We start from the raw sequence: 55470 nt of genomic DNA, 5'->3' as shown, positions 1-55470 counted from the left end.
CTTTTGGATTCATAAGCCCATGCTTCTTCTTATCATCTACATTAAAATGATTACCAGCCGACTCAAAGCGCGGCGCTTTACACTCTCCTATTTCATGAATATGTAATCCATGTGCACCAGGTGTAAATCCATCTGCTTTAATTGATATTTTCACTCCACTTGTTTGCTGCGTTACTTTCGCTGTTCCCATCTCATCGCCAGATGCATTGTATAACTTCACATCAATTTCTTTTGGGTTTCCTTTGTCACAGCCTGTTATAAGAAATAGCATACAACAACTAAATAAAAGCTGTTTTTTCATTCCCATTCCCTCCAAGATACATTCTGTCCTTAGATTGTCCGAGCTTGGAGAGAAACATACAAAAACGAATTAGCGCTTCTTCTCAGCTAACAACTTTTCTTCTACCTTTCGCAAGCGATCAGCTTCTCTTTTAGAGACACGAATGAACATGCGCCACGTCACAACGGCACCAATAATAAATAAAATACAAACGATTCCAGGAATAATATATTCTGTTTTATCCTCTGGAAAATATAAAGGCATCATCATACTCACTCCTTTTTCTACACGTTTTGTATATTTACTAGTTGTACACTCTCCCATACTTTCATCATTACTTCTTTTCTCTAGTAGTGCAAAGGCATCGAATGAAACAATACATGCTTTCATATCTTCTATTCACTTCAGAATTTTCTGTCATATCATTATCCATTATAACACTTCATGTTTTATAATCCTACTTAACAAATACTTTCTTTGACTCTATCTCTTACTTTCCTTACTATAAAGTTGAGGTGAAAAATATGAAAGAAACATTTGAAATCGGAGAGATTGTTACTGGTATTTATAAAACAGGAAAATACATTGGGGAAATTACAAATAAACGTCCTGAAAGTTACGTTGTGAAAGTATTAGCTGTTTTAAAACATCCCATGCAAGGTGACTTACATAATGTAAAACAAGCAGATGTCCCATTTTTCCATGAAAGACGTGCTCTATCTTTTCGGGAACAAACAAACATTCCCAAAGCAATGGTTAAAAGGTATGACGGGGATATTCCAGATTACAAAGAATCTCTAAACACAGCATTAGAATCGCAAATCACTGCATTGTTAGAGGAGGATTCACCTTTTGCACAGCGCAGTTTACAAACACTCCAGCAATTAAAACGAGACTATAAATTATAAAAACAAAACGACCAAATTACACATTTTGCAATTTGGTCGTTACTGTGTACTTACTTTCTTTACTAATTTCGAAAAATCAACAAGTTCTCCTAACGTAGGTGGAGCTGGTTTCACTAAATATTCTTTATCTTTCTCGACAAGCTTAAAGATATTATACGTTGTCATCGCGTCATCTAATGCGCAGTGATGCTTTCCTGTTCCTGCCTTTCCATACGCTTCAATCGCTTTCCATAATCCTGTTTGATTTCGCTCCCCAAAAAAACGCTTATATTCTAGAGATAAATCTCGACAAACGCCTGAAAATGGAAATGGAACGCCTGCCACTTCACAATTATGTTTTAATACTTTCATATCCATATTTCCCCACGTGACAATTGTCGGTTTATAGCGCTCTTCATATTGAACAAGTTTGTCGACAAGTGCTAAAAAAGAAATTCCTCCATCTACAGCTTCTTGAGCAATTCCTAAAAAATTTTTACATCGATTTGTTAAATTTGGAAAACTTTCCGGTCTAACATAAGATGAATACGTATCTTCCATTGTACAACCAACAACCGATACAAGCCCCACTTCAATAATTTCTGGAAAGAAACCTTTTGGTTTTTTTCGATTTTGAGGCATCGTGAACTCAAAATCTAAAAATAAAAATTGCTTTTCATCCATACGATCCCTTCCTTATCATTTTGTCTCCTTTTCCTTTTACACGAACAGGCTCGAATTTGAAACATTCAGATTGGATGTATCTTATATATATGTCAAATAACCACAAATATTTTTAAAAAGAAGAAAAATTCATTTGTACAGAAAATACAACAAAATAAACCCTTTATTTACATCCGACATTTTTCTACTTTATAATGGCGTTAAGTGTGTTTCTTCTACAATTTTTTGACACACTAAGAATAGTAACCGAAAGGAGATGGGATTTTTGCACGAAACAACGCAAGAAATCGCAAACTGGCAGTATTATTTTGCTATCGCAGTCTTTTTAATTACATATGCCATTATCATTTCAGAAAAAATTAATCGTGCTGTGATTGCACTTTTAGGCGCAGCACTTATGGTCATCTTCGGTATTGTTGACTTGCACAATGCCTTTACAAAACATATTGAATGGGGAACTATTACACTTCTCATCGGTATGATGATTTTAGTTAACATTACGAGTAAATCGGGTGTATTCCAATATGTTGCCATTAAAGCTGCGAAACAAGCACAAGGAAATCCTATTAAAATTTTGATTTCCCTTTCTTTGCTTACCGCACTTGGCTCCGCATTTTTAGATAACGTAACAACAGTACTTCTTGTTGTTCCAGTTACTCTATCTATTACGCGCATTTTACAAGTAAATCCTGTTCCTTATTTACTGTCTGAAATTATTTTTTCAAACATTGGAGGGACTGCAACATTAATTGGTGACCCACCAAACATTATGATTGGTTCAGCAAATAAGCATTTAGATTTCAATGCCTTCTTAATTAATTTGGCACCAATCGTAATCATTATCATTGCTGTAGTAACAATTATGCTTTACTTTATGTATCGCAAACAACTAATTGCTGACCCAGTACAAGTAAAAAAATTAATGAGTTTAGATGAAAAACAATATATTAAAGATCCAGTACTAATGAAAAAATCTTTAACAGTACTTGGATTGACAATCGTCGGTTTCATGACTCATTCTATTTTCCATATTGATGCCGCTGTAATCGCATTAACTGGTGCCACTGTCCTTATGTTAATTGGTGTCAAAGAACATGAAATCGAAGAAGTATTCGCTCACGTTGAGTGGATTACTATTTTCTTCTTTGCAGGATTATTTGTACTCGTTGGTGGTCTTATCGATATCGGTCTTATCAAAACGTTAGCACAAAAAGTAATCGGAATAACAGGTGGAGATATTTCTTACGCATCTGTGCTCATTCTATGGGTATCTGGTATTGCTTCTGCAACAATTGATAATATTCCATTCGTCGCAACAATGATTCCGCTTATTAATGACATGGCAGTTGGACTTGGTCTATCACCTGCTGATGCACAAATCGATGTACTATGGTGGTCATTAGCACTTGGCGCTTGCTTAGGTGGAAACGGAACATTAATCGGCGCTTCTGCTAACGTAATCGTAGCAGGCATTGCCAGCCGTGAGGGACATAAATTTAGTTACATGGAGTTTTTAAAAGTCGGTTTTCCGATAATGATTGTGTCACTCATTATTTCTCACATTTATATTTATTTACGTTATTTAATGTAATGCCAAAGGCTATCGTACATATGCGATAGCCTTTCTTCATATATCAGCAATCGGCGATTTGACACAACTTATCGACAATTCGACAAAATACCATATCTCAATATCTTGTTGGTTCATTTCGAATAAGAAATAAATGAATCGGTAAAAAAAGCGAACATGTTATCGCATGAATAATAGTAAACAATACTGCATTCGTCCCATATCTTTCTAAAATAGCGTAGATTAAATAAATCGATAATACAAGTGTAGCCACTCCAGCTAAAAAGCCTATTATCGGAATAAAATTAAGAATAAAACAACCAACATATATTCCAAATACTTTCCATCCTGCTTCTTCTTTTAGAAAATCAGGGAATTTCTCTCTCGCTAAATCTCCCCATACTTTGCAATTCAGAAATGGAATGAACGCTAAAATCGCATCATTTGCCCCATCGTTTTTGGCCATTGTATACAATGCAAACGCAGTTAATACGTAAGAAAGAACCGCCCAAATTAAGATAATCAAAATTGCAGTAAAACTAAGTGCAAGGAACCCTGCAAATATACTTTGATCTTCCATCTTTTCCTCTCCTTCCTAACATCTTTTTCTTATCTATACTCACCTGTATAATATGAACAAGAACTTGAAAGGAGAACTCATTTATGCATCCATTTGTGGAAACTCTGCATCAACAATTTCTCGCACATCAGAACAGTGAAAAAGCCGAACCGATGGCACGTTACATGAAAAACCACTTCCCATTTCTCGGTATTCAAACACCAGAACGAAGAACCTTATTGCGTGACGTTATACAAACTCATTCACTTCCAGACAAAAACGATTTTCAAATTATTATTCGTGAACTTTGGTCTTTGCCAGAACGTGAATTTCAATCTGCCGCTCTTGACTTATTACAAAAATATAAAAAGCATCTCAATGAAACTCACATTCCATTTTTAGAAGAACTCATCACAACAAAATCATGGTGGGACTCCGTCGATGGTATTGTCCCTACATTTGTAGGTAGCATCTTTTTAAAGCATCCAGATGTCATTCAAGCCTATATTCCAAAATGGATTACTTCAGAAAATATATGGTTACAGCGGGCCGCTATTCTATTTCAGCTCAAATATAAACAGCAAACAGATGAACAGCTTCTCTTCTCAATTATGAAACAACTCAAAACTTCAAAAGAATTTTTCATTCAAAAGGCTATCGGTTGGGCACTTCGTGAATACGCCAAAACAACTCCAGATGTTGTATGGAAATATGTACAAACGAATGAACTTGCGCCCTTAAGTAAACGAGAAGCAATTAAGCATATTCAGTACTTATATGGTATAAAGAACAAAAAAATAGACGAAACTCTATCATAGACACAATCGTTCCTCTATTGTGATTTAAAAAGGAACATGATAGAATATGGTCATTATTATTAAATATAAGTAGCGATGATGGACTTATAAGTACTTGCACCTACAAGCGATTCAGGGATAGTGAAAGCCTGAAACCGCAAGGAAACGGCAGTCTTGAGCAATACATGATAAAGTGGATGTGTAAAAGCACATCAACTAGGGTGGAACCGCGGGCAAACGCTCGTCCCTAGGCAACAAGCCTAGAGACGAGCGTTTTTTTATTTAAAAGCGCAAGCGGCTCGTTCAGAATGTAAGGGGGATGGAGCTTCTGACATAGAGGCGTTCTTTGCCTCGGCGGAAGAAGCGAAGCCACCGAACATTCTAGCCGCTGGAGCTGGATATTCCTTAAAAGCGCAAGCGGCTTTCCCAGAACAGGAGTGAAATGACCGACTGTTCTAGCCGCTGGAGCTAGATACCTTAAAAGCGCAAGCAGCTTGCTCAAGAAACTCCATTTCACAAGTGCACTCTATCATCGCCAATACGTTAACTTTTAAAAGGAGGATTTTCATATGTATTCAATGGAACAAGTTGTAAACTTAGCGAAACATCGCGGTTTTGTTTTTCCTGGTTCTGAAATTTACGGTGGCCTTGCAAATACTTGGGATTACGGTCCACTTGGTATCGAACTAAAAAATAATGTAAAAAAAGCTTGGTGGAAAAAATTCATTCAAGAATCTCCATACAACGTCGGTTTAGACGCAGCAATCTTAATGAACCCAAAAACTTGGGTAGCTTCTGGTCATGTTGGTAACTTTAACGACCCAATGATCGATTGTAAAAAATGTAAAGCTCGTCATCGCGCTGACAAATTGATTGAAGATGCTTTAGATGCAAAAGGCATCGAAATGATTGTTGACGGTCTTACTTTCGAACAAATGGCTGACTTAATGAAAGAACACGAAGTAAAATGTCCAGACTGCGGCAGCCAAGAGTTCACAGAAATCCGTCAATTCAACTTAATGTTTAAAACATTCCAAGGTGTTACAGAATCTAGTACAAACGAAATCTTCCTTCGTCCTGAGACAGCACAAGGTATTTTCGTAAACTTTAAAAATGTACAACGTTCTATGCGTAAAAAACTTCCATTTGGTATCGGTCAAATCGGTAAAAGTTTCCGTAATGAAATTACACCTGGTAACTTCACATTCCGTACACGTGAATTTGAACAAATGGAACTTGAATTCTTCTGTAAACCAGGTGAAGAATTAGAGTGGTTCACATTCTGGCGCGAAACTTGCAAAAACTGGTTACTATCGCTTGGTATGAACGAAGAAAGCATGCGCCTTCGCGATCACGGTGAAGAAGAATTATCTCACTACAGTAATGCAACAACTGATATTGAATTTAAATTCCCATTTGGTTGGGGCGAACTTTGGGGCGTTGCATCTCGTACAGACTTCGACTTAAAACGTCACATGGAACATTCTAGTGAAGACTTTAACTATATCGATCCACAAACGAACGAACGTTACGTACCATACTGCATCGAGCCATCTCTTGGCGCAGATCGCGTAACATTAGCATTCTTATGCGATGCATACGAAGAAGAACAATTAGAAAATGATTCTCGTACAGTTCTTCGTTTCCATCCTGCTTTAGCACCATATAAAGCGGCTATCTTACCATTATCGAAAAAACTATCTGAAGGTGCTAGAGAAGTATTTGCAGAACTAGCAAAAGACTTCATGGTAGATTATGATGAAACAGGTTCAATCGGTAAACGTTACCGTCGCCAAGATGAAATCGGTACACCATTCTGTATCACATATGACTTCGATTCAGTTGAAGACAAAGCTGTAACAGTACGTGACCGCGATACAATGGAACAAGTTCGTATGCCAATTAGCGAACTGAAAAGCTTCTTAGAGAAGAAAATCCAATTCTAATAAGAAAAAGCTGCCCTAGGGCACATAACTAACAGGTTAAAGTTACGTATATATAATTTTCATTAAAAACAGCCATTCTTTCATAGAATATCCATGAAAGAATGGCTGTTTTATATCTGTAATGAATGTTACAAAAGATACAGTTACAATACCGAAATCATCTTTTTATTAAACCGTCGATGTGATAAGGAAATCATTTTCTTAAGTAAACTGTTTTTTTCTTTTGATTTCATTATTCGTTTTTATGATTCGATTTTTATATACAATAAATGAGAGAATCACCAAAATTGCGAAAAGGGCAGCTGATAACCAAAGATTGATATCCTTGTTAGCATAATAAGTATCAAATAACATGCCCTCGCCACCATCTCCAAAAATCGCCATAGTGTAATTCCAGATAAAATGTCCCCCAGCGGCAACCCATAAATTCTTATAGGCTAACGTTAAAATAGAAAAGCATACACCTGCCAAATATGCGATGAGAAATACGAGGAATCCAGAATAATCGGGTGAATTAAAATGTAAAGCAGAAAAGACGATCGGATTTAATAAAATCGCTACATACACATTTGTAGAGCGAAGCAATGTTCCTAAAGCATATCCACGGAAAAGAATTTCTTCATAAAAACTTTGAATCATTACAAAAGGAATACCAAGTAATATCATATTTACAGAATCTGGATTGTTACTAACTGTAATAGAGCCACCTGCTATAAGTAAATTCAAGATTGTATGAACAACAAAAAAGATAAAGACAATCCCAATACCAATTCCATAATTTTTATATGTTTCTTTTGAGAATAATCCTGTTGAAAGACTAAGAGGTCCGAGGCTTCGATGGTGTAAAAAAGTAACTAGTAATGTCAAGCCAATGACTACGAAAGGGATTAACATAGCATACGTTTGCTCTTCTAGTTGTGATAAGTCATTATAATTTATATTCAAAACATCTAAAAACAGATCGAGTATTTTCCCACCAATCGTCATGCCACTAAAAAGTAAAACGATTGGGACAGCAAGAGCTAATATTATGTTCAGTACGATTTTCCATATCTTCATATTACAAATTTCCTTTCTTCATGTTCTGTATGAAATTGAAATGAAACTTTATTTTATCTCTCGAATATCTATTCGAGAGATAAATATTTCATATAATAAGTATTTTTAAAAATTATATACTAGCGTAAATATTTATGGTAATGAAAAAGTACCTTAGTAAAAGGAAATTTTTTTAGTATCCCAATCTTGCTCAGCAGTTTGTTATGGAAAAAATTAGCTCTTTTTTCATTTTTGGGGTGTTTACTTTTCTTAAGTTGATGGCGATGGCCCTACGGAAGCCTTACTGCCCGTAACAGCCCGATCGGTGAGAGCTCATAATCAGTGGGAGATGAAGAAAATCCCTGCTGATTCATAAAGTTTCACTTTATATGGAATCACTAACTACAACTAGGAAATCCCTTTTATTTTTCACGCTTTTCTTTAATTGCGACTGTACATCTAGAAATGCAAATTAAATCATCATTTTCATCAATAATGCGCACGTCCCAAACCATCGTTGTTTGTCCTTTATGGATTGGTGTTCCGATTGCTGTTACAATTCCATCACGTTTAGAACGAATATGGTTTGCATTGATTTCCAGTCCAAAGCAAATACATTTTTCTTGATCAATTAAGTTATAAGCACCTACGCTCGCTACTGTTTCTGCTAAAGCAACTGATGCACCGCCATGCAAAAAGCCGAATGGCTGATGTGTGCGTCCCTCTACCGGCATCGTAGCAACTACTTTATCTTCTGTCATTTCTAATAATTCAATCCCCAGTGCATCCATTAATGTTTTTGACATTTTTATTCCTCCTCTATGACATTTTAAAAATGTATAATTTTCCCTATTTACTTTCAAACTATCCATAACACTTATATAGGGAGGGTTTATTTTATGAAAAAGATATGTTTTCTACTAACGATTGTATTCTCCTTGCTCACTATTGTACCAAATTGTACAAATGCAGCAAAAGCTTCTAACACGCCAATTGAAATTAAAACAATTACACAAAAAGGGAAGAAGCCTTATATAGAATATCAAATAAGCAGACCTTTTTTTCATCACTTCTCAGATGTAACATTTCAAAATAAATTAAATACATATTATAAAAACTCTGCTAACCGCTTTAAAAAAAGAGTAACAAAAGAAGCGAAAAAATACTATGAAGAAACAAAGAATACGGAATCTTCTTTTCATCCTTATGTTGCAAATGTTGACTATAAAATCACATTAAACAAACTACCGTTACTAAGCTTATATGTCAATTATTATCAATATACAGGCGGTGCACATGGATTATATACCTGGAAAGCAAATACATTTGATTTAAATAAAAAGAAACTATTACGCTTAGATGATTTATTCAAAAAAAATAGCGCGTATCAAGACATCATTCGTACAGAAATTGTAAGGCAAATCAAACAAAATGAAAGCATCTATTTTCCAGATGCAGCTGAAAAAGTGATTAGCACAAAGAAATTCCATTACTTTTTAGAACCGGACTATCTTACTGTTTATTTTCCTTTATATGAAATCGCACCATATTCAAGCGGAATCCCGCAATTTCGTATTTCATACACATTGCTTCAAAACTCCTTGAAGCCTTATTATCAAAATGTTTTACTTGACAAGAAATAAATACGTCGATACGATAATGTTAACTATCTTTCAAAAGGAGTTAACATTATGAACAAATTACGTCCTTTAGATTTAGCACTATCTGCGATGTTCGTTGCACTTATGGCGATCGGTGCAAATATTGTATCATGGGCACCATTTTTACAGGTAGCTGGGGTCCCATTGACGATGCAACCATTTTTTGCAATTTTAGCAGGGCTTCTTCTTGGTAGTAGACTTGGCGCCTTATCTATGACGATTTATATGCTTGTCGGAGTTGCTGGTGCACCGATTTTTGCAAGCTTTAAAGCGGGTTTGGGAGCGCTTTTAGATCCTACAGGTGGATTTATTATTGCATTTATTATTGTTGCTTACATATCTGGAAAGCTTGTGGAACAAAGAGACAATCCAAAATTCGGTACATTTGCAATCTCAGCTTTTGCTGGCATTATTTTAACTTATATAATTGGTACAACTTATATGTATGTAATCGTAAACTTGTGGATGGGTGGAAACATAAGCTATAAAGCGGCTTGGATGGTTATGATGTGGTTTGCTTTAAAAGATTTTATTTTTACGGTAATCGGCGCTATTATCGCACCTCGTATATACTACGCAGTTCGTCGTTCTGCTTATCAACATTCTCATTCCACACAATCCTCATAAAGTGAAACTTTAATCAGTGGGGGTTTTCTTCATCCCCCACTGATTATTAGCCCTCACCAATCGGGCTGTTACGGCAGCCCTACTCCCACCTATCTTCCTTGTTTTTCTCTGAATCTTGAGGTGGGAGTCTTACTGCCCTAAAATAGCGGGATAAAAAAAGAGCTACTTCATGTAGCCCTTTTTTTATGCTTCTTGATTTGTTTGTTCTTCAACAATCTTCTTCATAAGGTCTAAAAGGTCTTCACGCAGTTCATCATGCTGAAGTGCCATTTCAATTGTCGTTTGAACAAATCCTAATTTTTCTCCAACATCGTAACGCTTCCCTTCAAAGTCATAAGCAAATACGCGCTGAATTTCATTTAATTTTTGAATAGCATCCGTGAGTTGAATTTCACCACCAGCACCAATATGTTGTTCTTCTAAGAACATAAAAATTTCTGGTGTTAAAATGTAACGTCCCATAATTGCTAAATTGGAAGGTGCTGTACCTTTCGCTGGTTTCTCAACAAAGTTGCGAACTTGGTAACGACGTCCTTCTTGTTCTAATGGATCAATAATTCCATAACGATGCGTTTCTTCTTCTGGAACCGTTTGTACACCAATAACAGAAGAAAGTGTTTTATCATATTCATCTATTAATTGACGTAAACATGGTGTCTCAGCTTGTACAATATCATCGCCTAATAACACCGCAAATGGTTCGTCACCAATAAATTTCCGTGCACACCAAACAGCATGCCCTAATCCTTTTGGTTCTTTTTGACGGATATAATGAATGTCTACCATTTTAGAAGAAGCCTGTACTTTCTCAAGCAATTCATATTTTTTCTTTTCCAATAAGTTTTGCTCTAATTCAAATGCATTATCGAAATGATCTTCGATAGAGCGCTTTCCTTTACCCGTAACAATAATAATATCCTCAATTCCAGAGGCTACCGCTTCTTCGACAATATATTGAATCGTTGGTTTATCTACAATTGGAAGCATCTCTTTTGGCATTGCTTTTGTCGCTGGTAAAAAGCGTGTTCCTAAGCCTGCTGCTGGGATAATCGCTTTTCTTACTTTTTTCATAACAAATACCCTCTTTTCTAATCCTTGTACTATATTTCCTTACTTATACACGAAAGTGATTACTCTGACATTCATAATTGCAAAGTTACAGACAGTATACCATATCCATTCTGCTTACATATCTCATTTTTACATACAAGAAAAGAGGAGGTCACTCTCCCCTTTTCTCTCCTTTAATAAACATCATGGACTGGTTTCATTATAAACGATTCATAACATCTTCTTTAATAGTAAGTAACTTTTGTTCACTATTTTGTAAAGAATCAGCTTTCACACCAAAATAAAACTTAATCTTTGGCTCTGTGCCAGACGGACGTAAACAGAACCAAGAACCATCTACTAGTTGATATTTTAGCACATTAGATTTTGGCAATTGAATTTCTTCTTGACTTCCATCTATTAGAGATGTAATCGTACTTGCCTTATAATCTTCTACTGCTTTTACTGGTAAACCAGCCACTTCTTTTGGTGGATTTTCACGGAATGCTGTCATCATCTCTTGAATTTTCTCCGCTCCATCTTTTCCTTTTAACGTTAAAGACATAAGATCTTCACGGAAGAAACCATACTTCTCAAATATTTCTAGTAATCCATCATACAATGTTTTTCCTTGTGATTTGTAGTATGCTGCTACTTCACATGCAAATAATACAGACTGAACTGCATCTTTATCACGACAGAATGGACGAATTAAATATCCATAACTTTCTTCATATCCAAATTGGAACTCATATTGTCCACTCTCTTCATATTGTTTAATTTTCTCACCAATAAATTTAAACCCAGTTAATGTATCAACTGTATCTAAGCCGTAAGCTTTTGCGATTGTACGCCCAATTTCAGAGGTTACAATTGTTTTTAGTACAACACCGTTCTTTGGAAGGGTGCCATTTTGTTCCTTTTGTGATAATAAATAATCAAGCATTAACGCGCCTGTTTGGTTCCCTGTTAATACTTGGAATTCACCGTTATGATTGCGAACAGCTACACCTAGGCGGTCCGCGTCTGGATCCGTTGCAATTAATACGTCCGCTCCTACTTTTTCACCATCACGAATTGCCAGTACAAATGCAGCATGTTCCTCTGGATTTGGTGATTTAACTGTAGAAAAGTTTGGATCTGGTAACTCCTGCTCTTTTACAACTGTTACATCTGTAAACCCAACTGCTTCTAACCCTTGTCGTACCGGAATATTAGATGTTCCATGCAGTGGTGTAAAGACGATTTTTAAACCTTTCCCAACTTTCTCAACCATTTCTTTATTTATGATAACTGTTTTTAACTGCTCTACATATGCATCATCCACTTCTTTTCCGATGATATGTAATAATCCATCCGCTTTTAATTGCTCTACATTCGCAACTTCTACCGTCAATTCATCTTCCACTTCATTTACATAACGAATTAACTCATCCGCTTCTTTTGGTGGCAATTGCCCACCATCTTCTCCATATACTTTATATCCGTTATATTCAGGTGGATTATGACTCGCTGTAAGAACGATTCCACTTATTGTATGTAAATGACGTACTGCGAAAGAAAGTACTGGTGTTGGACGTAAACTTTCGAATACATATGTTGTAATGCCATGCGCCCCTAATGTTGCAGCTACTTCCATTGCAAATTCAGGCGATTTATGACGAGAATCATACGCAACAACTACGCCGCGTTTCTTTGCTTCTTCACCTAAATTCTCAATAAAATGTGCAAGTCCTTTTGTCGCTTTTCGAACAGTATATACATTTAAACGATTCGTACCAGCACCCAGTTCACCGCGCATACCACCGGTACCGAATTCTAAATTTTTATAGAAACTATCTTCCATTTTCTTCTCATCTTGTTTCATATCTTCTAGCTGCTGTTTTAATTCTGCATCTAAGTTTGCATAAGAAAGCCAACGGCTATACTCTTTTTTCCAATCCATCCTCTTATCTCCTCTCGCTTGTCATAACTTTATTATATGAAAAAAACGGCAATTATCTCAATACATTTTAAAATCTAACAGGATTTTACTTTTATAATTTGTATACACTAATGTTATATACTTCAAAAAAAAGGTGAGGCATATGAAAGAATGGGGATTATCTGAAGAATTGAAAATAGAAACAAAACAAATGATTGAAATTGTAGAATTAGAATTAGCGAGCATGAAGCGAACCATTGATGAAGATGGTGAGTGCGTTCTATGCAGAATGGAAGAAATTCATCATTTACTAAGTAACGTTCAAACGATTGCAGCTTCTTACTATTTAAAAGCTTATTTATCACCATTTACATCAAGTTATGCTCCTATCACAACAGCCATCCAACATTTAGGTGAGCGAAAACATGGAGCATTAATTGTTGTCGAAAGGAATGATTCTCTTACTTCCCTTATTCAAACGGGAACGAAACTAAATGCTTTTTTAACTGTTCCACTACTTGAATCCATTTTTTATCCTGGGAACCCACTTCATGACGGAGCCGTTCTTATTAAAGACGATCATATTGTATCAGCAGCTAATATTCTCCCTCTAACAAAAAGTTTAGAAGTTGACCCTAAGCTTGGAACACGTCACCGAGCAGCAATTGGTTTGTCAGAAGAAAGCGATGCTCTCATATTAGTCGCGTCGGAAGAAACAGGCCGGACATCTTTTGCATTAAACGGCTCTTTGTATACAATTTCTTTATAGTAAGTAAAACGTGAATCAGTGGAGGGTGTTTCTTCACCCCCCACTGATTATGAGCCCTCACCAATCGTGCTGATCCTAAAATAGCGAGATAAAAAGGGTAGCCATTTCGGCTACCCTTCTAAACTTCTTATTCTTCTCCAAACCGTTCAACAAGTGTTGCAAGTGTACGAACCATTACACCTGTTGCTCCTGCCGGCCCTAAATCATGTGTACTCGTTGTATCAGAAGTTCCAGCGATATCTAAATGTACCCACGGTGTGTCTTCCGCAAATTCACCAAGAAATGTGCCGGCCATTACCGCATGTCCTTCACGGCCTGGTGAGTTGTTTAAATCTGCAAATTGACTGTTACGAACGCGCTCTTTATCACGTTCGAAAATCGGTAATTGCCAAATTGGTTCATCTGTTTCCATTGACGCTTCTAATACTTGTTCAAATAATGTTTCATTATTTGTCATTGCACCTGTTGTATAGTTTCCTAGCGCAACGATAACCCCTCCTGTTAATGTTGCCACATCAACAAGATAGTTTGCACCTAGCTTCTTCGCATACGTAATTCCATCAGCTAATGCGAGGCGACCTTCTGCATCTGTATTTAATACTTCAATCGTTTTCCCGCTCATAGATGTGATAACATCATCTGGTTTAAATGCAGTACCACTCACTACATTGTCTGTTGATGGAATAACAGCAATTACATTTTGTTCAGGGCGAAGTTCTCCGATCACTTCCATTGCACCAAGAACTGCTGCCGCACCACCCATATCACCCTTCATGCCAACCATGCCATCGCGTGGTTTTAAAGAGTAACCACCTGTATCATATGTAATTCCTTTTCCAATCAATCCAATTACATCTGTCCACTCTTCTTTTCCCTTATAAATAAGGGCAATCATTTTTGGTGGTTCTGTAGAGCCTTGGTTAACCGCAAGTAAAGCACCCATACCCAATTCTTCCATTTCCTCTTTCTCTAACACTTTATAATCCATATCATATTTTTCAGCTAATTCCACTGCATATTCTGCCAATTTTGTTGCTGTTAACATGTTCGGAGGCATATTTACAAGCGTACGAGCTGAATTTGTAGCACGTCCATGAACATATCCAACTGTTAAAGCTGCTTCAATTTCTTTTGCATCCTCAGCTGTAATAACAACAAGTTTTTCTAATTCTACATGCTCTTTTTTATCTGTTTTATATGTTTGTAATCCGTATGTACCAAGGCAATATACTTCAGCTGCAATATGTGCCACATCAATTGCATCTAACTTCTCTTTGACAAATGAGTCAAGCAAGATTGCAGCGTCTTGTATCTTTTCCGCTTGTAATGTTTTAAATGTTTTACTAAGTGAAGCGCGTAATGTTTCGGTTGTATATGCTTCTTTTTTTCCAAGGCCAACAAAGTAGTAACGTTTTACATTCGTTTTCCCTAAGCTATGTACTTTTGAAATAGCTTTCTTCTTTGTACTCAGTTCTTTTTCGTCTAATAAACCTTGCAATTGTCCCTCAAATGCCTTGTCTAATTCTTGGACAAAACGGCTCGTTTCTTCTTCAAATAAAGCAACAATGACTGCTTCATGGTTTGCTAATTCAGTTTGTACTTGAAACATATTCAGACCCCCTTCGTTTCTCTACTTTTTATTATAACTGTATTTTTTCGGAAATGCGATAATTCTAACTTCTCTTTCACTTCATATATACAATAAATTCTGGTAATAAAGGTAATTCGTGTATTTTTGCATAGGGCACCCGATCTATTCTTTCAGGTATAATCCCTCTGCACTTCTGAATATACGCTATCACCTCATCTACATCTAAATCCCAATGAACTGGTCGGTATGGCAGTAAATATTGCTCTGCCACTTCCATCATCAAACGTGCTCCTTTGACATTTCCGTAGCTATAATGATACTGAGCAACTACCATTTGTAATAATCCTTTAAGAAACAGATTACTTCGCTCTTCCAACCACATTTCTTCTAACAAATCATGACATGTATAATAATCTCCTTCGTTATATTTCACAAAAAACTCGTAATACGCTAAAGGATACTTCTTCACTTTTCCACCCCGTTTTCTTATATTGTGAAACAGGACAAAGAAAAAAGTCTAGTGTTCATTTCACTAGACTATCTCTGTTTCAAATATTGACCACGGAATACTTGCATCGTTTCATCTTGATTCAACATCGTTAACTCATCTTCCGTTAATTTACCATTTCCCATTTTTACAACATATACATTTACCTTTTTCTTTCCCCACTGGCTATATACATCTTGAACAGTTTCATAATATAAATCCAGCTTATTTCCCTTTATAGCGCCACCTTTATCCGCTACAACGCCGTATCCATAACCCGGAATAAATAAAATTGTTCCAATAGGAAATACTCGTAAATCTGCTGCGATTGTAGAATATAAATCCCTTTTCACTTTGACCCCTGAATATGTAATTCCATACTCTGGGTGTTCAGGGCTTTTTCCTGTTGATTCAGCACCTGACGTATATCCAGTTGCCGTTACTTCCATCATACGATATTTAGACCAGTCATTTGCCTGCTCTAAAGCATTTATTACTTCTTTACTTGGAACAACTTGCTCTTTTCTTTCTGCCGCATGCACTTCTTTTACATTGCTTTCTTGATATGTTTTGACAATGTCTATAAAAGAAATTCCTGTGAATGCTTTCCATGTTACACATAACGCTGTCACAAATAAACAAGTCATCATAATGCGAATAGCATATCGTTTTAACATTTTTATATTCCACACTCCTTCATCGTTAGTCATTCCCTATACGATAAAGAAATATGCAAAAAAAATCTCCAAACAAATTGGAGATTAGAACATTTGATATCCACTTTTTCGAAGCTTCTTAATTACAATGCCAGCCAAAATTGCTCCTATTAATCCTGTTGATAAAATAAATAAGTCCGCTTGTCCAAGATGAGATACACTTGTCCCAAATGAAGAAAATGTTTCTGATGGCTTTGAAAAATAGTCCCAAATACTTGCTTTATTAACGATGAGTATGCAAATGATTGGATAAATCATCACCATCACCCACGTAGCACGTAAAATCATGTTAAGTAAAAATCCAATTCCAAAAAACAAAATAAAAAACAACATCATTGAAATAAGTAGTACTGGTATACTCAATTGTTCTCCATCCCCCTTCTCCCCGCCGTAAACACATGATACGCTGTATATCCAAATTGCTTTCCTGGATTAAGTGTCGTATCCATCTCAAGAATTGGCCCTGTATTCCCCTCTAATAAATATCGAATTAATATGGAAGTATTTTGATCATATGCGATATCTTTCGGATGTAAAAATGCCACTTCCGACAATTCTTCTTCTTGAACCGTAATCTCTTCTCCTTCCGGTTCTAATAGAAAAATAATCATATTATCACTAATTTCATCATGAATAACACCGGAACGAATACCAATTACGCCTTTCACATGTGCCGTAATACCTGTCTCTTCTAAAACTTCTCGTTTCACAGCTTCATCAATCGTTTCCCCTTCATTAACAAAGCCCGCTGGTAATGACCATTTCCCTTTTAATCCACTATATTTTTTCTTAACAAATAGCCATCTTCCATCATTTGTCACTACTAGTCCGCTTACAGCTAACCAAACTTTCCCACGCTTCTCCATGATGTAAAACCCCTTCCGTTTAAACGAACAGAATATTCTTTCTTTTTCATTTATTATACTATATTTTTCAGTGAGAATAATATAAGTCTTCCTTTTCTTATTTATATTTTCCATATATTTGATTTAATGTTAATATAGAGAAGTAATTTCCTGAGGAAAGATCTTGAATCCCCTCAAAAATTCTTCCTTGCATACTACATCACACCTATTCATTTGGAAAAGGAGTAAAAAAATAAATGAGAAATCGATCAAAAAAGTCCAGTATTATATTTGTAACACTCGTTTCTGCTTTCTTCTTCTGCTCTGTCCTAGTGGTTCCTTCTCTTTCGCCACTTGCTGATTTTGGACCAAATGCAAATAAGTTTAACTCTTTAGGCATGTGGAAATCCATCGGCACGATTTTACTATTTTATAGCGTACCTCTACTTCTTTATATAGCAGGAATACGTGCAATGCGATTCATCCTGGCTATTCTTTGCGGCATGGGAATATTCATCAATCTTGCAATACTTGCAGTCGTATATATAATCATACATACAAATGACTATCATGCCTCCTCTTTCTTAGGAGTCATCATCGTTTGCATGGCGTTAATCATCACAAATATCATTTGGTTTTTTGTTGCTTTTCGCTCAAAAAGAAATTCTACTTATATGCTAGATGCAAATTGAAATGGTAGTAAAAAAGCAGAAACGGCTAGCCGTTTCTGCTTTTTCTACTATATATTAAAAGAACTTCAATTTCCCTTTTTTCAAAACTAATAAAGGTCCACCAAGTAGGAATAAGTAACGGTTATCAATTACTTTTTTCATGAAAGAAGCTTTCCAGCCCGTTAATTTTTTTCCCATCACAACACCCATTGCATCGTCATGTCCTAATGAACATACAGATCCTTTATTATCAAATACGAACTTTTTCATTTCGCCTTTTCCACGAATTATTACAGATAAATTGTGGGCAATGTTGTAACCTTGTTGAATTGCGATTTGTGCTGTCGGTGGGTATGGACGGTTAATTTCTTCATTGATGATTAATGCTGCGTCACCAACCATGAATACATTTTCTTGACCTGGAGCGCGCATAAATTCATCGACCTTTACACGACCGCGCATCGCTTCAAATCCAGACTCTTCTACAATACCATTGCCACGAACACCTGCAGCCCAAACAACAGTTTCAGATTTAATTAATTCTACATCATCACCATTTGCAACAAGAATACCTTCTTCAGTTGCTTCTTTAATTGCTGTACCGATGCGGAATTCTACGCCCTTTTTCTCTAGCTGTTTTACAGCGTATTCAACTAATTCTGGATCAAAACCAGGAAGTGCTGTTGGAGCAGCTTCTACACAGATGATACGTACTTTTTCACGTGGAACATCATATTCTTTGCACAGTTCAGGAATTCGATTAGCGAGTTCACCTACATACTCGATGCCTGTGAACCCTGCGCCACCTACAACGATTGTTACGAATTCATCACGTTTTTCAGTCGCATATTGAGCGAATTTATATTCCATATGCTCACGAATTTGACGAGTGGTATTAATGTTAGTGATCGAGAATGCATGCTCTTTTAACCCTTTAATACCAAATGTTTCAGACTCGAAACCTAGACCGATTACTAAATAATCATACTCTAACTCGCTATTTTTTAAAATCACACGTTTTTCAGCCGCTTTAATTTCTACAACTGTATCTTGCACAAAGTTTACTTTATTTGTATCAATAACATCTTGAATATCTAGACGGACTTTATCATGATGTAATGTACCAGCTGCACTTTCGTGTAACCAAGTTGCTTGGTAGTGATAGCTGTTGTTATTTACTAGCGTAATTTCAGCTTCACTTACAGATAATGTTTTTTGTAGGCGAACAGTCGTAATCATCCCACCATAACCTGCACCTAAAACTACGATTTTTGGAGTTTTCACTGAATCACAACCCTTTTCTTTTATATAATCGCACTAAATAATAAACACCCAATTTGTCAAGAATGTGGAATTTATCACATTCTCATTCATAACAAAACGTATTCAAAAATTCGTACGAAATTTGTCATAAAAAATTAACATAATACTTCCCTATATTATTCGGTTTTATTTCGGAATTCAAGCACCTAAAGAATTATCAATATTTTAAAATAACATAGCGTTTTCAAGGGTTTCTCCCCCTCTTTTTCATGTATTTTCCTGTTTGTATATTTTATACATTTCTGCTCAATCTATGCAGAAGCTTACAAACAATTCAGTCGCTTTCTTACGTATTATGAACAAAAATATGCTATCATTTATGTTAACTTGCAATCCTTTGCAGGATTTCCGTATACATATGAACAATATATGGAATCAATATCAAAATTCCATCTATAGGGGGAATAAATAGTGACAGAAAATCAAAATGTGTACGACATAACGATTATTGGTGGTGGTCCAACTGGACTATTTACAGCATTTTATGGCGGGATGAGACAGGCAAGTGTAAAAATTATTGAAAGCTTACCGCAACTTGGAGGACAATTGTCCGCACTATACCCTGAAAAATATATTTATGACGTTGCAGGATTCCCAAAAGTACGTGCTCAAGAATTAGTGGATAATTTAAAAGAACAAATGAAAAAATTTGATTCTACCATTTGCTTAGAAGAAGCAGTGGAAACTCTTGAAAAACAAGCTGATGGCGTGTTTAAACTTGTAACAAATAAACAAACACACTACTCTAAATCTGTCATTATTACAGCTGGTAACGGCGCTTTCCAACCACGCCGCTTAGAATTAGATGGTGCACAGAAATTTGAAAAGAAAAACTTGCACTATTTCGTTGATGACATGAATAAATTTGCCAAAAAACGCGTTGTTGTATTTGGCGGTGGTGACTCTGCAGTAGACTGGACATTAATGTTAGAACCAATCGCTGAGCAAGTAACAATTATTCATCGTCGTGATAAATTCCGCGCTCATGAACATAGTGTAGAAAACTTAATGAACTCTCGCGTCGATATAAAAACACCTTATGTTCCAGTAGAACTAATCGGTGAAGATCAGATTGAACAAGTTGTTCTGCAACATGTCAAAACAGAAGAAAAAGTCGTCATTGATGTTGATGATGTCATCGTAAACTATGGTTTCGTCTCTTCCCTTGGTCCCATTAAAAACTGGGGCTTAAACATTCAAAAAAACAGCATCGTTGTAAATTCGAAAATGGAAACAAATATTCCGGGTATTTATGCAGCCGGAGATGTTTGTACATATGAAGGAAAAGTAAAACTAATTGCATGTGGTTTTGGTGAAGCACCAACAGCAGTAAATAATGCAAAAGCTTACTTTGACCCAAGTGCAAAATTACAACCAATGCATAGCTCTAGTATGTTTTAACTTATAAATAAAAAAGAGGTGCGATTTCTACACTAGAAGTTGCACCTCTTTTTTATTACATGCAGATAACGTTCAAAAAATTCTTTTTTTTAAAACAACATATTTTATTTTTATCCTCCAGCATACATGCATAAAGTATAATTTATATAATCACTTAAATTGGGATGGGAGAGATATCATATGGAAGTTCAAACGGAAATATATCGAGCACATATTGTTTGAAATAAAACAGATTGGATTATTTATGCAGGGGATGAAATAATCACACCGAGCAACTTATATTTATTTATTGGATGAAAGAGGAGCAATATATTTTTTCATAAGAAGATGTCTTTTAACAAGAAAGTACCGTATTCCATTCAAAAGCTCTCAACCGCTGTGAATGTTAAATGCCTTAAGAAACATCTTTCTTTTTCTCTTTTCCTCCTTGTTCTCCATCCTCATCTTATAAATCGATGGAATTCCCACACTTTGTTGTAGAATAGGAGCGATTCATATGGGCATCACAATTGATAAAGCCGTTACTTTCTTCTTATTATGGGTTCTGCCTTTATTACTAACTATGGTAGGCTATTTCAAAATGAATCAAGAAGATAAAAAAGACGTACGAACTACATTTATATCAGCAAAATGGATTTTCTCTCTCGGCTTCTTCTTCCTCGGAATCTACCTCGGTGCTATCGGCCGGTTCTTAACAATTTTTGTCCTAGAACAAATTGCCATTCCTTTTGTTTTAGTTGGAGGAATGGTACTTTCTATCCAATTGTGGCAGAAAACCAAATTAAAAGGGATGATTGTAATGGTCCTTACTTTTGGGCTTATCATCTTCACATTGATATAATTATTCCCTGCCATATTTTTCCCTCGTATAAGATTGCAAGAAAAATACATATTACTTTTCATCATTTTCCACATACTAAAACTATTACAACCACATACATGTACGAGGTGAGATAAATGAATGGAAATAAACTATTAGCCGCGCTTTCGTATTGGAGCGTTTTCTTTGCTCCCATTCTATTCCCGATCATTATTTGGATCATTGGTGAAAACGAAACGAAGATTCATGCAAAAAAAGCGCTTTGGACTCATATTATCCCAGGGATTGCAGCTTTTTTAGGTATGATTATAGTCGGTATGTTAGGAATTGGTTCTAATCAACCTGATATAACATTTGGCATCGGTGCGATTATCATTATAGGAATTTGCGGAATCATTAGCATATACTTCTTTATTTGGAATATTGTAAAGGGAATTCAAGTGCTGAAATCTTGAAAGGAGAACCATCAGACACCTCATAATGAGAGTATATCTGATGGTTTTTCTCCTTCTTATCTTTAAAAATATACTGGGCAAATCTGTTATTATTGTCTACAATGAAAAAGTGTAGTATGAAAATATTCAAAACTACATACAAGAATATCCCTATAAAGGATTATTTTTTATTTTACTTTTTAGGTTTATTACCTAAACAGAGCGGTTAAAACAAATGTTAATAGAAATTTTATACTGCTTCAAATTTGTGACATAGAAAGGATGCAATATGGAGGAATTACAACGAAATAAGTCTGTTTTAGATGAAAATGGGAAGCCATTATTAAAAAATACAAATTTCCTTTTCCTCTGGGCAGCTACTCTTTTTTCAAGTTTTGCATTAGCCTTTTTTACCTTTTCTCAAACATGGTACATCGCGAAAACATTAAATCTCGAAGCTTCCCTCGGTGTTGTCTTTGTTGCACTTAGCGTCCCAAGACTGATCTTTATGATTGTAGGAGGAGCTGTGGCAGACAAATTCCCGAAAAAAAATATTATGTTTTACTCCAATATCGTTCGCGCGATTATTGTAGCAACAATCTTAACTTGGTTTGTCATCGGTGACGTAACCTTATATACATTTGCTTTCTTCGCTTTATTCTTTGGTCTGGCAGATGCTTTTTTCTGGTCCGCAGACGGATCCATTTTACCTGAACTTGTTGAAAAGCAGCGCTTAACACAAGCAAACTCACTAACCCAGATGACAAACCAAGCATCCGTTATTTTAGGACCTGTACTCGGTGGCATCCTAATTAAATTTAGTAACTATGAAACGATTTTTACCATTACAATTCTTTTACTTATTATAGCCGCTATACTTGTCCAAAAAATACAATCTACTGTGCAAGAAGAATCAGATTCAAATAAAGGAATGTTTACATCTATTAAAGAAGGAATTTTATATGTAAGAAAATCGCCATTTCTGTCCACATTCCTAATTTGTAGCGCCTTTTTAAATTTATTTTTAATCGGCCCTATGCAAGTTGGATTTCCACTGTTTATCAAAAATGTATTGCACGGCGATTCTCTTCAATTTAGTTATTTAGAAGCATCCGTTGGAGGCGGAATGGCAATTGGAGCCATTATCGTTGGCCTAAAAAATATTAGCCGAAGACGGGGGCTATTTTGTATTATCATGATGCTGTTATCTGGCGTATTCTTCTTATCGATTAACTTTAGTACAACACTATGGCAAGCATTATTAGCTGGCGCATTTTATGGGATTACGATTGCTATGGCGATTGTTCCTTTAATGGCAATGATTCAATCTACTGTTAAAGAAGAAATGATGGGGCGCGTGATGAGCTTACTCATGCTGTCATCAATGGGATTCATTCCAATTTCTTATGCCCTTACATCCCTTGCACTCGCTGCCGGCATTCCAATCGTCACCATTATGAAAAGCGGTGCGATTGCGGTCATTCTCTTTGTATTATTCGTTGCCATTCGCGTTCCCGTTGTACGAAAATTTGATTGATAAACAAAGGGTCATGTATAATACATGACCCTTTGTTCATTGTATAGTACAAGCGTTTATCCTTTTAAGAACTGAGGTAGAAAAATATGATTGTAATTAGTGCTTGTTTAGCTGGTATCGCTTGCCGTTACGACGGCAATGATCATCTTATTTCTAAAATAGAAGAGTTATTACAAAAAGAAGATACCGTTCTTGTCTGTCCAGAAGTACTAGGCGGATTACCAACTCCGCGCCCACCAGCGGAAATCATTGGTGGCAATGGAGATGACGTGCTAGATGGAAAGGCAAGGGTGCGAGATCAAAACGGAAACGATGTGACAGATGCTTTTATACAAGGCGCTTATAAAGCTTTAGAAACAATAAAAGATTTAAACCCTGCGTACATCATTTTAAAAGAGCGCAGTCCTTCTTGCGGTAGTTCTATCATTTATACAGGAGAATTTAATGGGAATAAACAAGATGGATATGGCGTTACAACAGCACTCTTTCGACGACATGGATTTACAATTATTTCAGAAGAAGAATTTGCACACGAAAAAAGGAGTTGACCGAAAAGGCCAACTCCTTCTTTATTATTTTACACCTAATTTTTCTTTCACTTTTGCAGGAAGCTCATCCTTCTTTACTTCCTCCCAAGCTGTTACCCCTTTTTCATCGGAGTAATACATGCGAAGAAATGCTTCTTTGCGAAGATTTTTCTGCGCAGTAAATTCCATTGTTTTTTCCTTACCTTCTTCATCAAATCCGGCTAATTTATATTGATAATCTGTATATTTTGTACCATTATCAGCTTTTCCTTCATATACTTTTCCATCCGCTGTAATTTGAACATAATACGTATCTTTTCCCATACGATTCAGATCACAACCAACTAAAATGCTAGCAAATACAATTAAAATACTAAAAAGTGCAATATATCGTTTCACGTGATTCACCTCATTTTTTATTATATCGATATCATAAACTTATATGCTAAAAAAAGAAATTCACAAACGTGACATGAACATTACACTTTTGTAAGATACTAAAAAGAACCTTCTCTTTTTCGGATGAGAAGGTTCTAATTCATTAACATTCCTCAGGCTTACCAGCATTCGTCGCTGTACGGAAAGAAGACCCGCAGCCACATGATGCGATTGCGTTTGGATTATCGATTGTAAATCCGCCGCCAAGCATCGATTGCTTATAATCAATTTTTACCCCTTTTACAATCGGAGCACTTTCTTTATCAATAACAAATTCAACACCGTGAAACTCAAGAACTGTGTCGCCTTCATTTGGTTCTCTTTCAAATCCTAAACCGTAAGAAAGACCGCTACATCCTCCACCATGAACGGCAAAGCGAACATATCTTTCTCCATCTTCAGCATCTTTTAACATATCCTTAATTTGAAATGCTGCTTGTTCTGTTACAGTAATCATAAAGCCCACCTTCCTTTCTTATTCTATTATACATCTTTATGCTTCTATCTTGTACTCATACACTCCGTGACAAATCACTTCTGCTGGTCCTTTCATCAGTACAGTTCCTTCTTCTGTCCACGTAATCATTAAGTCACCGCCAGCTAAATGAACCGTAATTTCTTTACCCCGCTCCATTTTTTCATTTAAAATTGCTGCTACAACAGATGCACACGCTCCTGTTCCGCATGCTTGCGTTACACCTGATCCACGTTCCCATACGCGGAAATTCATCTCTGTTTTATTCAAAATTTCAATGAACTCAACATTTACTCGCTCTGGAAACATTTCATGAGTCTCAAGTACAGGCCCCAGTGTTGTAAGAGGTGCCTTTTCTACATCATCAACAAAAATCACAGCATGTGGATTTCCCATAGAAACTGCTGTAAATGTATACCGTTGATTATGAAATAGAAAGTCCTCACGAATAAACGGTGTGTCTCCTTCCCCAAGCATCGGTAACTCTGCACGTGTTAAACGAGGTGCCCCCATATCAATTTTAACGAGTGTAACAATATCGTTCTCGACTGTTACCTCAGCTGTTACAAGACCAGCTAATGTTTCAATCGTAAAAATCGTTTCTTCTACTAATTTATGCTCATATGCATATTTCGCTACACAGCGAAGCCCATTTCCACAACTCTTTCCCTCTGAGCCATCATTATTAAACATACGCATTTTTACTGGCGCTACTTCAGATGGACAAATTAAAATCATTCCATCAGCCCCAATGCCGATATTTCTGTTCGAAACTTTCTCTGCTACAAGGGCTAGTTCTTCCTCTGGAATATGTTCTTTAAACATATTTACATATATATAGCTATTTCCAAGACCATGCATTTTTGTAAAAGAAAATTGGCTCATTCTGATTCACTCCAAAAATAATTTATTGTTTTAAGTATAAAATGCATGCTTTTGGAACACAATATGAATGTCCCCCGTTTCTCATATTTGACAACGTTTTGGCGACTTCCTTATCGAAGTCGTTCTTACACGAGTTGTGTAAGAAAAAGCCCTTCTTAAAAGGGCCTTTTTTATTTCATGCAAACATCCCCGCAATTGCAGCGCTCAATAAATTTGCTAACGTACCAGCTATGATAGACTTCAAGCCAAATTTAGCAATATCGCCTCGCCGATTCGGTGCCATCCCGCCGAGACCACCAAGTAAAATGGCTACGGAAGAAAGGTTTGCAAACCCGCACAATGCAAATGTAATCATCGCTGTTGTTTTCTCTGACAGCTTTCCCATTTGCGGAGCAAAGTCCGTAAACGCCACAAACTCATTTAAAATTAATTTTTCCCCAATAAAACCTCCTGCGGTAATTGCTTCTGTCCACGGCACACCAATAGCAAACGCAAGTGGCGAAAAAATATATCCCAATATAAGTTGTAATGATAAATGAGGATAACCGAAAAGACCACCGATTCCACCTACAATTCCATTTAAAAGAGCAATGACAGCAATAAAAGCAATTAGCATTGCGCCTACATTTAAAGCGAGTGATAATCCATCAGCTGCTCCGCGTGCTGCTGCATCAATTACGTTAGTCGGCTTGTTACGATCCTCTTTTTCCTCCTCTTCCGAAATCGTGCGCACTTCTTTCTTTTCCGTTTCGGGGAACAATAATTTTGCCATAATAAGCCCAGCTGGCGCTGCCATTACGCTTGCTGCTAATAAAAATTTAAGCGGCACACCTAGTGCAGCATATCCAAATAGAGTTGAGCCTGATACTGACGCTAATCCCCCAACCATTACAGCAAATAGTTCGGACTTCGTTAAATGCGGCATATACGGACGAATGACAAGCGGCGCTTCCGTCTGTCCTAAAAAAATATTTGCCGCTGCAGATAATGATTCTGATTGACTTGTTCCTAATAGCTTTGCTAAAGCTCCTCCAATACTTCGAACCATCCATTGCATAATTCCTAAGTAATATAAAATCGCAATAACTGAAGATAAAAAAATTAAAATTGGGAGTACGCGAAACGCAAAAACGAATCCAGCCATTTTCGTTGGATCTCCTAGATTACCAAATAAAAATAATATTCCAGCATTTGCAAAATCCATGATTCTTTGAACAAACTGCGTTACTTTCTCTAATATGCTTCGACCAAATTCCCACTCTAACACGATAAAACCAAACAATAATTGAATTGCAAGTCCACCAAATATAGTACGCAGTGAGATTGCACGTTTGTTATTTGAAAGCAAATATCCAATAAGAAGAATAATGATAATGCCAATTACTCCCCAAATAATATTCATTTTGTCACCTCATAGCTTCAAATTCTTTGTTAGCATTTCCTCCAAAGAAATTTTTACTCCTTATGAAATACGTGACAAAACAAAAGGTGTTACATCGCTGTAACACCTTAAAACATCGGATTTTCTTCCAAATAGTCATATATATTTTTCACAAGTTCTTCTACTGTAGTACCTTGGACAACTTCACCATTTACAAGTGCAAATGGTCCCTCAAAACAAATACCACAATAGCCAAGGCAACCGTATTCCATAACATCTAAGTTTGGATCTTTTTCTAGCTTTTCGAACGCTTCTTGTGAGCCGCTCGCAAGATTACCTACACAAAATTCGATTAATGGTTTAATCAACAAACTCCCCCCTATAACTTTTCAAATCATTCTATCAGAAGAAAATGCTACCATTTCTTGTTGTAATCATTACACGAACTAAACCATTGATTGGGTATACTGTTTTATTTCAAATCAGTTGGTAAATAGCAACAGCTTATCCCACTTTTCTTCTTATTGTACAACAGAGTGCTCATTCATGCATTGTTATTTGTTCACAAATTCGATATAATTTGAATGAGTAAAGTCAAAATATTTTTTCAATATACAATTTTATGATTAGGGGATATTTCAACAGAAAAGGGGTAATCCATCATGAAACACCTCGTGTTATTGGGTGGTGGCTACGGTGGAATGAGAATTCTGCAGCGGCTTCTTCCAAACAATCAGCTTCCAGATGATGTCCAAGTGACATTAATCGACAAGGTACCATACCATTGTTTTAAGACAGAATACTATGCATTAGTAGCGGGGACAATTTCGGAAACTCATATTCGTATTCCGTTTCCAGAGCATCCGCGCCTCAACATTCAATATGGAACTGTAACGAATGTTAATCTTGAAAACAAAAGCGTTCATCTCGATAGCGGTGAAGAAATCCAATATGATGATTTAATTATCGGACTTGGCTGTGAAGACAAATATCACAATGTTCCAGGGGCAAAGGAATATACACACAGTCTACAATCCATTGAACAAACACGTAAAACGTACGAACAATTAAACAGCTTAGAACCAAATGCAACAGTAGCGGTTGTCGGTGCTGGATTAAGCGGCGTTGAAGTAGCAAGTGAACTCCGCGAAAGTCGTCCTGATTTAACAATTTACTTATTCGATCGAAAAGAACGCATTTTATTTCCGTTTCCAGAGAAATTAAGTAGATACGTAGAGAAATGGTTCATAAAACATAAAGTTACCATTATACGGAACTCTAATATTACGAAAGTAGAGCCCAACATTGTGTACAACCATGACGAACCAATTGCTTGTGACGCAATTGTATGGACAGCTGGCATTCAAGCTAATGAAGTTGTTCGAAACCTTCCCGTCGAACATGATAGTAGCGGACGGGTTATATTAACAAAATATCACAATATTCCGAATAACGAGCATGTATATGTTGTAGGTGATTGTGCATCACTTCCACATGCTCCTTCTGCACAATTGGCTGAAGGACAAGGTGAACAAATTGTCCAAATATTGCTGAAACGTTGGAATAATGAACCACTTCCTGACGAGCTACCTGTTATTAAATTAAAAGGAGTTCTCGGTTCTCTTGGTAAAAAACACGGTTTCGGCTTATTGGCAAATCAGCCGCTAATGGGGCGCGTGCCAAGACTACTAAAATCCGGTATTCTCTGGATGTATAAATATCATAACGGGTAAAGAGAAAAACAAGAGTTTTTAGCTCTTGTTTTTCTTCTTTCTTCACAATTATATTTTTTTAACAAATTGAGACTTTAATTTCATTGCTCCGAAACCATCAATTTTACAGTCAATATCATGATCGCCATCAACAAGACGGATATTCTTTACTTTTGTACCAATTTTAATAACAGATGAAGTTCCTTTCACCTTTAAATCTTTAATAACAGATACAGAATCACCATCTTGCAAAACATTTCCATTCGCATCTTTTACAACTTTTATATCTTCTGTCTCTAATTCTAAATTCCACTCATGTGCACATTCTGGGCATACAAAAAGAGCCCCATCTTCATATGTATATTCCGAATTACATTTTGGACAATTTGGTACATTAGACATAATTTTCTTTCCTCCAATTTATCATTATGAATTCTTGTACAAGAATTCTTTTTCATTTCTTATGGATAACTGCGTGAGAATAGCTACTAAAAAATTGAAATGAATGGCATATAAGACTTTCCTATATTTTTATATACTGCCATAGTCTCCTCGTAATAACAAGCCTTCCTTCCATTCCTATTTTAAACAAACTTTGTGAAATTCTCCAAGTATCGATATCCAAATAATGGATATCATAATAACGACTCATTACAATTGTATATAACGGAGGTCTACGTGATGTATTATGTAAAATTAATTAAAGGACAATCCTTCTATGCTTTTAATCATCGTTTTTTATTAGATCAAGAGGAAAAAGTAACTCAAAGAATCTTTAAATATCTATGTAAAAATGAATTTTTTGAAGTGCGTAAAGAGGAAGACACTTCTTCCCCTTCCTAAAACAAAGATGACACGATTTTCAGTTATATAACTCGTACAAAAAAACGCTTAAATCTTACCAAGCGTTTTTTTGTTTTCATTACTGAAAACCAGACTATAATTCATCTATATTTTCGATTTTATAATACGGCAACTCCTATTCGTTAAAAATCATTATTCATTGCTATTACTTTCATAATCTTCTTCCATTTTATATTCTAAAATATCTCCAGGTTGGCATTCTAATGCTTTGCAAATTGCCTCTAAAGTTGAAAATCGAATTGCTTTTGCTTTTCCATTTTTCAATATGGAAAGGTTGGCCATTGTAATCCCAACCTTCTCTGAAAGTTCTGTTACGCTCATTTTTCTTTTAGCTAACATCACATCAATATTGATTATAATTGCCATATTCTTCACCTCAAACCGTTAAATCATTTTCTGCCTTTATATCTACAGCATTTTTTAATAGCTTTTGAAGAACAGCAGCAAAAACTGCGATAACCGTTGAAGTAAAAATAATGACCAATCCAATTAATATAATGCCAGGGGCATCGTCTCTCTCCGCAATGAGATAGAAAAGTGGCATACCTATCACATACAAGCTACTAATTGTAATGGCACAGTTCTTTATATTCTTTAAAGCTCTCACAGATAATTCCGAGAACGCTTCATTCTTATCAATATATTGCAAAAGTTTGAAAGCTTGATACAGGGCAAAGTAAAAAGGAATCGCCGCTGCATACAAATCAATTAGAACGAGATATTTCATATAAACAATATCTGGATACAATTCTGCTGCAAAAGACCCTATCTTAGGTACTAAAAATATACATAAAGTAAGAATTGGAATACCGATAAGAATAACGGCAATTTTTAAAAAGAATGTTTCTCGTTTCATAGACAGCACCTCTCTTATTGATTGCAAATTTGATTTTAACACATTTTTATCGTTTTACAATAAATTTTTATCTATTAACATTATTTTTTTGTTGTTATATAAAAAGATCATTTCTTTATCGTAAGAAATGATCTTTAACTTTGAACCATGGGATGGGTAAAAATTTAACGCTTTATCCGGAAGAATTCTCCTTCCTCAAGCGTGTGCAGGGCGATAACCCAACGGTAGGTGGGAGATGAATTTCGGTTTGGCATAGCCAAAATATTTTTGATAAACTAGACACATGAAGTTCTTTGATAACTTGATATATAAGGTTGCAGGAAGAAAACAAAGTGCGAAAACCAAGCCGTTCGGTTCCTGCGTAAAATATCAACCGTAAAAAAGAACGTCCAAGCGTTGGACATCTAGGGGTGGAATAACCCGAAGTAACGCTCAGGGAGACGAAAGGTTGCTTTCGTCGTGGAACTGAGAAGCCCCTACTTCAAAATTCGTTAGAATTTAAGTAGCGGGTAGTTCACTAAAATCAATATCATCATTCTCATATTAACAATAGCTGCTTTTACTCTATCACTTCAAGTATGTAGAGAAACGAAACTACCTACTATTTGTATACACCTTTTTACATAGTTCGATCGTACTAACCAAATACTCCCGCGTCATCTTTGCTCTTCTCCATATGGAAATCATTCGCCTTTCTCCCGCATTCCTTCTTATACGTTCAACCTCCCAGAATAACGGCTTCCATTTTTCAGAAGAAGACTTCATCATATATTGCAACCCTTCATCTTTTGAAACAATTCTCTTTTGCTCGAGAGTGACTACTATACGTCCCATTGTCACAACAGCTGATTCTACCCATTCCCCACTAAGAAATAAATAAGGACGCGATACTTTTTCGTTCCAATATTTCTCTACATTATATTTCATCGTTCTTTGAACATCGCTCCATGACGGGTGAAAAGGAAGTTCCTTCGCTTCCAGCCCCGTAACAGTAATTCCTTGATTCTTCAACGTCCACCAAGTCACTGCATTTATATCCCAGTGTCCTATGTTTATTTTTCCATTTGCGCAGTACATATACTCTTCTATATCCTTATTTCCATTTCCTAAATCAGCGACAGAAATATACATACCATCCATTCGTTTTCCAAACTTATGCTTACTAAGGGTTTTATGCAATTTCTTTATTTGAAATTGCATATCTTCCTCCATCCTTTTGCTTGTTACTGTAATAAAATCAATATCACTTGTCTCATAGCAAAATGCCCCTAATGCAACGGAACCATACACATATACTCCTACCAGTTCTTCATCTAACAAGATTTCTTGTAGCCTACTTACATATTGTTCCATTAACTCTTTTACTTCTTCTGGTAATTCTTGCTTCACGATATCTATTGCCCACACCGCCTTCAATATTTTTCCTTTTATAGTTATTAAAAAAACCTTTGCATTCACAAAGGCTTTTCAATTTATAAATATTTCTCAATCTCTTCATATACATCTTTCAAACGAGGACTTCCTTCTCCAACGATTTCTCCATTGACAAGAACAACTGGATAAAATAAATCTTCTTCAATCACACGCTCTGCAAAAGCTTGCTTCTCTGCATCTTCTTGCTCTTCTTGAATATCGATGTATTCAAATTTAAATTGATCTTCTTTTCCTTCATACTTACGACCAATTGCTGCTTGCAACCACTCAAACGTTTCCGTTGAAGATGGCATTCCAACGCAACTTGCACAAATCACTTTTGCACCATACACTTGAACATGAATCATTCTTTTTCCCCCTAACTTCCTGTTCTAACAGTATATTCAGATGACTTAACTACATAAGCGCATCACTTTACAAGTTTATACTATACCCCTATACTGAAAAAACACATTGTAAACATGATTGCACATTTCGACAATAAAACAAGAACAGAAAAAATAGATTTTCCCCTGTATCTTGATTATAATAAAATGGATGAAAGGAGTCGATAAAAATGGAAAACCCAAACATGCAAGAACAAGTACTAGAAGTATTAGATAAATTACGTCCGTTCTTACTTCGCGATGGCGGTGACGTTGAATTAGTAGATATTGAAGATGGTATCGTAAAACTACGCCTTATGGGTGCATGCGGAAGCTGCCCAAGTTCTACAATCACATTAAAAGCTGGTATCGAACGCGCACTACTAGAAGAAGTACCAGGCGTAATCGAAGTAGAACAAGTATTTTAATTTAAAAGCGAAGGCGGCTCGCTCAGAACAGGAGGACATTGGAGCTTTTGACGTAGAGGCGTTCTTTGCCTCGCAGGAAGAAGCGAAATGACCGACTGTTCTAGCCGCCGGAGCTAGATACATTTAAAAGCAAAGGCGGCTCGCTCAGAATAGAAGGACATTGGAGCTTTTGACGTAGAGGCGTTCTTTGCCTCGCAGGAAGAAGCGAAATGACCGACTGTTCTAGCCGCCGGAGCTAGATACATTTAAAAGCAAAGGCGGCTTGCTCAAAATCGCCTCAAAAAAAGAGATCAAATCTGATCTCTTTTTTGTTTTTTTTTGAAAAACAAATGGTAATTGAAATTATATCGGCGATTCGATACAACTTATCGACCGCTCGACAAATAATGACACCTTTTCTTCACCGCAATATGTAGAATCAAACAGAGGTCTCTGTTTGATTCTACAGCATTGTTTACGATAACCAATCTAATTTGCGAATCCCTAACTTATTAACAGGTAATCGAAAAAATTCATAAAAATGCTTCATAAATTGCTCTGAACGGTTCATATCGTGTAAAATGTCTTCTAAGCGATCTCTGTATACACTTTTATGTTCTTCATTATCTGTTTGATAGTAACTTTCTATTGTTTCAAAGTATTGGAGCGGAAACAGTAAACGCGCAAATAACAAACGCCATCCAAAAGAGGATAACGAATAATTTCGTTCATACTCGGAAATAAATTGAACAATTAGTCGCTCCGAATCTTTCTTTTTTTCCGTCATTATAGAGCGCATCCATTCTGCTATATCTCTAGTTGGATGATCATATACCCAGTCAATAGGAATTTTTAACCGATTTGTTTGTTGCCATAATAAAGGTGTAAATCTCTCTTGGCAAATCGTTGCGGAATCAGAAAGCTGTGGTGTATCATCTATCTCTGTATCAACAACATATTGAATAGCATTTTCAGCAATTCCTAAATAATAAGGGAATGATTCAATAAACAATTGATCAAATACGTCTGAAGGATGGTTCATAACCTGTGATTGCCAAAAACGCTCTAATTGATCAAGTCTCTTTTCCCATAGCGATTTCCATTCACCAATGCGGCTTAATTTATCAATTTCCTCTGGGAAAAAGGCACCGCGTTTATGGAATAATGAAAGTTCACTTCCTAATGGAGCAGCATGTCGTTCAAGCAAGCGGATACCTTTTAATAAACAATAATTTGTCTCTTCTATTTCACTTACATAGTAACCGTGTATCGTTGGAACGAAAGTTGCAACAGTAATATCCCCTTGCTGGTTCATATAATCACTGAGCTTTTTCATTTCAACAAGTACTTCCTCTTCCATATTTCCAATCGGAAGAAGTACATAAATTTTATTGCGAATCCAAAAACTTTTATAGGGGCCAAGGGGAATTAATTCTTTGACATGCATTTGATAATGCTCATAAATATGCTGAATCATCATAGTCGCCACCTATGTTTTTTTCTATATATATATGAGCTTGTGCTCGCCTTTCATTCCTATGCACATGATAAAGCTAAGAAACGTATACAAATAATAAAAAGAAAAAAAGGTGATAAACATGAAAGAATCAAATCAACTACAAGAAAAAGCATTCCAACTTTTACAAGAGCGCGGTGTAACAATCGATGACATTGCTGAACTCGTTCACTTTCTTCAAAAAAAATACCATCCTAATTTAGAGATGGCAGAATGTCGTTACAATGTAGAACGTGTATTATCGAAACGTGAAGTTCAAAATGCCCTTATTACAGGAATTGAATTAGATATCCTTGCTGAAAAAGGTCTGTTAAGTGAACCGTTGCAAGATATTGTAAAGCGCGATGAAGGATTATACGGAATTGATGAAGTAATCGCACTTTCTATCGTGAATGTCTATGGCTCTATTGGCTTCACAAATTTTGGATATATCGATAAATTAAAACCAGGTATTTTAGAATACTTAAATGATAAATCAACTGGAAAAGTTAATACATTTCTTGATGATATCGTTGGCGGTATCGCTGCCGCTGCTTCAAGTCGTTTGGCACACCGAGCTGAGCATGCAGAGTAAAGGAAAAGAACCTCCCTTCTAGTTCAAGATAGAAGGAGGTTCTTTTTTAAATTTACATATATTTCAAGGTGTTATATACTCCTTGTAAAAAGGGGTGGATTGAAATGACTCATAAACAAGCCTTTTCTTTGTTTTCTCTACTGCTTGCATTCATTAGTAGCACTCTATTTTTTCTATGTTTTGTATGGACACTGCGTCTCACCCCATCATTAGAAACAACTATAATTACATGTAGTGTTCTATCCATTGTTTTAGCATTCATTGGTGAAAGAGGATTTGTTCGTACAGTAGCTAGAGCATGTTCTATCGCCATACTATTTTACATGATTTTCTTCGGTTATATGATCCGTCTAATTTGGACTGGACCATAAGCAGGAACTTCTTTTCTCTGCTTATGAATACAACTTGCTGTTTAAATCCAACATTCTTATATAACATACTGGCCCTTTCGTTAAACGCTGCAACACTTAAGCGAATTTTTTGCGGCTGAAATGCATGAATAGCAAACTGTATTCCAGCCTGAAAAAATTCTTTCCCTCTTCCTTGCCCCGTTAATTCTGGCTTCATGCCCAGACCAATATCTATTACACCTTCTCCCCCATATAAATTAGCCTCTCTTCCCCCTGGCACTTGTGCACTTTCTCCAAAGCAAAAATAACCAATGAGCTCGCCATTCTCATTACAACATCCATAATATGTATCATTTAACAACTCTTTTATCGTCTCTTCACTATTTGAAAAGCTATACAGCGTATACGGTTCTTCATACTGCCACGTACTGATTTCTTTTGCTTCTCGTTCTGTCAGTTTGTGTATATTCATCCGCTCGCTCCCTTTCTAAAAATAATTTACTAACAAGTTTCTATGTCAAATCTAAAATCCCCCTTTTATTCTCAAACAATCTTTCCCCTATTAATAAAAACTCCGGTTATAAGACCGAAGTTTTTATTTCATCATTAATTTAGGAATATATTTTTGAAGAATATTTTCTACCTCACTCATATCCTCTTCCCTAATATGTAAATTCACATTATCATTCATTTTTTCTCTTCCGCGATATAAGAAAATATTTTCTTTTTGCGTTTCCCATACTGATGTTTTATATCCTTTTAATTCTTCGTATGAATAAAAGTTCAATCCATCTATTACACCTTTTTCGTATATTTGTACACTTTTAACAAGATGAATCGCTAACAAAACCATAAAGCAACTTGCTACAGCATAACTACTTGACTGAACAAGAAACTGTTCAAGTGTATCAATATCTCCACTTACATATTGAACATACGTATAAATACATTGTCCGATGAAATATGCTGGTCCCAATAATGCGATCCAACGTCTCTTCACTCGCGGATATGTTGCAATAAGCTTCCCAACAGTCTTTTTTACATTGTTCACTTCATATATTTTCCGTAAAATGAAAACTAAGATACACAATGTAAGACCGAAAATAATCCATGACATTGCATACATTTCCTATCACCACCTTTATTCATATATCATTACAATTTAATTTTATATTTTAGATACATATATCATATATGCAATTGTGCATAAAAAAAACAGGCAACCATTTCGTTACCTGTCTCTTATTACATTTTCTCAATCCACTCCGTCAAGTTATGCACAACATGCGTTGGTTGCACTTCATAATCTTTTAATTTTTCCACAGTTGTGACTCCAGTGTGGACAAGAAGCGTATCCATACCAGCATTTATCCCTGCTAATATGTCGGTATCATAGTTATCCCCAACCATGAGTGCCTCTTCCTTCGTCACAGCAAGTACTTTCAAGGCTTGTTCCATAATAATGGATTCTGGTTTCCCAATAAAGATTGGATCTACACCTGTGGATACTGCTACAACAGATGTTAGTGAACCGTTCCCAGGTAGTAACCCACGCTCAGTCGGAATAGCAATGTCTCCGTTTGTAGAAATAAACGTTGCGCCATTACGTACAGCAAGACATGCCTTTGCCAATTTTTCATATGTGATATCGCGGTCTAATCCAACAATGACAAAGTCAGGATTTTCATCCACAAGCTTAAACCCTTTTTCCACAAGTGCATCATGTAAGCCTTCTTCCCCAATCATATACACAGTAGCATCTTGTTTACGTTCATAAATAAAGTTCGCTGTCGCCATACTCGTTGTAAATACTTGCTCTGGTTCAGCTGGAATATCGAAACGAACAAGTTTTTCAGCAACTTGCTTCGGTTTTCGCGTTGAATTATTCGTTACAAATAAATATGGGATACCATGCTCTTGTAATGCTTTTACAAAGTCACTTGCTTCTTCAATTTGTTCTTCACCGCGATACATCGTACCATCTAAGTCAATTAAATAACCTTTATACATCTATTCTGTCTCTCCTTTTATCATAGCGTCCATCCCTTTCCTATATTACCCTCTTTTCCAAAAGAAAAAAACGCTTTACTCTAAAGCGTCTCATTACGTTTATTTTTTCTCTTGAATTCGATAAGAGCAATTGCAGTCCCCATCACACATATTGGTTAATATCTTTACATCTGCTTCAGAAAACAATTGTTTGTACATATCTTTTTCATCTTCACATAGCTGTGGAAATTTTTCTGCAATGGCCATCAATGGACAATTTTGTTTTTTCAAGATAAACGATTGTTCATCTTCTTGTTCCACTTGTACCATATAACCATTTTTCTCTTGAATTGCAGCTACTTCTTGCAATTTATATGCCAAACTCCCTTTTCCATCCACTCGTTTTTGAAGATGCTCTTTCATTCTGTTTGTTCGTGCTTTTAACACTTGCCGAAGTAGCTCTTCATTACCACTGCTCGCTAAATCTTTCAGCATATCGATTGCAAATTGCTTATATTCTTTCGGAAATGTATCTTCTCCTTTTTGACTAAGACCGTATAAATATGTCGGTCGTCCAACATGTTGTCTTACCATTTTGGAATCAATCAGTTGCTCTTTCTCTAGTTTACTTAAATGTCGACGTACTGCCATTTCCGTAATCTCCAATGACTCTGCTAACTCCGCAACGGTGTGCTCCCCGTTGATTTTTAAAAGCTGTACAATTTCTTCTTTTGTTGTACGCGTTTCCCCCATTTCTCTTTCTCACCCTTCTCCCTTGTTTCTCACTATGATAACCATGATAATATCCCTAAAAAGTAGGGATATTATCTACCCATTTATTCTGCAACAAATGCAGATACAGGTCCTAATTCCTTTTCTAAATAACGGCGAATATTCGCAGGGTATGTTTGTACGAATGCAATCTGTCTTTGAATTGTTTCATATAATTTTTTATGATTCATTTCAATATAATCTTGCATAAGCATTTTTCGAAGAAGAATCACTTCTTTCAGTCCTTCTCCTTCCGCTCCGCTTATTACTTTTTCATCCATTAAAATATCAATAATATCTTCATAACTTCCTGGATCACGCATAATAAATCCATCAATCATTGCGTTACCAACATCTAATATACAGTCAATGATAAGATGAGACATGCGTTCTAACGCATAGTATTCAAAATTTGTTTCATATTTTTTTTTCTCTTGAAATGTATCTACAACTTGTTCTAAACACGTTAACATTTTCTCAATCTTTTTTCTATCTACAAAGTACATAAAAGGTCACCTACCTGGAAATTAAAGCATTTACATTTTAATTGTAACCTTTTCTTCTGAAAAAATCGACAATTTTTCGAATTCACCTTTTCCCTGTAATTTGTTATAGTTATAATTGTATGATTTTTGAAATTGGAGGAATGTCACCTTGGAACGTGAACTCGCATTAGAAATTGTCCGTGTAACAGAAGCCGCAGCATTAGCATCCGCACAATGGATGGGACGCGGAAAAAAAAATGAAGCAGATGATGCAGCAACTACTGCTATGCGTAATATGTTTGATTCAGTAAACATGGCAGGTACTGTTGTAATTGGTGAAGGAGAGCTTGATGAAGCACCAATGTTATATATTGGTGAAAAATTAGGAACAGGAAACGGTCCAGAAGTAGATATTGCCGTTGACCCATTAGAAGGTACAAATATCGTTGCAAAAGGCCTTGCAAATGCAATGGCAGTTATCGCAATTGCAGATAAAGGAAATCTTCTTCATGCTCCAGATATGTACATGGAAAAGATCGCGGTTGGTCCAAACGCAGCTGGTAAAATTAGCTTAGATGATCCAATTGAAAAAACAATTGAAATTGTAGCAGAAGCAAACAATAAAAAAATTCGTGACCTAACGGTTATCGTCCAAGAACGTGAACGTCATCAAGATATTATTGATCGTGTGCGTGCGAAAGGAGCACGTGTGAAATTATTTGGTGATGGTGACGTTGGTGCCTCTATCGCTACCGCTTTACCAGGAACAGGAATCGACTTATTTGTCGGTATTGGAGGCGCTCCAGAAGGTGTTATCTCTGCAGCCGCATTAAAGTGTCTTGGCGGAGAAATGCAAGCGCGCTTAGTACCAATGAATGAGGAAGAGGAAGTGCGTTGCCGTAAAATGGGACTAGAAGATCCTCGTCAACTTCTTATGTTAGAAGACTTAGTATCTGGCGATGATGCAATTTTCTCAGCAACAGGTGTATCTGCTGGCGAGTTATTAGATGGTGTAAAATTCCTCGGCGGTGATTTAGCAGAAACATACTCTATCGTTATGCGTTATAAAACAAGAACGGTACGCTTTATTAAAACACATCACCATTTAGACCATAAGCCTCATTTAAACTTAGATATTTAAAAAGGAGCGTGCATGCACAGTATGGAAGAACGTTTCTTTCTGTACGACGATACAGTCGCTACAAAAACTCGTTTCGTTAGCTTTATGGGAGAAAACGAACGCCATGATTTAGCGCTTTTATACTCCGATCGTCATTATGGCAAAACAATTGTCCTTGATATGCAACGTAATAAATTCGCTATCATTGGAACTGACGATTTAAACGAACCTGGCTACTTAGAGCATGCTTTTTCTGTCTCTGAAGAAATTGCCGAAGAACTGCGCTCATTCTTATTTGAACTGATTTAATATTATGGCACCAGCTACTTTAGTGGCTGGTGGTTTTTGAATTGCCGGCCTATTATGTACGTATGAACAAAGCTATTTCTATCCAAAGGACGTCTTCTGCACATGCCAACATTTACTTTGCAATGGTCAGCAATTGAATAGCATCAGTCTCAAAAAAGCCACCCGCTTTTTCTGCCGCATCCGTACGATTCATTCCTTGTTCTATCAAATATAAAGCTTCATTTATTTTTTCTTCATCGGTTTTTAGTCTCCCAGTATATTTCCCCCATTTCTTTGCTGCTATAATTCCTTCTTTTGTCCGTTCAGAAGTTAAATCTCGTTCAAACTGAGCAATCCCTGCAAAAACAGTAAAGAACATTTTTCCATATGCCGTAGTTGTATCAAGCCATGCCTCTTTTAGACTTTTCAAGTTTGCTCCTTTACGAGAAATAAGTTCAGCAATCTCGATTAAAATATTTCATGCATCATACTTCTCTAATCATTTTTCCTACATTTATCTAAATACAGAATGCAAGTAAAGAAAGCAGTTTGAAATAAGAAATTGCCAAATAATTTTTTTAAAAATCTTCTTAAGACTTACCTCATCAAAATAACTATTAAAACGACGTAAAATCTCTCTTTATATATATAAATTGATTCTTTTACTCACAAAATTTAATAATTACAAGAAACAAAGATAGGAGTTACCTTTTATTTCAACTGAATTTTTCGCGTTTTAAGTTTATGAAATCAACAATATTTAAACGATTCACCATCATTTTTTCACAATAAAGGAAAAATAAACCTTCTAAAACTCTAAATATTTTGTTAATATATTAATGTAAGAACAATAAGAATATATTAGAAAAGGTGATTTTTTTGAAGTTTGGGAAAATGGGATTAGTAGTTGCAGCAAGTTTGAGTCTTTTCGCTTTATCTGCGTGTGGAAAATCTGCAAAAGAAACCGTTGTTTCTTCCACAGAAAGCATTTTAAATGCAAAACAAATGGAATCAAGCGGTTCCGTTTCTTTTAAATTCGATTCTAATGCGAAAGATATGAAACCAGAAGATAAAGCGGCAATGGATATGTTAAAAAACGTATCCATTACAGTTGATTCAAAAACAGATAAAGATGCAAAAAAAGATGAAATAACAATTGGTGCAAATATTAAAACAGATGCAATGAAAATGGATATATCGATTCCAATGTTTATGGATGAAGGGAAAAAGGCTTTATATGTAAAAGCGAATAATGTAAAATCGCTTTTACAATTAGCTGGCATTCCTGGTGATAGTTTTTCTACTCTAGAAGGAAAAGTTATCAAAATGGATATGAAAGATTTAGGAGAAGTAGATACAAAAGAATCTATGGAAATCCAAGCGAAAGTACAAAAAGCGTTATTAGATGCAATCAAAGCGCTTCCTGAAGACAAATTTACAAAAGAAAAAGATGTATATACTGTGAAATTAACAGGTAAAGATTTAAAAACAGTGATTGAAAAGGTATTTGATGAAATGTCTAAAATGAAAAACTTCACTGGAACAAAGCAAGAAATTGCAGACTTTAAGAAAGAATTAAAAGATGGAGACCTTGGTAAATCTTCTGTTTCTTTAACTTATACAATGGATGGAAACACAATTAAAAAACAGGATGCAGTAATTCATATCGAAGCAAAAAACCCTAAAGATAAAAATGAAACAATTAAATTTGATGTGAATATTCATTCCAATATCAAATCTATCGATAAACCAATCAAATTCACATTCGATACTTCTGAAAAGAACATTGTTCCAATGGATGAGCTGCAAGAAATGATTAATAAATTTATGAATCAATCTATGATGAATGACGGAATGGATGGCGGGGAAGTAACTCCTCAACTAGCTCCAACAGAACCTGCAGCATAAAAAAAGCTCCCTTAAGGAGCATAGCCATCAAGTTAACAAAAGTAAGGAAATACATTTTTCACCTGAAGACGAAATAAAAAATATAGCAATCAAATTTTATGAATGCACCAAAAAGATCCTCTTACTTCTATCGTAAGAGGATCTTTTTTATTTTTTCACTTTTCGCAATACAAAGTATGCACAACCAAAATTACAATATTCGTATAGGTACTCCGATACTGTGCTAATTTTCGTATCATATGTCGCACGTTGGTTACTATCATCAAAAAAGCCGCGCAATCTTAGTTGATCGTATCCCCAGTCACCAACGATATAATCATATTTATTTAAAATTTCTGCATAGCGCTCTTTAAATGCTTCTTCACGAAAACCGTCACGATAGTCTTTAATTACTTCGTATTGAACATTATTAATGCTCACCGTAGCATGAATCTCTTGCTTTTGTTCCATCATTAACTTCCTTTCTAAGCATTCTTCTTTTTATCGTATCACAAAGGCTTACAACCAACAATTTCAAATACAAAAAATTGAAAAATAGTAAATGCTATAAAGAAGGAGGTGATCCATCATGAAAAGGCAAATGATTCTTTCGTTTCTCACCCTTTCTTTATTTGCAGGATGCCAAGTAGCAAATAAGGCCGAAATGGAACGTGAGGAAGGAAGCCGTATCCTTGTTTCCGATAAAAATGACATGTATCATTCAGAAAATACAAATACGAGACTTACAAGGGTTGGATATTCTTCGAAACAAAAGCATGAAGTATCCAATAATCAGGTGGGTAGTATAAACCGAGAGAAAGTCGCTGAAATGATTACAAGTATGACTGTGAAACTTCCCGACGTAACAAATGCTGCTACACTTGTAACTGACGATGAAGTATTCGTTGTATATCGTGCAAATACAAATAATCATAAGCTTGTGACAGATCAAGTATACCGAACAGCTTTGTCCGTCGTTCCTCGCTATTATAAAGCATATGTCTCAACAGACCAAAAGTTGATTTCTCAAATTCAAGGACTTCAATCTGGTCAATTAAACGATACCGAATATGAACAAAGTATTACTATGTTAAAACGTGAAATGAGCAAAAATCCACATTTAAACAATACGCAAAATGAGACGTTAAATGATATGATTAAAAAGTAAAAATAGAGGACGCCTATCTTTAGGCATCCTCTATTTTTCTTATTTTTGATGACGATCTGCATATATTGCCATAGCATCGCACATAAACTGAGCCAAACCTTTTCCAAACTGATCAATGTTTTTCGTAAAACGTTCATCATCCACATACATTTGTCCTAAACCTTTAAAGGCCTCTAATGAATAATGGCCAAATCTTTGTAAATAATCATACCACTCTTGCATTGCTTCTTGTGCTTCTTTTGAATCGGGTGCATGATGCCGAAGAGCGGCAAGCTTTCGGTATATATGATTCAACTCTTCTTGCTTTTCTTTAGACATACTAGCAGCCGCTTTATTCGCCTTATCAACTGCTTCATTTCCCCATCGTTCTCGCGCTTCTTGTTCATATGGGTTATGACTGAAATCAAATCCTTCAAATTTCTCTTTATTCGTCATTTGAATCTCTCCTTTTGCATGTTTTATTGTTTTAGCAATCGTCGCAATCATCTTATCTAACCGCTCGCGTTTCTCAAGCAGCATTTTCCGGTGCAACTGAAGCGCTTCCTCTCGGTCAAATGACGGACTCATGATAATTTCCTTAATCTTCTTTAAAGGGAAGCCAAGCTCTTTAAAAAATAAAATTTGCTGTAGTGTTTCTAAGTTTTTGTTGGAATATAGGCGATATCCTGATTCTGTTACTTCATCTGGAATTAATAGTCCAATTTCATCATAATGATGGAGTGTGCGCACACTAATGCCTACTAAATCGGCTACTTCTTTTACTCTCATTGTCATTGTTCTTGCCTCCCTCAGCTTCTACAATAAAGTATCACGCAACGTGAGAGTCAACCAGAAATTCATCTTTTTTATGTTAAAAATGGAGACTACTCCACATTTCAGAAAAATTCAGGCATAATATAAATGTACATATATTAGAAAGCGGTGAAATTTATGGTTTCAAATGCTGTCATTACCAGCATCATTATTCAACTTGTTCTTTCGATTTTTGTGCCTATTATTACTTTTATCTATTTGCGAAAAAAATATCGTATAAACTGGAAAGTAGTTGGGGTAGGTATTCTCGTCTTTATCGGATTTGCTCAAATTCTTGAAACACCCCTTCATGTATTCATGCTAGGAAATCCGACAACCTCTAAAATATTAGAAAATCCATTTCTGTATGCAATCTATGGCGGACTTGCCGCTGGTATCTTTGAAGAAGCAGGACGCTTTATCGCCTTCTTTTTCCTATTAAAGAAATACCAAGAATATAAAGACGGCTTTGCCTACGGAATCGGTCATGGAGGGATTGAATCCATCTTAATTGGAGGACTTGCTGGGCTTCAAGCTCTTATTTTTGCTACTTCTATTAATAATGGTAGCTTTGCACAACTCATTGAAAAAACACCCCAACTTAGTCAAGTACAAGATGCATTACTGTCTGCTCCTTCCTATCTATACTTACTAGGCGGGGCAGAAAGAATAATGGCACTTGTTCTACAAATTTCCTTTACAATGCTTGTGTTGTATGGTGTAAAACAGAAAAAATATATTTTCGTCCTATATGCTGTGCTATTTCATGCACTCGTTGATTTCTTTGCAGCTCTTTATCAAAAACAAGTGCTGAATATATTTGTTACAGAAAGTATTTTCTTTATTTTTACTATTTTTGCATTCATTCTCATTCGAAAAATGAAAGAAAAACTGACAATAGAACCTTCAAAAAGCTAAGCGAAAAAATGCTTAGCTTTTTTGAATAGAGGACTTTTTCTTCCGTTTGTCGAAGTTATGTAGCGTCAACTTGAAAAGTGAGGGATGAAATTTGAAGAAGTTAATTGTAATCCGGCACTGCTCTGCAACAGGGCAAAGCCGTGATGCAACGCTCACAATTGAAGGCGAAAAGCAAGCATCTGCCCTTGCTGAATTTCTTATGACAAGTCGCTTACAAATCGATTCTATTATTTCGAGTCCTTTTAAAAGAGCAATTCAGTCCATTACACCATTTGCATCACTAGCGAACCTACAAATTGAGCAAGATGAACGCTTAGCCGAACGTATACTGAGCAATAGACCCATGGAAGATTGGCTACAGAAATTAGAATATACTTTTATAAATATAGATATTGCCTTCTTAGGCGGAGAGTCAACAAAACAAGCAATGGAACGTGTAACTTCATTAATCAAGCATGTTTTAGAAAAAGAGCATCAAGTAACGGTACTTGTTACACACGGAAATCTGCTAACGCTTATTCTAAAGTACTTTCATCATCAGATTGGTTTTCAAGAGTGGAAAAATGTAAGTAACCCTGATGTTTATGAAATTACAATTTCTGAACAACCGACAATTCACAGACTGTGGAAAAAATAGTATATAACATAGTACTCACAAAAAACATCCCTTTCAAATTCATTCAGTTGACATCACGAGAAGATGCCTAAACATGCTCATTATAGTTTTACAACATGTATGAAAAATGAGATGAACTTGTAACAAACATAGGAAGGGGTATCACAAAGTATGTATGAAGAAGTAATATCTTTACTACATAAAACAAACGCTTCTTACGAAAAGTTTGAACATGAGCCAGTTCTCGATTATGAAACAGATCGAGTTGTTCGCGAGCGCCTTGGTTTGCAAGGAACTCCAAGCAAAAGCTTATTTTTAAAATCAAAATCTGATTCCTATTATGTATTCTTCACAATAGAAGGCACTCGTTTGGATCGAAACAAAATGAAAACAATAACCGGACAACACCTCTCTCTTTGTTCACCAGATGAACTAAGGGAACAAACTGGATGTATTCCTGGATGCGTCGCTCCTTTTGGCTATTCGAAGGATGTAACAATTATTGTGGATCGCTCTATCTACAACTACGATAAAATTTTAATATCACCAGGTGTTCCAGATTTTACAATAGAATTATCCACAGAAGAATTAAAAAAAATTTTATCCACATGTCAAAATCCTGTTTTGGAATACAAAAAAGAGAGCTAGTCATTTGCTCTCTTTTTTGTATTATTTTGCTTCTACTGTATTCTCTTTTGCAGAGCGAACTTGCTCATCTGCGTGGTAAGAAGAACGCACAAGTGGACCAGCTTCACAGTGACTGAATCCTTTGCTAAGCGCAATCTCTTTCAGCTCTGCAAATTCAGCCGGTGTGTAATATCGAATAACTGGTAAGTGTTTCTTAGATGGTTGTAGATATTGTCCAAGCGTTAAAATATCCACATTGTTCGCACGTAAATCGTCCATTGCTTCAAGTAAATCTTCTCTTGTTTCTCCTAATCCCACCATAATACTAGATTTAGTTGGAATATCAGGTTGCATTTCTTTTGCACGACGTAAAAATTCTAAGGAACGTTCATATTTTGCTCTTGCGCGAACTCGGTCAGATAATCGACGTACCGTTTCAATGTTATGGTTTAAAATATCTGGTTTTGCATCCATTAACATTCTTAAATTCTCTTCTACCCCACCCATATCAGATGGTAACACTTCAATCGATGTAAATGGATTTTTGCGGCGGACTGCGCGCACTGTTTCAGCAAAAACAGCAGCTCCTCCGTCCTTTAAATCATCACGTGCAACCGCTGTTATAACAACGTGTTTTAATCCCATTTGTACAACAGAATCCGCTACGCGTTCTGGCTCTTGTAAATCAAGCTCTGTTGGTAAGCCTGTTTTAACCGCACAGAAGCGGCAAGCACGTGTACAAACTGCACCTAAAATCATAAATGTTGCTGTTTTTCTTACTGCCCAACATTCATGAATGTTCGGACATTTTGCCTCTTCACAAACTGTATGAAGCTGCTTAGAACGCATCATTTTCTTTAAGCCTGTATAGTTTTCATTTGTATTTAACTTAATTTTCAACCATTCGGGCTTGCGCTTATATTCTGTTTGTTTTGTCATGTTATCAACTCCGCACAATATGAAATAGTTTACCGTGTTCGCTTCTTTCAATGTAACATATCTATTTTAACGTATGAAAGCGATTTGCTCAAATGAAGATTGCAAGATTTTTTACCAATGATTTACTATAATGAAATATTCCGTATATCTAACACTAAAGAGAGTGATGTTGTGAAAGGAGTCTATTTCATGCTTCGAAAAATTTCTCTCTTACTTTCGATTTTCTTTCTTCTTCAGCAAGGCATCGCTTATGGTGAAGAGAAACAAAGCATATATGATAAACGGATGGAACTCTATAAAGAGACTGAGCAATCTTCGGGTGTTCCTTGGTATTATCTAGCTGCCATCGATCAATATGAACGTAATATACGAAGTGTTAGGCGTGATATTCCGAAAAAACCTGATGCGATTATTTCTATTTATTTCAAACCAGAAATATGGTCAGGGCCCGCTAATCCTGCTCCTCATGATACTCTACCTTATACTATTTCTTTATTTGCTGGAATTGGTTTAGATGGGAATCAAGATGGACGAGCAGATGCAAATAATGACCGTGATTTGTTGCACACAATAGCAACAATTATAACAAAACAAGGAACTTCTGAAGACCATATAAAAATTATGCTTTGGGAATATTATAGACGTGCCAAGACCGTGGAGTTAATTACGGAATATGCTCGAATTTATAAACATTATGGACGCATAAATTTAGAAGGAAATGCCTTCCCGCTTCCCATTCACAGCGATCATAGCTACCGCAGTACTTTTGGTGCGGGACGAAGCTTTGGCGGAAGACGGATTCATGAAGGAACTGATATTTTCGCAAGACATGGCGTCCCGGTGCGATCGACTTGTTACGGCATTATTGAAACAAAAGGCTGGAATCGTCTTGGTGGATGGCGTATTGGAATACGCGACCTGTATAATAACTATCATTATTACGCTCATTTAGGTGGATTTTCAAAAGACATACAGCTTGGTCAAATTGTAGAACCTGGCACAGTTCTTGGCTTCGTTGGAAATACAGGATATGGGCCACCCGGCACAGCTGGTAAATTTCCTCCTCATTTACACTTTGGGCTATATAAAGATAATGGTTACACGGAATGGGCTTTTGATCCATATATGCACTTAAGCTTATGGGAACGAAAAGAACGCGCTAGCTTAAAGAAATAACTGTGGCGAATTGCCACGGTTATTTCTTTCTATCTAGTTGCCACTTGAATCATACTAAGACAACTCAAAATGATATTCATTCCATTAATCATCCGTTTTCTTTTTATCAGGTATTACAATCCCGCCATTTCCATAATAAGCTGGTACTTCTCCTTGGACAATTCGCGTTGCAATTGGAATATCTTGCTTCACTGTAATATCTTTCGTTCGAAATGGGATAATAACTTGTAACGTTACCTCTACCTCCATCATAATTTTAATAGCTGTATTATTAATTCCTTGCGGTTCGATTTTTTGCTTAATATCTGTGCTAACATGCCCAATCGTTGTAAAATCAATTGGAATATCGGGTCCTATATTTCCAAGAAGTGCATTATCTGTTATGCGTCCGAGCGGAACGGACATCGATACTCCGCTCTCTTCTGGAAGGCCGAGCGCTTTCATATTCCCATTTTCCACCTGATGTAAATACTTTTCTATGTATGCCGTTGTGGATGTTAAAATCTCATTTACTTGTTTCGTATTTAAATCAATTGTGGATACTTTTCCATTCTTATCATTTTGTACCTTCATTAATGAATCCACATTAAATCCTTCATTTATACGATCTTTTACCGCCTTTGTCATTACTACTGTTGCCATTTTATGCGTTTGTGTTTCTCCATACTTTATAAGTGTTGGCTGTATACTTTTATTCACAATCCACAATCCTTGAAATGTCAACAATAAAAAAATAATAAATGAGATAAGTAGTACATGGCGAAAAGGAAGCGGTCCACGTCTAAACCGCGAATTCTTCGGACGAAATGTGCGCATAAGAAACCCTCCTTCTTATATTATTTCTATGCAAGAAAGAGGGACGATATATACTTATATCATTTTTAATAGTGCATCTTTTCCAATTGTTCCTGCTGTAATGCCTAATTTCTCTGCCTCAGCTGTTACCGATTCCAGCGGGGCTTCAAGCAGTTGTTCCATTGTTCTAACACCAACTGCACGACCAGCAACAATCCCGCGGTCTTTTAATTTCTCATTTAATAAACCGACATCTAATGCCCCGCACATAATGTATCCTTTATCGCTCATAATAGCTAGCAAATTTGTCTTTGGAAGCTTTACGCTAACTCCTATAAACGTATATTGATCAATAATAATAGGCTCTATACTCACCATCATTCACCCACTCCTCTCTTTCTTATCTGTATGAGGAGAGAGAAATGTGTGTTACAGGTTAACTAGCCTATCGTTTGATTAAACGATGTAGAAGTTATCAACATATTTGCTAACACATCTCTAAGCAGTTCTGGCATATAGTATTGTTTATGAGAAAGTGTGGATAGTTCTGGGTATAAGTAACCAAATGTGTACATATCAATTGTCCCTACCGTATAGATACGATCTAATTCGATTGATTCGCCGTTAATTAATATATCCTCAATCAAAATTTTATTCCCAGGAACCGTATCAAATATCACCTCTAGTCCATCATAAACCATCTTCCCCATTACTTTCCCACGAAAACCAAATCCCTTTACTTCAAGCTGTTCCATATTCGGACGACGCGCTTTTAAAATAACTTCCTTTAATATTTTCCCCGGTACTCGTAATGCACATGGATTAATCGGATGTGGACAAATTCGGTGAATATCTCCGCGCGTTACAATTCCTGCTTCCAGCCCTTCCAATAATACTCCGGCATTTACCATTCCAATTTCTGCCCCGCACCATTTTCGTAACGCATTTGCTAACATATGAGAAAATGCTGTTTCTTTAAACCAATCTATTGGCAGCGACTCTTTTAATTGGACAACAGGCTCTTCCATAATATGTGTACATTCTGCCTGCAACAGCTCGATTGTGGATAACGGTTTACGATACGCGCTTAAACGCTCTGTTTTAATCGCTCTACCGTCTTTTTTCAATAATCGTTTTGTTTCCTTATCTACAGTAAGTTGTACATGTCCAACATAATGTCCCCACTTCTCACAGCAACAAAGCAACGTTCCATTTACGAGCATGCCGCGCTCAAATAAATGATGTGTATGCGCTCCTAAAATAACATCTATATCATAATTATTTGCCATATATTCATCAGCATGTTTCCCAAGATGCGAAAGGACAACCGTAATATGCGCTTTATCTTTTACTTCATCTAAGATCGCTTCTAAATGTATCATCGGCTCTTCAATATGCCATCCTAACATGTTATAAAACTCTGGATAGGCTACCGTTAAACCGATAAAAGCAATGGTAATGCCATCTGTAGTTGTATGAAGTTTATACGGCTGTGACCAATTAGGACGTATCCCCTCTTTTTCAAATAAATTCGCTACAAGTACTTCAAATTCAGCATCATCGTATAAATCGTCTAAATGCTCCTTCGCTAGTGTAATTCCTTCATTATTTCCAATCGTGACATAATCATATAGCGCTTCATTTAATAACTTCGTATTCCCGCGCCCATTTGTCGCTTCTGTAATACTATGAAAACGATCCACGTGATCGCCGATATCTAACGTAAAAACAGACTCTCCAGCTTCTTGTCTTCGCTTTTTCTCTTCTAATACAAACCGAGAAATTTGAGGCCAATTTTCAAAATGGCTATGTATATCGTTTGTATGATAAAGGTGGATGATTGTTTCTTTCTTTCTATTCAGAGAAAAAACCTCCTCTCAAATCCTTACTGCCTTTTACGCTACGCGTATACAATAATCCTGTAAATACTTTTCGCCCTTTCTTGCTATTTTACATTGTACTCTCATTAAAGGAAAAAGCAAAAGATTCCCCTTTTCATATAAAATTTATTTTTAAACCGAAATGATTATAAATGACTCCGCTCCAAAAAATCAGAAAAATCGTTGCATTTTTAATATAAAAAATATATATTGTATATAAAGTATATATACAATATGAATACTAAGAGGGATTTGCATGCAAATAATTATTTCAAATAATAGTAAGGAACCGATTTACGAACAAATTACGAATCAAATAAAATCACTCATTTTAAATGGTGATTTAAAGGAGGGAATGACACTCCCCTCCATGCGCCAGCTCGCTAAAGATTTACAAGTCAGTATTATTACGACGAAAAGAGCGTATGAAGAGTTAGAAAAAGCAGGCTTTATTTATTCAATTGTAGGGAAAGGATCTTTTGTTGCTGAACAAAATTTAGACGTAGTACGTGAGAAAAAATTAAAAGTGATTGAAGAACAATTATTAGCTGTTGTTGCGAATAGTAAAGAAATTGGTGTACCTTTAGCCGAGCTTCATGAATTATTAACTATTTTATATGAGGAGTAAAAGAGATGGAAAATATAGTAGAACTACGAGATGTTCATAAAACTTTTCAAGGCTTTTCGATCAAACAATTAAATTTACAAATCAAAAAGGGGTTTGTAACAGGTTTCATCGGTTCAAATGGTGCAGGAAAATCAACAGTCATTAAAATGATGATGAACTTATTAAAACCAGATGCAGGTGAAGTGAAAATATTTGGCTTAGACTACGCATCGCATGAAAAGGAAATTAAAGAGCGTATCGGCTTTGTTTTTGATAGTAATGTATTTTATGAGGGATTAAATCTAAAGGATATTAAGCGAATCGTCGCACCCGCTTATAACAATTGGGATGAAATACAATTTAAACGCTATGTAGAGCGGTTCGAATTGCCGATGAATAAACCGATTAAAACATTTTCAAAAGGAATGCAAATGAAAGTTTCATTAGCCCTTGCGCTATCGCATCATGCCGAGTTGATTATTATGGATGAGCCAACAGCAGGATTAGACCCTATATTTAGACGTGAGTTACTTGATCTACTGCACGAATTAATGCTGGATGGCAAGCGCACCATTTTCTTCTCTACACATATTACGACAGATTTAGATCGCATCGCTGATTTTATCGCTTTTTTAAAAAACGGACAATTACTCTTCAATCAGTCGATTCATGAAATCGAGGAAAATTATGCTCTCGTAAAAGGCAGTACAGATTTATTAGACCGCGATACAGAAAAAGCTTTTGTACATGTTCACCGTGCCCCGACTGGCTTTGAGGCATTAACAAATAATGTTGCCGAAGTGGAAGGGATTTTTGGAAATGAGGTTTTGATTGAACGTGCTTCATTAGAAGATATTATGTATTACTCGAAAGGAGTAGGGCACCATGCTTAATTTAATCAAACGCGATTTCATTTTACAGAAGAAGCAATTACTCATGTATTTAGGTCTCATTATCTTTTTTATTGTGATGAACAAGCACCCTATTTTAACATTTACGATTGCAAGTATTTTAATCCCATTTAGTACGCCTGCCTACGATGCAAAGACAGAAACAAATATTTTATTAAATTCTTTACCCTATACACGCAAGGAAATTGTCGCTTCACGTTATATTGGAACAATCATTCACATGTTGTTAGCAGTTGTTGTAACGAGCGCAATGCTTATTATCTTTCAAAAGTCATTTACTGTAGAACATATTGTAATGAGCAATGCATTATTTTTACTATTTTCAGCCTTTACATTTCCACTATTTTATCTATTTAAACAAGAGCGTATGTTCTTAATTATTATAATCTCATTTTTAGTATTAACTGCTTTTGGTCCAGGTGCTGTACAATTTCTTGCAATAGAGTTTAGTACTGTTACCAATGCTCTTTTCAGCTTATCTATCCCTACTTTGTATGCCATAGCTACGATTAGTACCGCATGTATTTATCTCATTTCATGGAGCGTATCGTTATTGATTTATCAACGTAAAGTGTTTTAATTCAAAATTTCTCGCATTATATAACGAAGTAAAAATTGAATATATTAGTAAATTTATAAAAAGGTTCTCTACATAGGGAGAACCTTTTTTCTTATCTCTTATTCGACTTAATAAAACGCATAAAAATTTCCATATACAGGACTGCTAGAGTGATTTGTAACTTTCATGACGTAGATTCCACGTGAAACATTATAAAAATATAGTTTTCCTTGTTCTTTCGTATACGTACCCGTTAATGTTTTTGCATAAGATTTCCCGATCGAACTAAGTGGAACTAATTCATATGTCACTTTAGCCTCACTTTCATCCCCAGTATATTGCATCGTTCCAATAGTTACATCATTTACTGGATGATCGAACAAAAATAAATCGTTCATCCCAGGCATCCATTGATACGATTTTCCTTGTTCAAGAGAAAAACTAAAATTTTCTGATGTTTCTTTTGCGAACGTCGTGTTTCCTCCCATGAACATAAAAACAAATAGAAAACTTATAATAACTCCTAAAACCTTTTTCATAGCTACTCATTTCCCCTTTCTTCTTGTTTTATTGATAGCTACCTACAATACATTCTATCTTTCGCTCTAAATCGCCTTCTATTTTTACAATAGTTAACATTTTATACAAATAATAACTTTTTCTAAAATATAGTAAAAATTCAGATATTAATATTTAAAATAGAATATTGATGATATCCCTATAAGAGGCAAAAAGCACCGATACTTTCTTACTACATATAAAAAAGCGCCCTGCCAAGCAGGACGCTTTTACTTTTAAATTAACCGATAGAACCTTCCATCTCGAACTTGATGAGACGGTTCATTTCTACTGCGTATTCCATTGGAAGTTCGCGAGTGAATGGCTCGATGAAGCCCATTACGATCATTTCTGTTGCTTCTTGCTCAGAAATACCGCGGCTCATTAGATAGAATAATTGTTCTTCTGATACTTTTGATACTTTCGCTTCGTGCTCAAGTGAAACGTAATCGTTTTTGATCTCGTTGTAAGGAATTGTATCAGATGTAGATTGGTTATCCATGATTAATGTATCACACTCGATGTTAGAGCGAGAGTTTTTCGCTTTCGGTCCGAAGTGTACGATACCACGGTATGTTACTTTACCACCATGTTTTGCAATCGATTTAGATACGATTGTTGAAGATGTGTTTGGTGCTAAGTGAATCATTTTCGCACCAGCATCTTGGTGTTGGCCTTTACCAGCAATCGCGATAGATAATGTTAAACCGCGTGCACCTTCACCTTTTAAAATAACAGCTGGGTATTTCATCGTTAATTTAGAACCGATGTTACCATCAATCCATTCCATCGTTGCGTTTTCTTCACAAACCGCACGTTTTGTAACGAGATTGTATACGTTATTTGCCCAGTTTTGGATTGTTGTATAACGGCAATATGCATCTTTCTTAATAATGATTTCTACTACCGCACTGTGAAGTGAGTTCGTTGTGTAAACAGGAGCTGTACAACCTTCTACGTAGTGTACGTGTGCGCCTTCGTCTACGATAATAAGCGTACGCTCGAATTGTCCCATATTTTCAGAGTTAATACGGAAATACGCTTGAAGTGGTGTATCTACTTTTACACCTTTTGGAACGTAGATAAATGATCCACCAGACCAAACTGCAGAGTTCAATGCTGCAAATTTGTTGTCAGTTGGCGGAATTACTTTTCCGAAATGCTCACGGAAAATATCTTCGTTTTCTTTTAATGCGCTATCTGTATCTTTGAAGACAATTCCTAGCGCTTCTAGGTCTTCTTTCATGTTGTGATATACAACTTCAGATTCATACTGCGCTGATACACCCGCTAAATATTTTTGCTCAGCTTCTGGAATACCTAATTTATCAAATGTTGCTTTAATTTCATCAGGTACTTCATCCCAAGACTTCTCAGATTTCTCAGATGGTTTTACGTAATACGTAATTTCATCGAAATCTAAATCATTTAAGTCGCCGCCCCATTGTGGCATTGGCATTTCATAGAACTTATCCAGTGCTTTTAAACGGAAGTCTAACATCCACTGTGGTTCTTCTTTCATATGTGAAATCTCTTCTACGATTTCTTTTGTTAAACCGCGACCTGCACGGAAAATCGAAACGTCTTTATCCTTGAAACCATATTTGTAATCGCCGATATCTGGCATTTGTTTCGCCATGTTGGTATGTCCCTCCTTAGATAACTCCGTCTTTAGGAACTTCTCACATTACTTTTCTTCGTTTAAGCCTTTTTCTAACGCTTTCCAAGCTAATGTTGCACATTTAATACGCGCTGGAAACTTGCATACACCTTGTAATGCTTCAATATCTCCTAAATCTACGCTGTCATCATACTCTTTTCCTAGCATCATGTCAGAGAAAATTTTCGAAAGCTTAAGTGCCTCTTCAATTTTCTTTCCTTTTACCGCTTGCGTCATCATCGAAGCTGAAGACATTGAAATGGAACATCCTTCCCCCTCAAACTTCGCTTCTTTCACGATTCCCTCTTCTACTTTCATCGTAA

68 protein-coding genes and 1 pseudogene (2 of these 69 only partly in view) are annotated in these 55470 nt (G+C 36.0%); 28 read left to right on the top strand and 41 right to left on the bottom strand.

Features of this window, described 5'->3' with window-relative positions; translation table 11 throughout:
- Together MR058_RS11085 and MR058_RS11080 are read right to left on the bottom strand one after the other, a co-directional pair.
- Positions 1–301: the 5' portion of a superoxide dismutase family protein gene (locus tag MR058_RS11085; protein WP_242144074.1), read on the bottom strand. Its footprint begins 242 nt before the window's first position; 301 of the gene's 543 nt are visible here — the first part of the coding sequence; it begins with the start codon at positions 299–301; its stop codon lies off the left edge, out of view.
- Positions 302–370: 69 nt separating this feature from the next.
- Positions 371–670 carry a hypothetical protein gene (locus MR058_RS11080; protein ID WP_242144098.1) on the bottom strand — a complete coding sequence of 100 codons (300 nt, stop codon included), beginning with the start codon at positions 668–670 and terminating at the stop codon, positions 371–373.
- A gap of 134 nt (positions 671–804) precedes the next feature.
- Between MR058_RS11080 and kapB the strand changes: the two genes are divergently transcribed.
- On the top strand, positions 805–1188 hold the full coding sequence (gene kapB / locus MR058_RS11075; RefSeq protein ID WP_242144073.1) for a kinase-associated lipoprotein KapB: 384 nt from the start codon (positions 805–807) through the stop codon (positions 1186–1188).
- A 39-nt stretch (positions 1189–1227) separates the two neighbouring features.
- Here the strand turns inward: kapB and kapD are convergent, their stop codons facing one another.
- Positions 1228–1851: a 3'-5' exonuclease KapD gene (kapD, locus tag MR058_RS11070; protein ID WP_242144072.1), complete on the bottom strand. Its 624-nt coding sequence runs from the start codon at positions 1849–1851 to the stop codon at positions 1228–1230.
- Positions 1852–2116: 265 nt separating this feature from the next.
- Here kapD and MR058_RS11065 point away from each other — a divergent pair, with 265 nt between their 5' ends.
- Positions 2117–3442, top strand: coding sequence for an ArsB/NhaD family transporter (locus MR058_RS11065; RefSeq protein ID WP_242144071.1), 1326 nt, complete (start codon positions 2117–2119; stop codon positions 3440–3442).
- Between the two features lie 97 nt (positions 3443–3539).
- Here the strand turns inward: MR058_RS11065 and MR058_RS11060 are convergent, their stop codons facing one another.
- On the bottom strand, positions 3540–4001 hold the full coding sequence (locus tag MR058_RS11060; RefSeq protein WP_242144070.1) for a hypothetical protein: 462 nt from the start codon (positions 3999–4001) through the stop codon (positions 3540–3542).
- 83 nt (positions 4002–4084) lie between these two features.
- Between MR058_RS11060 and MR058_RS11055 the strand changes: the two genes are divergently transcribed.
- Positions 4085–4798 (top strand): DNA alkylation repair protein, encoded by a 714-nt coding sequence (locus MR058_RS11055; RefSeq protein WP_242144069.1) that lies wholly within the window; start codon positions 4085–4087, stop codon positions 4796–4798.
- 548 nt (positions 4799–5346) lie between these two features.
- Positions 5347–6723: a glycine--tRNA ligase gene (locus MR058_RS11050; RefSeq protein WP_242144068.1), complete on the top strand. Its 1377-nt coding sequence runs from the start codon at positions 5347–5349 to the stop codon at positions 6721–6723.
- A gap of 201 nt (positions 6724–6924) precedes the next feature.
- Here the strand turns inward: MR058_RS11050 and MR058_RS11045 are convergent, their stop codons facing one another.
- Both MR058_RS11045 and MR058_RS11040 read right to left on the bottom strand, forming a co-directional pair.
- Positions 6925–7782, bottom strand: coding sequence for a CPBP family intramembrane glutamic endopeptidase (locus MR058_RS11045; protein WP_242144067.1), 858 nt, complete (start codon positions 7780–7782; stop codon positions 6925–6927).
- A gap of 401 nt (positions 7783–8183) precedes the next feature.
- Complete coding sequence (locus tag MR058_RS11040) at positions 8184–8567, bottom strand: hotdog fold thioesterase (protein WP_242144066.1); 384 nt, start codon at positions 8565–8567, stop codon at positions 8184–8186.
- Between the two features lie 93 nt (positions 8568–8660).
- Here MR058_RS11040 and MR058_RS11035 point away from each other — a divergent pair, with 93 nt between their 5' ends.
- Positions 8661–9404, top strand: a complete 744-nt coding sequence (locus MR058_RS11035) for a DUF3298 and DUF4163 domain-containing protein (RefSeq protein WP_242144065.1) — start codon at positions 8661–8663, stop codon at positions 9402–9404.
- A 48-nt stretch (positions 9405–9452) separates the two neighbouring features.
- Positions 9453–10049, top strand: coding sequence for a biotin transporter BioY (locus MR058_RS11030; RefSeq protein ID WP_242144064.1), 597 nt, complete (start codon positions 9453–9455; stop codon positions 10047–10049).
- A gap of 183 nt (positions 10050–10232) precedes the next feature.
- On the opposite strand, the gene galU is transcribed toward MR058_RS11030, so the two are convergent.
- Positions 10233–11120 carry a UTP--glucose-1-phosphate uridylyltransferase GalU gene (gene galU, locus MR058_RS11025; RefSeq protein ID WP_242144063.1) on the bottom strand — a complete coding sequence of 296 codons (888 nt, stop codon included), beginning with the start codon at positions 11118–11120 and terminating at the stop codon, positions 10233–10235.
- A gap of 199 nt (positions 11121–11319) precedes the next feature.
- On the bottom strand, positions 11320–13044 hold the full coding sequence (locus tag MR058_RS11020; RefSeq protein WP_242144062.1) for a phospho-sugar mutase: 1725 nt from the start codon (positions 13042–13044) through the stop codon (positions 11320–11322).
- 142 nt (positions 13045–13186) lie between these two features.
- On the opposite strand from MR058_RS11020, the gene cdaS reads away from it, so the two are divergent.
- Positions 13187–13792: a sporulation-specific diadenylate cyclase CdaS gene (cdaS, locus tag MR058_RS11015; RefSeq protein ID WP_242144061.1), complete on the top strand. Its 606-nt coding sequence runs from the start codon at positions 13187–13189 to the stop codon at positions 13790–13792.
- A 127-nt stretch (positions 13793–13919) separates the two neighbouring features.
- Here cdaS and MR058_RS11010 read toward each other — a convergent pair whose 3' ends face one another.
- The 5 genes from MR058_RS11010 to MR058_RS10990 form a co-directional block, all read right to left on the bottom strand.
- Positions 13920–15401, bottom strand: a complete 1482-nt coding sequence (locus MR058_RS11010) for a leucyl aminopeptidase (protein ID WP_242144060.1) — start codon at positions 15399–15401, stop codon at positions 13920–13922.
- Between the two features lie 76 nt (positions 15402–15477).
- On the bottom strand, positions 15478–15852 hold the full coding sequence (locus MR058_RS11005; RefSeq protein WP_242144059.1) for a DUF309 domain-containing protein: 375 nt from the start codon (positions 15850–15852) through the stop codon (positions 15478–15480).
- A gap of 68 nt (positions 15853–15920) precedes the next feature.
- Complete coding sequence (locus MR058_RS11000; RefSeq protein ID WP_242144097.1) at positions 15921–16547, bottom strand: 3D domain-containing protein; 627 nt, start codon at positions 16545–16547, stop codon at positions 15921–15923.
- 84 nt (positions 16548–16631) lie between these two features.
- Positions 16632–16949: a YuiB family protein gene (locus MR058_RS10995; RefSeq protein WP_242144058.1), complete on the bottom strand. Its 318-nt coding sequence runs from the start codon at positions 16947–16949 to the stop codon at positions 16632–16634.
- Entirely contained in the window at positions 16946–17452 is a 507-nt protein-coding gene (locus tag MR058_RS10990; protein ID WP_242144057.1) for an NUDIX hydrolase, read from the bottom strand. Before MR058_RS10990 ends, MR058_RS10995 begins: the two co-directional genes overlap by 4 nt.
- A 236-nt stretch (positions 17453–17688) precedes the next feature.
- Here MR058_RS10990 and MR058_RS10985 point away from each other — a divergent pair, with 236 nt between their 5' ends.
- Positions 17689–18123: a DUF5391 family protein gene (locus MR058_RS10985; RefSeq protein ID WP_242144056.1), complete on the top strand. Its 435-nt coding sequence runs from the start codon at positions 17689–17691 to the stop codon at positions 18121–18123.
- A gap of 54 nt (positions 18124–18177) precedes the next feature.
- On the opposite strand, the gene MR058_RS10980 is transcribed toward MR058_RS10985, so the two are convergent.
- Entirely contained in the window at positions 18178–19386 is a 1209-nt protein-coding gene (locus MR058_RS10980; RefSeq protein ID WP_242144055.1) for an NAD(P)/FAD-dependent oxidoreductase, read from the bottom strand.
- A 450-nt stretch (positions 19387–19836) separates the two neighbouring features.
- Here MR058_RS10980 and MR058_RS10975 point away from each other — a divergent pair, with 450 nt between their 5' ends.
- The 5 genes from MR058_RS10975 to MR058_RS10955 all read left to right on the top strand — a co-directional run bounded on the left by MR058_RS10975 (position 19837) and on the right by MR058_RS10955 (position 24165).
- Positions 19837–20826: an NAD(P)/FAD-dependent oxidoreductase gene (locus MR058_RS10975; RefSeq protein ID WP_242144054.1), complete on the top strand. Its 990-nt coding sequence runs from the start codon at positions 19837–19839 to the stop codon at positions 20824–20826.
- 496 nt (positions 20827–21322) lie between these two features.
- The gene (locus MR058_RS10970; protein WP_242144053.1) at positions 21323–21667 is read left to right on the top strand and encodes a hypothetical protein; all 345 of its coding nucleotides are present in this window, start codon (positions 21323–21325) and stop codon (positions 21665–21667) included.
- Between the two features lie 116 nt (positions 21668–21783).
- Complete coding sequence (locus MR058_RS10965) at positions 21784–22101, top strand: magnetosome magnetite crystal formation protein family (RefSeq protein ID WP_242144052.1); 318 nt, start codon at positions 21784–21786, stop codon at positions 22099–22101.
- 268 nt (positions 22102–22369) lie between these two features.
- Positions 22370–23617: an MFS transporter gene (locus MR058_RS10960; protein WP_242144051.1), complete on the top strand. Its 1248-nt coding sequence runs from the start codon at positions 22370–22372 to the stop codon at positions 23615–23617.
- Positions 23618–23703: 86 nt separating this feature from the next.
- A complete protein-coding gene (locus MR058_RS10955; RefSeq protein ID WP_242144050.1) occupies positions 23704–24165 on the top strand; it encodes a 2-thiouracil desulfurase family protein in 462 nt (153 codons plus the stop codon).
- A 24-nt stretch (positions 24166–24189) separates the two neighbouring features.
- On the opposite strand, the gene MR058_RS10950 is transcribed toward MR058_RS10955, so the two are convergent.
- The 5 genes from MR058_RS10950 to MR058_RS10930 form a co-directional block, all read right to left on the bottom strand.
- Positions 24190–24543, bottom strand: coding sequence for a YxeA family protein (locus MR058_RS10950; RefSeq protein ID WP_242144049.1), 354 nt, complete (start codon positions 24541–24543; stop codon positions 24190–24192).
- Between the two features lie 142 nt (positions 24544–24685).
- Positions 24686–25039: a HesB/IscA family protein gene (locus tag MR058_RS10945; protein WP_242144048.1), complete on the bottom strand. Its 354-nt coding sequence runs from the start codon at positions 25037–25039 to the stop codon at positions 24686–24688.
- Positions 25040–25075: 36 nt separating this feature from the next.
- A complete protein-coding gene (gene dapF / locus MR058_RS10940; protein ID WP_242144047.1) occupies positions 25076–25942 on the bottom strand; it encodes a diaminopimelate epimerase in 867 nt (288 codons plus the stop codon).
- 175 nt (positions 25943–26117) lie between these two features.
- Positions 26118–27344 (bottom strand): NupC/NupG family nucleoside CNT transporter, encoded by a 1227-nt coding sequence (locus MR058_RS10935; protein ID WP_242144046.1) that lies wholly within the window; start codon positions 27342–27344, stop codon positions 26118–26120.
- 107 nt (positions 27345–27451) lie between these two features.
- Positions 27452–27694: a YuzB family protein gene (locus MR058_RS10930; protein ID WP_242144045.1), complete on the bottom strand. Its 243-nt coding sequence runs from the start codon at positions 27692–27694 to the stop codon at positions 27452–27454.
- 291 nt (positions 27695–27985) lie between these two features.
- Between MR058_RS10930 and MR058_RS10925 the strand changes: the two genes are divergently transcribed.
- On the top strand, positions 27986–29056 hold the full coding sequence (locus tag MR058_RS10925) for an NAD(P)/FAD-dependent oxidoreductase (RefSeq protein WP_242144044.1): 1071 nt from the start codon (positions 27986–27988) through the stop codon (positions 29054–29056).
- Positions 29057–29104: 48 nt separating this feature from the next.
- Here the strand turns inward: MR058_RS10925 and MR058_RS10920 are convergent, their stop codons facing one another.
- Positions 29105–29437, bottom strand: coding sequence for a zinc ribbon domain-containing protein YjdM (locus MR058_RS10920; RefSeq protein ID WP_242144043.1), 333 nt, complete (start codon positions 29435–29437; stop codon positions 29105–29107).
- A 279-nt stretch (positions 29438–29716) separates the two neighbouring features.
- On the opposite strand from MR058_RS10920, the gene MR058_RS10915 reads away from it, so the two are divergent.
- Positions 29717–29878: a YqbF domain-containing protein gene (locus MR058_RS10915; RefSeq protein ID WP_242144042.1), complete on the top strand. Its 162-nt coding sequence runs from the start codon at positions 29717–29719 to the stop codon at positions 29876–29878.
- A gap of 153 nt (positions 29879–30031) precedes the next feature.
- Here the strand turns inward: MR058_RS10915 and MR058_RS10910 are convergent, their stop codons facing one another.
- From MR058_RS10910 to MR058_RS10895, 4 genes are all read right to left on the bottom strand, one after another.
- A complete protein-coding gene (locus MR058_RS10910; RefSeq protein WP_242144041.1) occupies positions 30032–30265 on the bottom strand; it encodes a helix-turn-helix domain-containing protein in 234 nt (77 codons plus the stop codon).
- Positions 30266–30275: 10 nt separating this feature from the next.
- Entirely contained in the window at positions 30276–30755 is a 480-nt protein-coding gene (locus MR058_RS10905; RefSeq protein ID WP_242144040.1) for a DUF2975 domain-containing protein, read from the bottom strand.
- A gap of 594 nt (positions 30756–31349) precedes the next feature.
- Entirely contained in the window at positions 31350–32108 is a 759-nt protein-coding gene (locus MR058_RS10900) for a nucleotidyltransferase family protein (protein ID WP_242144096.1), read from the bottom strand.
- A gap of 119 nt (positions 32109–32227) precedes the next feature.
- A complete protein-coding gene (locus MR058_RS10895; protein WP_242144039.1) occupies positions 32228–32536 on the bottom strand; it encodes a YuzD family protein in 309 nt (102 codons plus the stop codon).
- Positions 32537–32745: 209 nt separating this feature from the next.
- Here MR058_RS10895 and MR058_RS10890 point away from each other — a divergent pair, with 209 nt between their 5' ends.
- Complete coding sequence (locus tag MR058_RS10890; protein ID WP_012096008.1) at positions 32746–32982, top strand: NifU family protein; 237 nt, start codon at positions 32746–32748, stop codon at positions 32980–32982.
- A 454-nt stretch (positions 32983–33436) separates the two neighbouring features.
- Here MR058_RS10890 and yutH read toward each other — a convergent pair whose 3' ends face one another.
- On the bottom strand, positions 33437–34438 hold the full coding sequence (yutH, locus tag MR058_RS10885) for a spore coat putative kinase YutH (protein ID WP_242144038.1): 1002 nt from the start codon (positions 34436–34438) through the stop codon (positions 33437–33439).
- Between the two features lie 121 nt (positions 34439–34559).
- On the opposite strand from yutH, the gene MR058_RS10880 reads away from it, so the two are divergent.
- On the top strand, positions 34560–35051 hold the full coding sequence (locus MR058_RS10880; protein ID WP_242144037.1) for a phosphatidylglycerophosphatase A family protein: 492 nt from the start codon (positions 34560–34562) through the stop codon (positions 35049–35051).
- A 109-nt stretch (positions 35052–35160) separates the two neighbouring features.
- Here the strand turns inward: MR058_RS10880 and MR058_RS10875 are convergent, their stop codons facing one another.
- The 6 genes from MR058_RS10875 to MR058_RS10850 form a co-directional block, all read right to left on the bottom strand.
- On the bottom strand, positions 35161–35364 hold the full coding sequence (locus tag MR058_RS10875) for a hypothetical protein (protein ID WP_242144036.1): 204 nt from the start codon (positions 35362–35364) through the stop codon (positions 35161–35163).
- Positions 35355–35873 (bottom strand): GNAT family N-acetyltransferase, encoded by a 519-nt coding sequence (locus MR058_RS10870; RefSeq protein WP_242144035.1) that lies wholly within the window; start codon positions 35871–35873, stop codon positions 35355–35357. The genes MR058_RS10875 and MR058_RS10870 overlap by 10 nt, the downstream gene beginning before the upstream one ends.
- Before the next feature lie 123 nt (positions 35874–35996).
- On the bottom strand, positions 35997–36527 hold the full coding sequence (locus MR058_RS10865; protein WP_242144034.1) for an iron ABC transporter substrate-binding protein: 531 nt from the start codon (positions 36525–36527) through the stop codon (positions 35997–35999).
- A gap of 119 nt (positions 36528–36646) precedes the next feature.
- A complete protein-coding gene (locus MR058_RS10860; protein WP_242144033.1) occupies positions 36647–37411 on the bottom strand; it encodes a TIGR01457 family HAD-type hydrolase in 765 nt (254 codons plus the stop codon).
- A gap of 99 nt (positions 37412–37510) precedes the next feature.
- Positions 37511–38143 (bottom strand): helix-turn-helix transcriptional regulator, encoded by a 633-nt coding sequence (locus MR058_RS10855; protein ID WP_242144032.1) that lies wholly within the window; start codon positions 38141–38143, stop codon positions 37511–37513.
- Positions 38144–38226: 83 nt separating this feature from the next.
- Complete coding sequence (locus MR058_RS10850; protein WP_242144031.1) at positions 38227–38667, bottom strand: DUF86 domain-containing protein; 441 nt, start codon at positions 38665–38667, stop codon at positions 38227–38229.
- A gap of 148 nt (positions 38668–38815) precedes the next feature.
- On the opposite strand from MR058_RS10850, the gene glpX reads away from it, so the two are divergent.
- Positions 38816–39787: a class II fructose-bisphosphatase gene (gene glpX / locus MR058_RS10845; RefSeq protein WP_242144030.1), complete on the top strand. Its 972-nt coding sequence runs from the start codon at positions 38816–38818 to the stop codon at positions 39785–39787.
- A 21-nt stretch (positions 39788–39808) separates the two neighbouring features.
- The gene (locus MR058_RS10840; RefSeq protein WP_041810600.1) at positions 39809–40075 is read left to right on the top strand and encodes a DUF3055 domain-containing protein; all 267 of its coding nucleotides are present in this window, start codon (positions 39809–39811) and stop codon (positions 40073–40075) included.
- A 112-nt stretch (positions 40076–40187) separates the two neighbouring features.
- On the opposite strand, the pseudogene MR058_RS10835 reads toward MR058_RS10840, so the two are convergent.
- Positions 40188–40526: pseudogene (locus MR058_RS10835) on the bottom strand (recombinase family protein); the annotation flags it as partial.
- 407 nt (positions 40527–40933) lie between these two features.
- On the opposite strand from MR058_RS10835, the gene MR058_RS10830 reads away from it, so the two are divergent.
- Positions 40934–41962: a hypothetical protein gene (locus MR058_RS10830; protein WP_277926527.1), complete on the top strand. Its 1029-nt coding sequence runs from the start codon at positions 40934–40936 to the stop codon at positions 41960–41962.
- Between the two features lie 147 nt (positions 41963–42109).
- Here the strand turns inward: MR058_RS10830 and MR058_RS10825 are convergent, their stop codons facing one another.
- Positions 42110–42412 carry a YutD family protein gene (locus MR058_RS10825; protein ID WP_242144028.1) on the bottom strand — a complete coding sequence of 101 codons (303 nt, stop codon included), beginning with the start codon at positions 42410–42412 and terminating at the stop codon, positions 42110–42112.
- Positions 42413–42530: 118 nt separating this feature from the next.
- Between MR058_RS10825 and MR058_RS10820 the strand changes: the two genes are divergently transcribed.
- Positions 42531–43109: a YhcN/YlaJ family sporulation lipoprotein gene (locus MR058_RS10820; RefSeq protein ID WP_242144027.1), complete on the top strand. Its 579-nt coding sequence runs from the start codon at positions 42531–42533 to the stop codon at positions 43107–43109.
- 39 nt (positions 43110–43148) lie between these two features.
- On the opposite strand, the gene MR058_RS10815 is transcribed toward MR058_RS10820, so the two are convergent.
- On the bottom strand, positions 43149–43883 hold the full coding sequence (locus MR058_RS10815) for a MerR family transcriptional regulator (protein ID WP_242144026.1): 735 nt from the start codon (positions 43881–43883) through the stop codon (positions 43149–43151).
- Between the two features lie 156 nt (positions 43884–44039).
- On the opposite strand from MR058_RS10815, the gene MR058_RS10810 reads away from it, so the two are divergent.
- The 3 genes from MR058_RS10810 (at position 44040) to MR058_RS10800 (ending at position 46083) form a co-directional block, all read left to right on the top strand.
- The gene (locus tag MR058_RS10810) at positions 44040–44819 is read left to right on the top strand and encodes a YhfC family intramembrane metalloprotease (RefSeq protein WP_242144095.1); all 780 of its coding nucleotides are present in this window, start codon (positions 44040–44042) and stop codon (positions 44817–44819) included.
- A 91-nt stretch (positions 44820–44910) separates the two neighbouring features.
- Positions 44911–45456 carry a histidine phosphatase family protein gene (locus MR058_RS10805; RefSeq protein WP_242144025.1) on the top strand — a complete coding sequence of 182 codons (546 nt, stop codon included), beginning with the start codon at positions 44911–44913 and terminating at the stop codon, positions 45454–45456.
- Positions 45457–45606: 150 nt separating this feature from the next.
- Positions 45607–46083 (top strand): YbaK/EbsC family protein, encoded by a 477-nt coding sequence (locus tag MR058_RS10800; protein ID WP_242144024.1) that lies wholly within the window; start codon positions 45607–45609, stop codon positions 46081–46083.
- A gap of 21 nt (positions 46084–46104) precedes the next feature.
- Here MR058_RS10800 and lipA read toward each other — a convergent pair whose 3' ends face one another.
- Positions 46105–47001 (bottom strand): lipoyl synthase, encoded by an 897-nt coding sequence (gene lipA, locus MR058_RS10795; RefSeq protein ID WP_242144023.1) that lies wholly within the window; start codon positions 46999–47001, stop codon positions 46105–46107.
- Between the two features lie 189 nt (positions 47002–47190).
- Here lipA and MR058_RS10790 point away from each other — a divergent pair, with 189 nt between their 5' ends.
- Positions 47191–48177, top strand: a complete 987-nt coding sequence (locus tag MR058_RS10790) for a M23 family metallopeptidase (RefSeq protein ID WP_242144022.1) — start codon at positions 47191–47193, stop codon at positions 48175–48177.
- An 84-nt stretch (positions 48178–48261) separates the two neighbouring features.
- Here the strand turns inward: MR058_RS10790 and yunB are convergent, their stop codons facing one another.
- From yunB to MR058_RS10775, 3 genes are all read right to left on the bottom strand, one after another.
- A complete protein-coding gene (gene yunB / locus MR058_RS10785) occupies positions 48262–48993 on the bottom strand; it encodes a sporulation protein YunB (protein ID WP_242144021.1) in 732 nt (243 codons plus the stop codon).
- A gap of 54 nt (positions 48994–49047) precedes the next feature.
- Entirely contained in the window at positions 49048–49350 is a 303-nt protein-coding gene (locus MR058_RS10780; protein ID WP_242144020.1) for a YunC family protein, read from the bottom strand.
- 62 nt (positions 49351–49412) lie between these two features.
- Positions 49413–50813 carry a bifunctional metallophosphatase/5'-nucleotidase gene (locus MR058_RS10775; RefSeq protein WP_472927009.1) on the bottom strand — a complete coding sequence of 467 codons (1401 nt, stop codon included), beginning with the start codon at positions 50811–50813 and terminating at the stop codon, positions 49413–49415.
- Between the two features lie 295 nt (positions 50814–51108).
- Here MR058_RS10775 and MR058_RS10770 point away from each other — a divergent pair, with 295 nt between their 5' ends.
- From MR058_RS10770 to MR058_RS10760, 3 genes are read left to right on the top strand one after another with little or no spacing between them, the layout of a single operon-like run.
- Positions 51109–51480, top strand: coding sequence for a GntR family transcriptional regulator (locus MR058_RS10770; RefSeq protein WP_242144019.1), 372 nt, complete (start codon positions 51109–51111; stop codon positions 51478–51480).
- Positions 51481–51485: 5 nt separating this feature from the next.
- Positions 51486–52352 (top strand): ABC transporter ATP-binding protein, encoded by an 867-nt coding sequence (locus MR058_RS10765; protein ID WP_242144018.1) that lies wholly within the window; start codon positions 51486–51488, stop codon positions 52350–52352.
- Complete coding sequence (locus tag MR058_RS10760) at positions 52345–52950, top strand: ABC-2 transporter permease (protein ID WP_242144017.1); 606 nt, start codon at positions 52345–52347, stop codon at positions 52948–52950. Before MR058_RS10765 ends, MR058_RS10760 begins: the two co-directional genes overlap by 8 nt.
- A 107-nt stretch (positions 52951–53057) precedes the next feature.
- On the opposite strand, the gene MR058_RS10755 is transcribed toward MR058_RS10760, so the two are convergent.
- From MR058_RS10755 to sufU, 3 genes are all read right to left on the bottom strand, one after another.
- Positions 53058–53417: a hypothetical protein gene (locus MR058_RS10755; RefSeq protein WP_242144016.1), complete on the bottom strand. Its 360-nt coding sequence runs from the start codon at positions 53415–53417 to the stop codon at positions 53058–53060.
- A 311-nt stretch (positions 53418–53728) separates the two neighbouring features.
- A complete protein-coding gene (gene sufB, locus MR058_RS10750) occupies positions 53729–55126 on the bottom strand; it encodes a Fe-S cluster assembly protein SufB (RefSeq protein ID WP_087099313.1) in 1398 nt (465 codons plus the stop codon).
- Between the two features lie 48 nt (positions 55127–55174).
- Positions 55175–55470 carry the 3' portion of a Fe-S cluster assembly sulfur transfer protein SufU gene (gene sufU, locus MR058_RS10745; RefSeq protein ID WP_087099315.1) on the bottom strand. 136 nt of this gene lie beyond the right edge of the window, so only the last 296 of its 432 coding nucleotides appear in the window; the start codon falls outside the window, past its right edge; the stop codon is at positions 55175–55177.

The sequence above is a fragment of the Bacillus cereus group sp. BfR-BA-01430 genome, assembly GCF_022663115.1.
Taxonomy (GTDB): Bacteria; Bacillota; Bacilli; order Bacillales; family Bacillaceae_G; genus Bacillus_A; species Bacillus_A cereus_BD.
Note: the sequence above shows the minus strand (reverse complement) of the source record. Positions and strands in the feature narration are given on the sequence as shown.

Excerpts from the sequence above, each read along its gene's own strand:
- MR058_RS10780 (WP_242144020.1), bottom strand. The coding sequence starts at position 49,350 with ATGGTGAGTATAGAGCCTATTATTATTGATCAATATACGTTTATAGGA.
- MR058_RS10970 (WP_242144053.1), top strand. The coding sequence starts at position 21,323 with ATGGGCATCACAATTGATAAAGCCGTTACTTTCTTCTTATTATGGGTT.
- MR058_RS10815 (WP_242144026.1), bottom strand. The coding sequence starts at position 43,883 with ATGACAATGAGAGTAAAAGAAGTAGCCGATTTAGTAGGCATTAGTGTG.
- MR058_RS10905 (WP_242144040.1), bottom strand. The coding sequence starts at position 30,755 with ATGAAACGAGAAACATTCTTTTTAAAAATTGCCGTTATTCTTATCGGT.
- MR058_RS11030 (WP_242144064.1), top strand. The coding sequence starts at position 9,453 with ATGAACAAATTACGTCCTTTAGATTTAGCACTATCTGCGATGTTCGTT.
- MR058_RS11055 (WP_242144069.1), top strand. The coding sequence starts at position 4,085 with ATGCATCCATTTGTGGAAACTCTGCATCAACAATTTCTCGCACATCAG.
- kapD (WP_242144072.1), bottom strand. The coding sequence starts at position 1,851 with ATGGATGAAAAGCAATTTTTATTTTTAGATTTTGAGTTCACGATGCCT.
- MR058_RS10755 (WP_242144016.1), bottom strand. The coding sequence starts at position 53,417 with ATGGGAGGAAACACGACGTTCGCAAAAGAAACATCAGAAAATTTTAGT.
- MR058_RS10990 (WP_242144057.1), bottom strand. The coding sequence starts at position 17,452 with ATGGAGAAGCGTGGGAAAGTTTGGTTAGCTGTAAGCGGACTAGTAGTG.
- MR058_RS11060 (WP_242144070.1), bottom strand. The coding sequence starts at position 4,001 with ATGGAAGATCAAAGTATATTTGCAGGGTTCCTTGCACTTAGTTTTACT.
- MR058_RS11000 (WP_242144097.1), bottom strand. The coding sequence starts at position 16,547 with ATGTTAAAACGATATGCTATTCGCATTATGATGACTTGTTTATTTGTG.
- MR058_RS10820 (WP_242144027.1), top strand. The coding sequence starts at position 42,531 with ATGAAAAGGCAAATGATTCTTTCGTTTCTCACCCTTTCTTTATTTGCA.
- MR058_RS10880 (WP_242144037.1), top strand. The coding sequence starts at position 34,560 with ATGAAAGAATCAAATCAACTACAAGAAAAAGCATTCCAACTTTTACAA.
- cdaS (WP_242144061.1), top strand. The coding sequence starts at position 13,187 with ATGAAAGAATGGGGATTATCTGAAGAATTGAAAATAGAAACAAAACAA.
- MR058_RS10985 (WP_242144056.1), top strand. The coding sequence starts at position 17,689 with ATGAGAAATCGATCAAAAAAGTCCAGTATTATATTTGTAACACTCGTT.
- MR058_RS10900 (WP_242144096.1), bottom strand. The coding sequence starts at position 32,108 with ATGGAACAATATGTAAGTAGGCTACAAGAAATCTTGTTAGATGAAGAA.
- MR058_RS10850 (WP_242144031.1), bottom strand. The coding sequence starts at position 38,667 with ATGTACTTTGTAGATAGAAAAAAGATTGAGAAAATGTTAACGTGTTTA.
- MR058_RS10875 (WP_242144036.1), bottom strand. The coding sequence starts at position 35,364 with ATGGCGATAGAACATGCTCTAGCTACTGTACGAACAAATCCTCTTTCA.
- MR058_RS11080 (WP_242144098.1), bottom strand. The coding sequence starts at position 670 with ATGAAAGCATGTATTGTTTCATTCGATGCCTTTGCACTACTAGAGAAA.
- MR058_RS10855 (WP_242144032.1), bottom strand. The coding sequence starts at position 38,143 with ATGGGGGAAACGCGTACAACAAAAGAAGAAATTGTACAGCTTTTAAAA.
- MR058_RS10790 (WP_242144022.1), top strand. The coding sequence starts at position 47,191 with ATGCTTCGAAAAATTTCTCTCTTACTTTCGATTTTCTTTCTTCTTCAG.
- MR058_RS11040 (WP_242144066.1), bottom strand. The coding sequence starts at position 8,567 with ATGTCAAAAACATTAATGGATGCACTGGGGATTGAATTATTAGAAATG.
- MR058_RS11035 (WP_242144065.1), top strand. The coding sequence starts at position 8,661 with ATGAAAAAGATATGTTTTCTACTAACGATTGTATTCTCCTTGCTCACT.
- MR058_RS10955 (WP_242144050.1), top strand. The coding sequence starts at position 23,704 with ATGATTGTAATTAGTGCTTGTTTAGCTGGTATCGCTTGCCGTTACGAC.
- MR058_RS10860 (WP_242144033.1), bottom strand. The coding sequence starts at position 37,411 with ATGTATAAAGGTTATTTAATTGACTTAGATGGTACGATGTATCGCGGT.
- sufB (WP_087099313.1), bottom strand. The coding sequence starts at position 55,126 with ATGGCGAAACAAATGCCAGATATCGGCGATTACAAATATGGTTTCAAG.
- yunB (WP_242144021.1), bottom strand. The coding sequence starts at position 48,993 with ATGCGCACATTTCGTCCGAAGAATTCGCGGTTTAGACGTGGACCGCTT.
- MR058_RS10765 (WP_242144018.1), top strand. The coding sequence starts at position 51,486 with ATGGAAAATATAGTAGAACTACGAGATGTTCATAAAACTTTTCAAGGC.
- MR058_RS10960 (WP_242144051.1), top strand. The coding sequence starts at position 22,370 with ATGGAGGAATTACAACGAAATAAGTCTGTTTTAGATGAAAATGGGAAG.
- MR058_RS10945 (WP_242144048.1), bottom strand. The coding sequence starts at position 25,039 with ATGATTACTGTAACAGAACAAGCAGCATTTCAAATTAAGGATATGTTA.
- galU (WP_242144063.1), bottom strand. The coding sequence starts at position 11,120 with ATGAAAAAAGTAAGAAAAGCGATTATCCCAGCAGCAGGCTTAGGAACA.
- MR058_RS10910 (WP_242144041.1), bottom strand. The coding sequence starts at position 30,265 with ATGGCAATTATAATCAATATTGATGTGATGTTAGCTAAAAGAAAAATG.
- MR058_RS10920 (WP_242144043.1), bottom strand. The coding sequence starts at position 29,437 with ATGTCTAATGTACCAAATTGTCCAAAATGTAATTCGGAATATACATAT.
- MR058_RS10925 (WP_242144044.1), top strand. The coding sequence starts at position 27,986 with ATGAAACACCTCGTGTTATTGGGTGGTGGCTACGGTGGAATGAGAATT.
- yutH (WP_242144038.1), bottom strand. The coding sequence starts at position 34,438 with ATGATTCAGCATATTTATGAGCATTATCAAATGCATGTCAAAGAATTA.
- MR058_RS10895 (WP_242144039.1), bottom strand. The coding sequence starts at position 32,536 with ATGATTCATGTTCAAGTGTATGGTGCAAAAGTGATTTGTGCAAGTTGC.
- MR058_RS11020 (WP_242144062.1), bottom strand. The coding sequence starts at position 13,044 with ATGGATTGGAAAAAAGAGTATAGCCGTTGGCTTTCTTATGCAAACTTA.
- MR058_RS11045 (WP_242144067.1), bottom strand. The coding sequence starts at position 7,782 with ATGAAGATATGGAAAATCGTACTGAACATAATATTAGCTCTTGCTGTC.
- dapF (WP_242144047.1), bottom strand. The coding sequence starts at position 25,942 with ATGAGCCAATTTTCTTTTACAAAAATGCATGGTCTTGGAAATAGCTAT.
- MR058_RS10870 (WP_242144035.1), bottom strand. The coding sequence starts at position 35,873 with ATGAATATACACAAACTGACAGAACGAGAAGCAAAAGAAATCAGTACG.
- MR058_RS10865 (WP_242144034.1), bottom strand. The coding sequence starts at position 36,527 with ATGTATGCAATGTCATGGATTATTTTCGGTCTTACATTGTGTATCTTA.
- MR058_RS10890 (WP_012096008.1), top strand. The coding sequence starts at position 32,746 with ATGGAAAACCCAAACATGCAAGAACAAGTACTAGAAGTATTAGATAAA.
- MR058_RS10915 (WP_242144042.1), top strand. The coding sequence starts at position 29,717 with ATGTATTATGTAAAATTAATTAAAGGACAATCCTTCTATGCTTTTAAT.
- MR058_RS10760 (WP_242144017.1), top strand. The coding sequence starts at position 52,345 with ATGCTTAATTTAATCAAACGCGATTTCATTTTACAGAAGAAGCAATTA.
- MR058_RS11010 (WP_242144060.1), bottom strand. The coding sequence starts at position 15,401 with ATGTTTCAAGTACAAACTGAATTAGCAAACCATGAAGCAGTCATTGTT.
- MR058_RS10770 (WP_242144019.1), top strand. The coding sequence starts at position 51,109 with ATGCAAATAATTATTTCAAATAATAGTAAGGAACCGATTTACGAACAA.
- MR058_RS10800 (WP_242144024.1), top strand. The coding sequence starts at position 45,607 with ATGTATGAAGAAGTAATATCTTTACTACATAAAACAAACGCTTCTTAC.
- MR058_RS10840 (WP_041810600.1), top strand. The coding sequence starts at position 39,809 with ATGGAAGAACGTTTCTTTCTGTACGACGATACAGTCGCTACAAAAACT.
- MR058_RS11050 (WP_242144068.1), top strand. The coding sequence starts at position 5,347 with ATGTATTCAATGGAACAAGTTGTAAACTTAGCGAAACATCGCGGTTTT.
- MR058_RS10825 (WP_242144028.1), bottom strand. The coding sequence starts at position 42,412 with ATGGAACAAAAGCAAGAGATTCATGCTACGGTGAGCATTAATAATGTT.
- kapB (WP_242144073.1), top strand. The coding sequence starts at position 805 with ATGAAAGAAACATTTGAAATCGGAGAGATTGTTACTGGTATTTATAAA.
- MR058_RS10965 (WP_242144052.1), top strand. The coding sequence starts at position 21,784 with ATGAATGGAAATAAACTATTAGCCGCGCTTTCGTATTGGAGCGTTTTC.
- MR058_RS10810 (WP_242144095.1), top strand. The coding sequence starts at position 44,040 with ATGGTTTCAAATGCTGTCATTACCAGCATCATTATTCAACTTGTTCTT.
- lipA (WP_242144023.1), bottom strand. The coding sequence starts at position 47,001 with ATGACAAAACAAACAGAATATAAGCGCAAGCCCGAATGGTTGAAAATT.
- MR058_RS10935 (WP_242144046.1), bottom strand. The coding sequence starts at position 27,344 with ATGAATATTATTTGGGGAGTAATTGGCATTATCATTATTCTTCTTATT.